Origin of the sequence: Brevundimonas aurantiaca, from assembly GCF_904830995.1 — a bacterium.
Classification (GTDB): Bacteria; Pseudomonadota; Alphaproteobacteria; order Caulobacterales; family Caulobacteraceae; genus Brevundimonas; species Brevundimonas aurantiaca.
Genome location: NZ_CAJGVD010000001.1, coordinates 1,118,664 through 1,172,611 on the forward strand (window position 1 = coordinate 1,118,664; position 53,948 = coordinate 1,172,611).

Below are 53,948 nucleotides of genomic sequence, written 5' to 3' on the forward strand. Positions count from 1 at the left end.
AGCAGCCGCAAGGGATCATTGATCCTGTCGATCCTGTGCGCCGCCACGACAGGTCTGCTGACGGCGGCCCTGCTGAAGCTGCTGGAGCCGGCGGTGAACGGCCTGTTCCTCGGCGGCGACCAGCCGATCGTCCTGTTCGGCCGTTTCCGCTTCCCGGCGGACGAGGCCCTGATCGTCATCCCCGCCGCCATTCTGACGGTGGCGGTGGTGCGGACCCTGGCGGCCCTGGGGCAGGCCGCCCTGGTCAATCGACTGGGCCATACGATCGTCGGCGACATCCAGATCCGCCTGTTCGGCGCCATGATCCGCGCCGATCTGGCCCGACTGCGCAGCCAGCATTCGGGCGGCTTCGTCTCCTCGGTCCTGTTCGACGCCAATCTGGTGCGCGAGGCCTTCACCTCGGGCGTGGTCAACTACACCCAGAACCTGCTGACCCTGATCGCGGTGCTGATCTATATGGGGATCATTGATTGGCAGCTGACCATGGTGGTCCTGCTGGGCGTGCCCCTGGTGGCCCTGGTGCTGCGCCGGTTCGGGCGAAGGACGCGCAAGGCCGCCGTCGGCGCCATGGCCGAGACCGAGAACCTGTCCACCGCCCTGATGGAGAATCTGGACGGGGTTCGCCTGATCAAGATCGAGAACCGCGAGGCGGCCGAGCAGGATCGCGTGGCCGAGGTGGTGGCCCGTCGCCAGCGCCACGTCATCAAGGGCGCCAACGCCCGCGCCTTCGCCGGCCCGTCCAGCGATCTGGTCGCCTATGTCGTCGTCGCCGCCGTCATGGCCTATGCCGGATGGCGGGCCCAGTCGGGCGAGATGACGGTGGGCGGGTTCGCCGCCTTCATCGGCCTGTTGCTGGCGGCCGGCCAGTCGCTGCGCCAGGTCACGAACCTGGCCACGGTGATGAGCGAAGGCTTCACCGCCGCGCGTCGCCTGTTCGCCGCCCTGGACATCGAGCCGGAAATCCGTGAGGCGGCCGACGCCGAGACCCTGCCGTCCGGCCCGGTCGAGGTGGCGCTGGATCAGGTGTCCTTCGCCTATGCGGGGACGGACGCCCCGACCCTGGACGCCGTCTCCCTGCGGGTCGCGCCGGGCGAGACGGTCGCCCTGGTCGGCCCCTCCGGCGGCGGCAAGAGCACCATCCTCAGCCTGTTGCCGCGCTTCTATGACGTCACGGCCGGGGCGGTGCGGCTGAACGGGATGGATATCCGTCAGGTGCGGATCAGCGATCTGCGCGACCACATCGCCCTCGTGACCCAGGAGCCCTTCCTGTTCGACGAAACCATCGCCGCCAACATCGCCTATGGCCGGCCGGGCGCGACGCAAGCCCAGATCGAGGACGCCGCGCGGTCCGCCGCCGCCCATGACTTCATCACGGGCCTGCCGGACGGTTACGCCACCCGTGCGGGCGAGGCGGGCCTGCGCCTTTCGGGAGGGCAGCGCCAGCGGATCGCCATCGCCCGCGCCTTTCTGAAGGACGCGCCGATCCTGCTGCTGGACGAGGCGACCAGCGCCCTGGACACCGAGAGCGAGGCCCTGGTCCAGGCGGCGCTGGAGCGGTTGATGGAGGGGCGCGCCACCCTGATGATCGCCCACCGCCTGTCCACCGTCAGGAACGCCGACCGCATCTATGTGATCGAGGCCGGGCGGGTGGTCGAGGAAGGGACGCATGACGCCCTGGTGGCCCGTGGCGGACTCTACGCCCGCCTGGCCCGGCAACAGTCGCTGGACGGAACCCCGGCGGTCGAGGCCGTCGCGTGAGGCCGCTGCGCAATCCGATCATCCAGTCCGCCCTGGCCTGGACCCTGGCCAGATGGATGCAGGTCTGTTTCGCCACCATCCGCTGGACCCATGAGAATCAGCAGGCGGCCGAGGCTGTCTGGGCGCAGGGCGGCGGGGTTCTGTGCGTCTTCTGGCATTCGCGCATTGGCCTGTCGCCCGCCTGCTGGCCGCTGGACCGAGCCCAGCCGGCCAAGGCCCTGATCTCTCTGTCGGCCGACGGGGAGTTCATCGCCAAGGCGGTGGCGCGCCAGGGCTTTCCCGCCGTGCGCGGCTCATCGGCCAATAAGGACAAGGCGCAGAAGGCCAAGGGCGGCTCCCAGGCCCTGCGCGACGGGCTGAAGCAGCTCAAGGTCGGCGCCCTGGCCATCACCCCGGACGGCCCGCGCGGCCCGGTCAACATCATGGCCGAGGGCCTGCCGCTGATGGCGAAACTGTCCGGCGCCCCTGTCCTGTTCATCGGCCTGTCCTGCAATCCGGCGATCCGGCTGAACAGCTGGGATCGAGCGGTCCTGCCCCTGCCGTTCGGCAAGGGCGCCATTGTCTGGGATCGGGCCGACTATCCCGAGGGAGCCGACATGGCCCAGGTGACGCGCGACTGGACGGCGCGGCTGAATGCGGTCGAGGCGCGGGCGGATGCGATCACGGGTTTGAAGCCGTGACGCCCCTGCCCCTGCTGGCCTATCGGCTGCTGACCCGCGCCCTGGAGCCCCTGGCGCCGCGCCTGCTGGACGCCCGCGCCGCAAGAGGCAAGGAGGACCCCGCCCGTGTCGATGAACGGATGGGCTTTACCCGGATCGAACGGCCCGAGGGCGACCTGGTCTGGCTGCACGGCGTCAGCGTGGGCGAGACCCTGTCCCTGCTGCCCCTGGTCGAACGGTTCGTAAAGGCGCGGCCGGACCTGACGGTTCTGGTGACGTCGGGCACGGTGACGTCCGCGCGGATTCTTGAGGACCGGCTGCCGAAGGGGGTGATCCACCAATATGCGCCGGTGGACGGACCGGGCGCGGTCGGCCGTTTCCTGGATCACTGGCGGCCTGGGCTGGCGGTCTTCGTCGAGAGCGAACTATGGCCCAATCTGCTGCTGGAGGCCCACCGGCGCGGGGTGAAGCTGGCCCTGGTCAGCGCCCGCATCACCGAAAAGACGGTCGAGGGCTGGAGCCGGTTTCCCGCCTCGGCGCAGGCGGTGACGCGCGCCTTCGACCTGGTCCTGCCCCAGGACGCCGCTTCCGCCGAACGGCTGGAGCGAATGGGCGCCCGCATCGACGACCTGGTCAATCTGAAGCTGGCGGGCGAGCCCCTGCCCCATGATACGGCCGCCTTCAGCCGTCTGAGCGCCGCCATCGGCGACCGGCCGGTCATCGTCGCCGCCAGCACCCATGAGGGCGAGGAGATCGCCATCGTCCGCGCCCTGGACAAGCTGAGCGAGCGCGTCTGCCTGATCCTGCTGCCGCGCCACCCTGAGCGCGGCCCCTTGATCGCAGAGGCCCTGCACCGGGACGGCGCGGCCTTCGCCATGCGGTCGCGGGGCGAGACCATCGGGCGCGACACGGACGTCTATCTGGCCGACACCTTGAACGAGATGGGCCTGTTCCTGCGTCTGGCCGATGTGGTGGTGATGGGCGGCTCCTTCGCCCCCGCCCTGGGCTTGCCGGCGGTCGGCGGTCACAATCCGCTGGAGCCCGCGCGGCTGGGGCGGCCCGTCGTGACGGGACCGGACGCCTCCAACTGGGCCAGCGTGACGGCGGCCCTGGCCCAGTCGGGCGGGCTGATCCCCGTCCAGGCGCCTTGGGACCTGCCCCAGGCGATAGGCCCCCTGTTGGCCGATCCGGCGGCGGCAAAGGCCATGGGCGAGCGCGCCCGCCGCGCGGCGGCGGAGGCGGGCGGGGATCTGGAGCGGCTATGGTCCTGGCTCGCTCCGCTCACGCCGCAGAAGAGACCCCGGCGATGAAGCTGAACACGCCCCGCTGGTGGTATGTGCGCGACCGCGATCACGCCCGGATGACGCGCACCCTGTTGAAGCCGCTGGGCTGGATCTGGGCTGGGGTGACGGCGCGGCGCATCGCGCGCACCGTTCCCCTTGATCCCGGCTGCGCGGTGATTTCGGTCGGCAATCTGACGGTCGGCGGATCGGGCAAAACGCCGGTTGCGCGCGAGGCGCTGCGGCTGCTGCGCGCGGCGGGGGTGGAGGCCCGGGGCCTGTCGCGCGGCTATGGCGGGCGGCTGGAAGGGCCGGTCCGCGTCGATCCCGCCTTGCATACGGCCGAGGACGTCGGCGACGAACCCCTGATGCTGACCAGGGACGCGCCGGTCTGGATTTCACGAGATCGGGTCGCCGGCGCCGAGGCGGCCGTTACGGACGGGGCCGACGCCCTGGTGCTGGACGACGGACACCAGAACCCCGCCTTGAAGAAGACCGTCAGCCTGATCGTCGTGGATGGAGAGACCCGCGGCGACGAATGGCCGTTCGGGGACGGCTCGGTATTTCCGTCCGGCCCGATGCGCGAGCCTTTGAAAGCGGGGCTGGCGCGCGCCGACGCCGTTGTGGTGATGCTGCCGACCGATCTGGAGACAGCCGATCCTGAACTGCTGGCGGTCTTCGAGGGTCTGCCGATCTATCTCGCGAGACTGACGCCGCAGGGTCCGCCCCCGACCGGCCCACAGGTCGGCTTCGCCGGCATCGCCAAGCCGTGGAAGGTCGAGCGGTCGCTGAAGGCGGCGGGCTGCGATCTGGTCGACTTCGTCCCGTTCCCTGACCATGCGGCCTACAGCGACAAGGATATGGCGTTCTTGAAAGATCGGGCGGCGGTCTTTCGGGCCGGCCTTGTCACCACAGAAAAGGACTGGGTGCGGCTGACGCCCGATCAGCGCGCGCATGTGACCGCCTGGCCGGTCGTCGCCCGGTTTGAGGATGAGGCCGGCTTCGCCGCCTTCCTGACCCAGGCTGTTCAGTCGGCGCGGTAGACCACGCCGCCCTTCATTACGAACCTCATCCGCTCCAGCTCGGTGACGTCGCTCAGGGGATCGCCGGAGACGGCGACGATGTCGGCCGGCATGCCCGGCGCGATCCGCCCGGCCTCGCTGGAGATGCGCAGATGTTCGGCGGCGCCGACGGTGGCGGCCTGGACGGCCTCCAGCGGAGTCAGGCCGGCGCGGACCAAGAGGGCGAACTCCTTGGCGTTGTCGCCGTGGGCGGAGACGCCGCTGTCGGTGCCGAAGGCGATTTTGACGCCGCCCTGGTGGGCGCGGCGCGCCATCTCCAGCATCTTCGGCCCCGCCTCCAGCGCCTTGGCGGTCTGGGCGGGAGTGAAGAAATTGTCTGGCCCGGAGGCGACGCGCGCGACGAAATCCCCCGCCAGCAGGGTCGGCACGAGCCAGGCGCCGTTCTGCTTGAACAGGCGGATCGACTGGTCGTCCAGATAGGTGCCGTGTTCGATGGAATCGCCGCCGGCGCGCAGGAAGGCGTTGATGCCGTCGACGCCGTGAGCGTGAGCCGTGACCTGGCGGCCCATCCGGTGAGCGCTTTCAACGATGGCGGTCAGTTCGGGATCACTGAACTGCTGGTTCAGACCGGCGGCGGTGTTGGACAGGACCCCGCCGGTGGCCGTGATCTTGATGATGTCGGCGCCGGCGCGGATCTGGGTGCGGACCGCGCGCATACAGTCTTCCGGTCCCGAACAGACGCTTTCGGGCGACAGCAGGTGCAGGACGTCGGCGCGGAAGCCGTTGGCGTCGCCGTGGCCGCCGTGAACCGACACGGCCGAGCCCGCTGCAATGATGCGCGGCCCCGGCACGTCGCCCGCCTTCACCGCCTCGCGCAGGGCGAAGATCGCTTCGTTGTCGGCCCCGAGATCGGCGACGGTGGTGAAGCCCGCCATCAGGGTGCGGCGCGCATAGCGGGCGCCGACCATGGCCTGGGCGGCCTCTGACTGGGTCACCTCCTCCAGCCGCGAATTGGGGTTTTGCTGGCCGGTCAGGTGGACGTGGCTGTCGATCAGCCCCGGCAAAACGAAGGAGTCCCGCAGGTCGATGACCCGGCCCTGCGCCGGATCGCCGACGAAGCCGTCGCGAATATCGACGACTTGGTTCCCGCTGATCACGAGAGTTTTACTGCGCTGCACAACGCTGTTCGACGGATCCGCCAGCAGCCGCCCCACCTCGACGAAGGTGACCACAGGGGGTCCGGAAAGTCCAACCCCTGCGGGGGTTTGCTGAGCCGCCGCCGCCGAAGCGGACGCCAGCAGCACCGACAAAGCCAGGATCAAACGCTTCATTGATCGCCCTCCCGCGACGCCTCGCCGCAAAATCGCCCCACAAGGCTCAGGTTGCCTCGGTCGTAACGGTTTGAAACAAACACCTCCGAAGACAAACCGCAACGAGGGCGTCGCATGCGGCTTTCGAGACGAGGACTCATTCTGGGCGGCTCGGCCATGCTGGCGGGGTGCGCCAGCGCCAGCGCCACGGCCCCCGTGACGACGGCGGCGCTCCAGCCCGTCGCGGCCCCGGTGGTCGTTCCCCCGGTTCAGACCGTCAGCGTGACCCCGCCGCCGCTGGATCCTCGCGGCGCCGTTCCGAAAGATCTGATGGACCGGGCCATGGCGGCCCTGGACATCCACCACCGCAAACTCCCCCTGCGTGACCGGATGTATCTGGTCGATTTCAAGAAGTTCTCGGGCGACGAGCGGCTGTACGAGGTCGATCTGATCGCAGGCGAGGTCAAGGTGCTGCGGACCTGCCACGGCCGGGGCTCCGACCCCGACCATTCCGGCTATGCGCGCCGCTTTTCCAACACGCCCGATTCCAACATGTCCTCGATCGGCGCCTACGCCACGGCCGGCGCCAGCTGGGGCAAGCAGCAGGGGCCGAACGTCCTGCTGGACGGGCTGGAATACACCAATGACAAGGCCCGCGAACGCGCCATCATCGTTCACGGCGCCGACTACGCCGACCCGGACTTCCTGGCGCGCGAAGGCAAGCTGGGCCGCAGCTACGGCTGTTTCTCGGTGGCCCATACCGACTTGCCGGAGCTGCGCGAGCGGATGGGCGAAGGCCGGCTGCTGTTCGCCTGGGCGTAAGGCCTATCCCTCGGGCCGTCGGGCCGAGTGGCGGATGGGGATTATGCGAATCTCGCTGGGCAGGATGGCGTAGCGGATCACATAGGGGCGGATCGAGACCGCCTCGCGAAGCCCATGGCGTATTTGCCTGCCGCGATCCGGAAAGGCGCTCAGACTTTCGGCCAGATCGATCAGGCGAACCGCCAGGCGAATCGCCGCTGGCGGGCTGAAACCTTGCACATAGGATTGGATGGCGATCAGGTCTTCCCGAGCTTGCTCGGTCCAGACTACTCGCCGCATTTCGGCGGCGGGAGCGGATTGTCCGTTCCCCAAGACAGAAGCCACCGCTTTACGGCTTCATGGCTCACGACCCGCCCGGCCTCGGCGTCGGCGAGGCCACGCAGGGTCGCCGCCTCGTCCGCCGCGTCGTCGGCGATGTCGAAGACGCCCGGCTCGTCGTCATCTTCGTGGTACGCGGGATCAGCCATGGCGCGAGCCTACCACACCCCGCCGATACGGTCAGCCCCGGCCCAGGGCCCGCCAGCCGATGTCGGCGCGGTTGAAGCCGCCGGGCCAGTCGATCTTCTTGATGGCGTCGTAGGCGCGCTCGCGGGCCTGGGCGATGTCGTCGCCCTCGGCGCAGACGTTCAGGACGCGGCCGCCGGCGGCGCAGAGCTGGCCGTCGTCGCGGCGCTTGGTCCCGGCGTGGAAGACTTGGACGTGGGGACCGAAGTCCTGATCGGCGCCGCGGATGATGGAGCCTTCCAGCGGACTGTCGGGATAGCCCTTGGCCGCCATGACCACGCAGATGACCGTCTGGGGCTTGAACGCCGGGGCCGGCAGGCCGGAGACGTCGCCCCGCGCGCAAGCCAGCAGATAGGGAACGATGTCCCCGGCCATGCGCATCATCAGCACCTGGCATTCCGGGTCGCCGAAGCGGGCGTTGAACTCGACCACCTTGGGTCCGTCGGTCGTGGCCATCAGCCCGGCGTAGAGGACACCGCGATAGGGGGCGCCCTCGACGGCCATCTTGCGGATGGTGGGCTGAACGATGCGTTCGTCAGCCTGCTGGACCAGGTCGGCGGTGAAGACCGGGGCCGGTGAATAGGCGCCCATGCCGCCGGTGTTGGGTCCGGTGTCGCCGTCGAAGGCGCGTTTGTGGTCCTGGGCGCCGCCGAACAGGACAGCCTGTTTGCCGTCGCACAGGGCGAAAAGGGAGCCTTCCTCGCCGTCCATGAACTCTTCGATCACCACGCGGGCGCCGGCGGCGCCGAAGCGGCCGCCCAGCATGCGCTCGACCTCGGCCTCGGCGTCGGCGCGATCCGGGCTGATGGCCACGCCCTTGCCGGCGGCCAGGCCGTCGGCCTTGATGACATAGGGCGGCTGGAAGGCGTCGAGCGCGGCCTTGGCCTCCTGAACCGTCTCATAGACGCCGTAGCCGGCGGTGGGGATGGAATGACGCTCCAGGAAGGCCTTGGAAAAGGCCTTGGACGTCTCCAGCTGCGCGGCCTTGGCGGTGGGGCCGAAACAGGGGATGCCGGCGGCGGCCAGCCGGTCCGCCAGACCGGCCGCCAGGGCGACCTCCGGCCCGACCACCACCAGGTCCGCCTTGATCTCGCGCGCCAGGGCCGCCAGGCCCTCGGCGTCGTCGGCCTTGACCGGACGAAGCTCGCACACGGCCTCGATCCCGGGATTGCCGGGCGCGGCGACAAGGCGGGTGACCAACGGCGACTGGGCGATCTTCCAGGCCAGGGCGTGTTCACGCCCGCCCGATCCGACGAGGAGAATGTTCATAAGGTGGGCAATGACCGCACCGCGCGAGGCGGTCAAGCGGCGGGCGGCCGCGATATCGCCTCTTCCTTGGAAACGGGTGCGAAAACGATCCGCCTCGGGCTAGAGTGGGGTCATGAGCGACGACTCCTATGTGTTCGAAGGCCCAGCCGAGGCCGCCGCCCCGCGCGACAACAATCCGCCCCTGTCGATCTCGGAACTGTCCTTTGCCCTGAAGCGGACGCTGGAGGAGCGATTCGGCCACGTCCGGCTGAGGGGCGAGGTGTCCAAGGTCAATCGTCACGCCTCGGGCCATGTCTATCTGACCCTGAAGGACGACAAGTCGGCCATCGACGGCGTGATCTGGAAGGGATCGGTGCGCGGCCTGGGCGTCCAGCCGGAGGCGGGGCTGGAGGTCATCGTCACCGGCAAGATCACCTCCTATCCCGCGCGGTCCTCGTACCAGATCGTGATCGAGAGCATGGAAGCGGCGGGGGCCGGCGCCCTCTTGGCCCAGTTGGAGCGGCTGAAGGTCCGCCTGCGCGAGGAGGGCCTGTTCGAGCCGGGGCGCAAGAAGCCCCTGCCCCAGTTCCCCCGCAACATAGGGGTGATCACCAGTCCGACCGGGGCGGTGATCCGCGACGTCCTGCACCGAATCGCCGAACGCTGGCCGTGCCGGGTGATCGTCTGGCCCGTGGTGGTCCAGGGCGAGGCGGCGTGCGGCCAGGTGTCGAACGCCATTCGCGGCTTTGATGCGATGAGGCCCGACGGACCCATCCCCCGGCCGGATCTGCTGATCGTGGCGCGCGGCGGGGGGGCGGTGGAGGACCTGTGGTGCTTCAACGACGAGGGGCTGGCCCGCACGGTGGCGGCGGCGCGGATTCCGATCATCTCGGCCGTGGGACACGAGACGGACACCACCCTGATCGACTTCGTCTCGGATCGGCGCGCGCCGACGCCCACGGGGGCGGCCGAGATGGCCACGCCTGTGCTGGCCGACCTGAGATACGCCGTCGCCGACCTGGATCGACGGCTGGTGCTGGCAGGCGGGCGGCTGATCGAGGATCGGCGGACCCGGCTGCGCGCCGTGGCGCGCGGACTGCCCGCCCGGCCGGAGGACCTGACGGCCCTGGCGCAACAGAGGCTGGACCATGTGTCCAGCCGCCTGGGTTCGGGCCTGCAACGCAACATCGCCCTTCACGAACGCCATCTGGCCGTGACCGGCGGAAAGTTGAGCCCCGGGCTGCTGCGGACCCGGATCGAGCGGGGTCAGGATCGACTGCGCGGCGCGGGGGACCGGCTGGGGGCGGCGCTTCAGGCGGGTGTCGCGCGCGGCGAGCGACGGCTGTTGCAGATCGGCGGCCGCCTGTCGCCCGAACCGCTGCACCGCCGCCTGGACCAGCGCCAGGCCAGGCTGGACGCGGTCTCCGCGCGCCTGGACGGCGTCATCCCCCGCCGACTGGACGGCGACCGAGCCCGGCTGAGCGCCCTGTCCCGCGCCCTGGCGACGCTTGATCCCAGCCGCCCCAAACCCGGCTTCGCCCGGGTCGAGCGCGCCGACGGCGGCTGGATCACCGCTGCGGCCGGGCTGGAATCGGGCCAGACCGTCCGACTGGTGTTCGGCGACGGCGCGCGCGAGGCCGTCATCGACGGCGCGGCGCAGACCCCTTCGCCGGCGCCGCCCTCTGCGACGCCCCAGTCGAAGCCTCAGTCGACCCCACGACCGACGCCTCGGCCCAAGCCACCGGCGCCGGACCAGGGCGACCTCTTCTGACGTCCGGTCCCGCTTTTCCGCTTCGCCCCTGAGCCGCTTCCTGCTAACCGCCGCCGCATGAAGATCCCCCGCATTGCCTTCGCCGCCTATGGCTTCGCCCTTCTGATCATCGTCCTGGACCAGCTGACCAAGGCCTGGATCCTGAGTCTGCCGGACGTGGCCTCGATCGAGCAAATCCCCGTCGGCTACGTCTTCGCCGAGGTCTTCCCGCCGATCCTGCGGTTCACCTTCGTCCAGAACACCGGCGTCAGCTTCGGCCTGTTCGGCGGGGGCGAGGCGCGCTGGGGTCTGACCATCTTCTCCGTCCTGGTCTCGGGCGCCCTGGCCTGGTGGGCGACGCGGGCCGATCGCCGCCTGCTGATCACCGCCATCGGCCTGGTGATCGGCGGCGCCCTGGGCAATGTGATCGACCGGGTGCGGTTCGGCTATGTGGTCGACTTCATCGACGTTTCGGGCACAGGCGTCTTTCCCTGGGTGTTCAACGTCGCCGACAGCGCCATCACCATCGGCGTCGTCCTTCTGATCATCGACAGCTTCCTGTCCGACCGGGCCTCCAAGGCCTGAAAACGGCTGCAAGGTTGGCGCGGCCCCCGAAAAGTCGTAATCACCCCGTCTTCACTATGCCAACAGCGCCCGCAGAGGCGTTCCGTGCATCAGCCGATCGAGCCTGAACCCATGCGTATCCGCAGCGTCGCCGTCCTGACCCTCGCCGCCTCAGCCGCCCTCGCCGTTTCGGCCTGCGGCAGCCTCAAGCAAGGCATCGGCCTGACCAAGGTCGTGCCGGATGAGTTCGTGACCGTCTCCACCGCGCCGCTCAGCGTGCCGCCGGAATACGGCCTGCGTCCGCCTGCGCCCGGCCAGCCCCGCCCGCAGGAACTGGCGCCCGAAAGCGCCGCGCGTCAGATCCTGCTGGGTCAGCGTCAGGCCGTCACCCGCACCCCCGGCGAACAGGTCCTGGTGGCCCAGGCCGGCGCCGATCAGGCCGACCCCCTGGCCCGCTACGTCGTCGACGACGAGTTCGGCGACATCGCCCACAAGGACGAAAGCTTCGCCAACCGCGTGATGTTCTGGCGCAAGGACGACGCCTCGACCCAGGCGGCCACCACCCGCCAGACCGCCGAGGGCCAGCAGACGATCGACGCCTCGACCGAGGCCGCCCGGCTTCAGGCCCTGACGGGCGGTCGTGAGGCCATCACCATCACCCCGCGTCGCAGCGGCGGTTTCAAACTGCCGGGTCTGTAAACCGGTCGAACCTTTGTCGGACGCCGGCTGCGGCGTTGGTCCTTTCGCTGTCGGAAATCATTTGATGCGTCGCCTGCTCACCGCCCTGGCCGCCGTTTCCATCGCGGCCTCCGTCCTGCCTGTCGCCGCCGAGGCGCAGCAACGTCAGCGTCAACGCGGTTCCAGCGGACAGCAGGCGGACGGGTCGGAGAATGCGCCGTCCACCCGCGCGCCCCGGATCGCGCCCCTGCGCCGCCGCGCCAACGCCGGCCCCTGCCCCTTCGTCAAGGTGCTGTACGACGCCGCCCGCTATGTGGAGCTGGAAGGCGGCCGCGCCGCCATCGCCAACGTCGGCTACACCGGCGAGATCGAAGGCGTCTCGGCCGATTGCGAATATCGCGAAGCCGATCCGATCCGACTGGACATGGACATCCTGTTCCAGCTGGGCCGCGGCGCCCAGGCGACCGAGGACCAGAAGACCTATCGTTACTGGGTCGCGGTGACGGAACGGAACAGCGCCGTCCTGGCCAAGGAATATTTCGACCTGCCGGTGAAGTTCGACGGCCAGCGCACCGCCTCGGTCAACGAACAGCGGACCATCATCATTCCCCGCGCCGAGGCCACCACCAGCGGCGGCAATTTCGAAGTTCTGATCGGGTTCGACGTCACGCCCGAAATGGCCGAGTTCAACCGGTCCGGCAGTCGCTTCCGCGTCAACGCCGGAGCCGCCCAAGCCTCTGCGCCGAGCCAGTAATGTCTGATCTGAAGACCGTCCTCAGCGAAGCGGTCGCCGCCGCCTTCGCCGCCGAAGGCGTGGAGCCGGCTCTCGCTCGCGTCACCCCGTCCGACCGGCCGGACCTGGCCGACTTTCAGTCGAACGGCGCCCTGGCCGCCGCCAAGGCATTGAAGGCCAATCCGCGCGAACTGGCCGGCAAGATCGCCGAGCGGCTGGGCGCCGACGCCCGCTTCGCCTCGGTCGAGGTGGCGGGGCCGGGCTTCATCAATCTGAAGATCGCCGACGCCGTTCTGGCGGAACGCGCCGCCGAAGTCGCCGCCGACGCCGAGCACGCGGGCGCCGCCGTCGTGGCCGATCCGCGCAAGGTGGTGATCGACTACGGCGGTCCGAACGTGGCCAAGCCGATGCACGTCGGCCATCTGCGCAGCGCCATCATCGGCGAGAGCCTGAAACGGCTGTTCCGTTTCCGCGGCGACCACGTGACCGGCGACGCCCATTTCGGCGACTGGGGCTTCCAGATGGGGCTGCTGATCACGGCGTGCGGCGACGAGGGTCTGGTCGACGCCTTCATGGCCGAGGGCGACGGCCCCTTCCCCGCCGAAAGCCCGGTGACCCTGGCCGATCTGGACCGGCTGTATCCGCAGGCCGCCGGCAAGGCCAAGGAAGACCCGGCCTTCCGCGACCGCGCCCGCAAGGCGACGGCGGAGTTGCAGGCCGGACGGCCCGGCTATCGCGCCCTGTGGTCGCATTTCGTGGCGGTCAGCCGCGAGGCGCTGAAGCGCGAATACGGCGACCTGTCGGTCGATTTCGACCTGTGGAACGGCGAGAGCGACGCCGATCCCCTGATGGACGAGATGATCGCCCATCTTAAGGCTGAGGGCCTGCTGGTCGAGGACGACGGCGCCCAGGTGGTCCATGTCGCCAAGCCGGGCGAGACCCGCAAGAAGAAGCTGGCCGACGGCTCGGTGATCGAGACGCCCTCGCCCCCGCCCCTGCTGGTGATCAGCTCGGAAGGCTCGGCCATGTACGGCACGACCGACCTGGCCACGATCCTGGACCGCAAGAAGGCCCTGGCGCCGGACCTGGCCCTGTACGTCGTCGACGAACGCCAGGCCGAGCATTTCGAACAGGTGTTCCGCGCCGCCTATCTGGCCGGCTACGCCGCGGAAGGGTCGCTGGAGCATCTGGGCTTCGGCACCATGAACGGCGCCGACGGCAAGCCGTTCAAGACCCGCGCGGGCGGGGTGCTGAAGCTGCGCGACCTGATCGATCAGGCGACGGACAAGGCGCGCGAGCGTCTGCATGAGGCCAAGCTGGGCGACGACCTGTCGCCGGAAGAGTTCGAAGCCATCGCCCACAAGGTGGCCATCGCCGCCCTGAAGTTCGCCGACCTGTCGAACGCGCGGACCACCAGCTACGTCTTCGACCTGGACCGGTTCATGAGCTTCGAGGGCAAGACCGGCCCCTATCTGCTGTACCAGTCGGTCCGGATCAAATCCCTGCTGAGGAAGGCCGCCGAACAGGGCGCCGCGCCCGGCGCCATCGTCATCGCCGAACAGGCGGAGCGCGATCTGGCCCTGACGCTGGACGCCTTCTCGACCGCCGTGTCGGACGCCTATGACAAGCGGATGCCGCATCTGGTGGCGGAACACGCCCATCGGGTGGCCCAGTCCTTCTCGAAATTCTACGCCGCCTGCCCGGTGCTGGTGGCGCCGGACGAGGCGACGCGGGCCTCGCGCCTGGCCCTGTCGGCGGCGGCGCTGCTGCAGTTGGAAATCGCCCTAAGCCTGCTGGGGATAGAGACGCCGGAGCGGATGTAGCGACGCGACTTGCGGTATGATAGCATTGCTATCGTCTGATGGAGGCCGTCATGAACATCCATGTCCGTCATCTGGATGAAGCCACGGTGCAGGCGCTGAAGCAGCGGGCGGCCCGCAACGGCCGTTCGGCCGAGGCCGAGTATCGCGCCATCCTGACCGCCGCTGCGGCCGAGGAAGCCGATGGCTTCGACTGGATCGCCGCATCGGATCAAATCCGCGCCCACACGGTCGGCCGCCCGCAGACGCCGTCGGAAGTGCTGGTCCGCGAAAGTCGTGACGAACGGTGACGGCGGTCATCGACGCGAGTGTATTGGCGAAGTGGTTCGTCGAGGAAGATGATACGGCTGCGGCTCGCCGCCTTCAGAAACTCAAGCTGTTCGCGCCCGACCTGCTGATCGTCGAAACAACGAACGTGCTTTGGAAGAAGGTGCGACTTGGCGGATTTGACTCCGCCTTCCTTGCGCCCGCCGTTCGGGTGATGCGGCATGCGAATCTGACCCTGATAGACAGTTTGACCCTGGCGGATCGCGCAGTGGAAATCGCTGTGCGGCTAAATCATGCGGTTTACGACTGCTATTATCTGGCGCTGGCCGAACAACGAAACGCGCCCATGGTCAGCGCCGATGACCGTCTGGGCCGCAAACTCGCGGCGGCTCCGGGAGTGACTCCGGCCAAGATTGTCGGTCTTGCAGCCTTCGTCGCCGATCTATCAGAGAACCATAATGACTGACCTCGACGCCTATATCGCCGGCCTGCCCAAGGCGGAGTTGCACCTTCACATCGAGGGCTCGCTGGAGCCGGAGCTGATGTTCGAGCTGGCGAAGCGCAATGGGGTCTCAATCCCCTACGACAGCGTCGAGGCGGTGCGGGCGGCCTATGATTTCTCGAATCTGCAGGACTTCCTGGACATCTATTACGCCGGGGCGGCGGTCCTTCTGACGCGCCAGGATTTCGAAGATCTGGCCTTCGCCTATTTCCAGCGGGCGGCCGCCGATAACGTGCGCCACGCCGAGATCTTCTTCGATCCCCAGACCCACACCGACCGGGGCGTGCCCTTCGGCGTGGTGGTGGAGGGGCTGATTGCGGGGATGGACCGGGCCAAGGCGGAACTGGGCGTGAGTTCGGGTCTGATCCTCAGCTTCCTGCGGCATCTGACGGAGGACGAGGCGTTCGCGACCCTGGAGGCGGCCAAGCCCTATCTACATCATTTCATCGGGGTGGGGCTGGATTCGTCGGAGGTCGGCCATCCGCCGTCCAAGTTCCAGCGCGTCTTCGCCGCCGCCCGCGACCTGGGCCTGAAACTGTGCGCCCATGCCGGCGAGGAAGGCCCGCCGGCCTATGTGCACGAGGCGCTGGACCTGCTGCACATCGACCGAATGGACCACGGCAATCGCTCGATGGAGGACGAGGTTCTGGTGGAGCGGCTGGCGCGCGAGCAGATGACCCTGACCGTCTGCCCCCTGTCGAACCTGAAACTGTGCGTGGTGAACGACCTGAAGGACCACCCCGTGCCCGAGATGCTGCGCCGGGGCCTGCACGTCACCCTGAACTCGGACGATCCGTCCTATTTCGGCGGGTACGTGAACGACAACTACAGCCGGCTGGCGGCGGCGGTCGGGCTGACCCGCGAACAGGTGACGCAGATGGCGAAGAACAGTTTCGAGGGGTCTTTCCTGGGCGAGGCGGAGAAGGCGGCGTTCATCGCGGAGGTAGAGGCCTACGCCAAGGCGGGCTGACGTCCTTTCGTCATTCCGGGCGAAGGGCCTGCTTGGCCCGAAGACCCGGAACCCAGCGGCGCCGAAGGCGAAATGGGTCCGCCGCACTGTGCTGGAACAGCGCGTCCGCGACAGTTTCGCGCTCTCGCGCGCCGCTGGGTTCCGGGTCTCCGCTGCGCTTCGCCCGGAATGACGAAAGAAAAAGGGGTTTAGCCGAGGAAGGCCGCCGCCCCCACCTCCGCCACCCCAATCGCCCGGAAACTGTCCCGCGCCGTCGCCTCGGTCTGTGGCGTGATCGCGCGGCTGGCGTCGGAGATGACCACGGCCTCAAAGCCTTCGCGCACCGCGTCCTCGACGGTGAAGCGGACGCAGTAGTCGAAGGCCAGACCGCACAGGAAGACGCGAGTCACGCCCAGGTCGCGCAGCAGGCCGGCCAGGCCCGTCGGGGTGCGATGGTCGTTCTCGAAGAAGCCGGAATAGGAATCGACCGCCGGGTTGTAGCCCTTGCGGATCACGGCCAGGGCCTTTTGCACCGTAGGCGCCGCGTCGGGATGGAAGTCCGCGCCGGGCGAGCCCTGGATACAGTGATCGGGCCACAGCATCTGGCGGCCGTAAGCGACCTCGATCTCGGTGAAGGGAGCCGCGCCGGGATGGTTGGAGGCGAACGAAATCTGGTCCGGCGTGTGCCAGTCCTGGGTCAGGACCACCCAGTCGACCCGTTCGGCCAGCCGGTTGATCAGCGGCATGATCCCCGCCCCGCCCGCGACCGCCAGAGACCCGCCCTCGCAGAAGTCGTTCTGCGGGTCGATGACCAGAAGGGCGTCAGTCGGACCGATCTTCATCATGCGCTTGCGTAGGCGTCGATCTCGTTGGCCGAGCCCAGGGCGACCGGGATGCGCTGGTGCAGATGCTCGGGCTGGATGTCCAGTATGGGCTGCGTCCCGTCCGTCGTCGCCTTGCCGCCGGCCTGTTCGACCAGGAAGGCCATGGGATTGCCCTCGTACATCAGGCGCAGCTTGCCGGGCTTGTTCGGCTCGCGCTTGTCCCAGGGGTATAGGAAGACGCCGCCGCGCATCAGGATGCGGTGGACGTCGGCCACCATGGCGGCGACCCAGCGCATGTTGAAATTCTTGCCCCGGGGGCCCTCGTCGCCCTTCAGCAGATCGCCCACATAGGTCTGCACCGGCTCGGCCCAGTGGCGCAGGTTCGACATGTTGATGGCGAATTCCTTGGTGTCCGGCGAAATGGCGATGGCGTCGTGGGTCAGGATCCAGTCGCCGTCGTGCGACAGGGTGAAGCCCTTGACCCCTGCGCCCGTAGTCAGGACCAGCATGGTCTGGGGGCCGTACAGGGCATAGAGGGCGGCGACCTGATTGCGGCCGGGCTGCATGAAGTCGGCCTCGGTCGGCGAAGGCGTCGCGGACTTCAGCACCGAGACGATGGTGCCGACCATGGCGTTGATGTCGATGTTGGACGAGCCGTCCAGCGGGTCGAACAGGACCAGATAGTCGCCGGTCGAATGGGGCGCGGGCTGGACCTCGTCCATCTCCTCCGAAGCGACGCCGGCGACGGCGGGACAGGCCAGAAGGGCGTCGGTCAGCATGTCGTTGGTCATGACGTCGAGCTTCTTCTGCTCCTCGTCCTGAACATTGATCTGGCCCGAGGCGCCCAAGGCCCCGGCCAGGGCGCCGCCGGCGACCAGAGTGCTGATGTCGGCGCAGGTGGCGGCGGCGACCGTCAGGACCGTCTTCAGCCCTTCCGGAACCTCAAGGGCGGCGATGTGGGCGTCGAGGCGGGTGCGGTCGGCGGTCATGGGATCGGTCCGGAGCGGCGGAGAGGGACGCTCCGTTCTTGGCGGGCGGACGCAGGGAGAGCAAGGGCGAGCCGACGCCGGATGTCAGGAAGTGCGACAAGGCGGCGTCAAAACACGCCTGCGCTTGACTTGCGGCCGGAGTCGGTGGCTTAGGTCGATTGCTCTCGCGGGAGAGATCGGCGCGCCTCGGCGGGTCGACGCCGAAGGCGCAACCGCCCCGGAAACGCTCAGGCAAACGGACCGCGAAGCATACGGACGCTGGAAAGCCGCTCTTCACGGGCGCGCCGACGGAGCAAGGCGACATGATTTGGTCGCCGGAATCTCTCAGGCTTCAGGACAGCGGGGGCGCGAGGACGGCGGAGCTCCGCCACAACACGCGACCGTGAAAGCCTGAACCATGACCGATCAGACCCTGAAGACCACGCCCCTGAACGCCGCGCACCGCGCCCTGGGGGCCCGGATGGTGGGCTTCGGCGGCTATGACATGCCGGTCCAGTATGAGGGCGTCCTGGCCGAGCACCGTTGGACCCGCGAACACGCCGGCCTGTTCGACGTGTCGCACATGGGCCAGTGCAAGATCACCGGCGCCGACGCCACCGCCCAGTTCGAGCGGTTCGTGCCCGGCGACTATGAAATCCTGAAGGCGGGCAAGCAGAAGTATTCGTTGCTGCTGAACACCGACGGCGGGATCATCGACGACCTGATGGCCGGCCGCCCGGATCACGACGGCCTGTTCGTCGTCGTCAACGCCGGCAACAAGGACGAGGATTTCGCCTTCTGGCAGGCGAACCTGGAAGGCGACGCCAAGCTGACGGTTCTGGACGACCGCGCCCTGATCGCCATCCAGGGGCCGGAAGCCGCCGAGGTCATGGCCGCCCACGAACCGATCCTGGCGGAAATGGGCTTTATGGAATGCGCCCGGCTGATGCTGTTCGGCGTCGACTGCTATGTCTCGCGTTCGGGCTATACCGGCGAGGACGGCTATGAAATTTCGGTCCCGGCGGACCAGGCCGAGCGCGTCTGGAACACCATCCTGGAAGACGCCCGCGTCAAGCCGATCGGCCTTGGCGCCCGCGACAGCCTGCGCCTGGAGGCCGGCCTGCCGCTGCACGGCCACGACATCGACCCGACGACCTCGCCGGTCGAAGGGGCTCTGACCTTTGCCCTGTCCAAGTCGCGCAAGGAGCGCGCGGACTTCACCGGCGCCGACCGCATCTTGAAGGAACTGGCCGATGGCCCGTCTCGCGTCCGCATCGGCCTGATCGTCAAGGAAGGCGCCCCGGCCCGCGAAGGCGCCGAGATCGCCGACGCAGACGGCAATGTCATCGGCAAGGTCACCTCGGGCGGCCCCTCCCCCACCTTGGGCAAGAACATCGCCATGGGGTTCGTGCCGCCGGCCTTTGCGGCGCTGGGTACGGAGCTGAAGGTCATCGTGCGCGGCAGGTCCGCCGCCGCCGAAGTCGTCTCCATGCCCTTCGTGGCGCAACGCTATTACCGGAAGCCGAAGGCGTAACATTCACCCCGTCACCCTCGGGCTTGACCCGAGGGCCGGATTATCCGCCGCATTGCGTCGGGATCAACACAGAGAACGATCCGCCTCCGATCCTCGGGTCAAGCCCGAGGATGACGGGGTGGGAGATGGAGAAGAGAAATGAAATTCACCAAGGATCACGAGTGGGTCAGCCTGGACGGCGACATCGCCACCGTGGGCATCTCGAAGCACGCCGCCGACGCCCTGGGCGACGTGGTGTTCGTGGAAGTGCCGGAAGTCGGCAAGACCGTCGCCAAGGGCGCCAGCTTCGCCGTGGTCGAGAGTGTCAAGGCCGCCTCGGACGTCTACGCCCCCGTCTCGGGCGAAGTGGTCGAGGCCAATGACGCCCTGTCGACCGCTCCTGAAACCGTCAACTCGGCCCCGGAAGCGGACGGCTGGTTCGCCAAGATCAAGGTGTCGGACGCCTCGGAGCTGGACGCCCTGATGGATCAGGCCGCCTACGACGCCTTCCTCGCCACCCTCTAAGCCCCATCGGACCCGCTGATTAAGAGTCAGCGGGTCTTCGGCCTTTCATGGCCCAGGACAAGACCATGCGTTATCTCCCCCTGACGCCCGACGACCGCACGGCGATGCTCGCCGCCATCGGCGCGAAATCGATCGACGACCTGTTCGTGGACGTGCCCGAGGCGGCGCGGCTGGACGGGCCCGTGGACCTCCCCCGCGTGGCCGGCGAGCTGGAGGTCGAGCGCGCCCTGTCCGCCATGGCCGCCAAGAACGCCACGGCCGGCGCCACGCCCTTCTTCTGCGGCGCAGGGGCCTACAAGCACCATGTCCCGGCGACGGTGGATCATATCATTCAACGGTCGGAGTTCCTGACCAGCTACACCCCCTATCAACCGGAAATCGCCCAGGGGACTCTGCAGTATCTGTACGAGTTCCAGACCCAGGTGGCGAACCTGACCGGCATGCCGGTGGCCAACGCCTCGCTGTATGACGGTTCGACCGCCATGGCCGAGGGCGTGCTGATGGCGACCCGCGTGACCCGCCGCAACAAGGCGGTGATCTCGGGCGGGGTGCACCCCCACTACGTCAAGGCGACCGAGACCGTGGTCCACGCCGTCGGCGTGGAGACGCAGGTCCTGGCCCCCGCCGTCGACGCCGAGGCCGCCGTGATCGACCAGATCGGTCCCGACACGGCCTGCGTCGTCGTTCAGACCCCGAACGTCTTCGGCACGGCGACCGATGTCACCAAGATCGCGGAGGCCGCCCACGCCGCCGGCGCCCTGCTGATCGTCGTGGTCACGGAGGCCGTGTCTATGGGCCTCTTGAAATCGCCCGGCGAAATGGGCGCGGACATCGTCGCCGCCGAGGGCCAGTCGATCGGCAACGCCCTGAACTTCGGCGGCCCCTATGTCGGCCTGTTCGCCACGCGCGAGAAGCTGATCCGCCAGATGCCCGGCCGCCTGACCGGCGAGACGGTGGACGCCGACGGCGAGCGCGGCTTCGTCCTGACCCTGTCGACGCGCGAGCAGCACATCCGCCGCGACAAGGCGACGTCGAACATCTGCACCAATTCCGGCCTCTGCACCCTGGCCTTCACCATCCACATGAGCCTGCTGGGCGAGACGGGCCTGCGCAAACTGGCCCTGCTGAACCACGAGAAGGCCCTCGCCACGCGCGACGCCCTGGCCGCCGTTCCGGGCGTCGAGATCCTGACGAAGCGCTTCTTCAACGAGTTTGCGGTGCGCGTGCCCAAGAATGCCGCCGAAGTCGTCGATACGCTGGCGAGCCACCACCTGCTGGCCGGCGTGCCCTACAGCCGCCTGGCCCCCGACGCCGGCATGGACGACGTCCTGCTGGTCGCTGCGACCGAAACCACCCTTGACGCCGACATCAAGCTCCTGGCGACCGCCCTCGCCAAGGTGCTGGCGGCCTGAGCGGAGACAAGACCATGAGCACCATGAACACCGTCGGCCGCCCGACCGCCCCGAACCAGGTCCAGACCAAGCCCGCCACCCTGACCGGCGGGCGCGGCCTGTTGCAGAACGAGCCGCTGATCTTCGAAGGCGAAGGCTGGGGCAAGACCGGGGTCGACCTGCCCGAACCGAAGACCGATGCGTCGGACCTGGGCGACCTGGTCCGCAAGGATCCGATCGGCCTGCCCGGCCTGTCGGAGCCCGAGGCCATGCGCCACTATGTGCGCCTGTCGCAGAAGAACCACGCCATCGACCTGGCCATCTATCCGCTGGGCTCGTGCACGATGAAGCACAACCCGCGCCTGAACGAGAAGATGGCGCGTCTGGCCGGTTTTTCGGACATCCACCCCCTGCAGCCGATGTCGACGGTTCAGGGCGCGCTGGAGCTGATGGATACGCTGGCCCATTGGCTGAAGACCCTGACCGGCATGCCCGCCGTCGCGCTATCTCCGAAAGCGGGAGCGCACGGCGAACTGTGCGGCCTGATGGCCATCCGCGCCGCGCACGAGGCCTCGGGCCAGCATGAGAAGCGCCGCAAGGTGCTGGTGCCCACCAGCGCCCACGGCACCAACCCGGCCACCGCCGCCTTCGTCGGCTATACCGTCGTCGAGGTCGCCCAGACCGAGGACGGCCGCGTGGACGTGGCCGACCTGGCGTCCAAGCTGGGCGACGACGTCGCCGCCATCATGGTGACCAACCCCAACACCTGCGGCTTGTTCGAGCGCGACATTCTGGAAATCAGCCGCCTGACGCACGAGGCGGGCGCCTATTTCTACTGCGACGGCGCCAACTTCAACGCCATCGTCGGCCGGGTTCGTCCGGGCGATCTGGGCGTGGACGCCATGCACATCAACCTGCACAAGACCTTCTCGACGCCGCACGGCGGCGGCGGGCCGGGCGCGGGTCCGGTGGTGCTGTCACAGGCCCTGGCGCCCTTCGCCCCCGCCCCCTGGGTCGTGCATGACGATAGCGGTTACGCGCTGATCGAACGGGAAGAAGGCGACGCAGCCCAGGCCTTCGGCCGCCTGTGCGCCTTCCAGGGGCAGATGGGCATGTATGTGCGCGCCCTGTCCTACATGATGAGCCACGGTGCCGACGGCCTGCGTCAGGTCGCCGAGGATGCGGTGCTGAACGCCAACTACATCAAGGCCCGCCTGTCGGACCTGATGAGCGCGGCCTTCCCCGACGGCCCCTGCATGCACGAGGCCCTGTTCGACGACGAATGGCTGAAGGGCACGGACGTCACCACGCTCGACTTCGCCAAGGCGATGATCGACGAGGGCTTCCACCCGATGACCATGTATTTCCCCCTGGTCGTCCACGGGGCCATGCTGATCGAGCCGACCGAGACCGAGTCCAAGGCCGAGCTGGACCGCTTCATCGAGGCCATGCGCCTGCTGGCCCAGGCGGCCAAGGCCGGCGACGTCGACCGCTTCAAGGGCGCCCCCTTCCACGCCCCCCTGCGTCGTCTGGACGAAACCCGCGCCGCCCGCTCGCCGGTGCTGCGCTGGACCGCCCCTGCGGGCTCGAACCAGGCGGCTTAAGCCGCTCTCGGCGTCCGCCGTCCTGGATCAGGGCGGCGGACGCTGGCCCGCCATGCGTCTCAGGACGGCGAAGGCTTCACGGCCGAACCGTTCAGGCCCTTCGTCCGGATGGGCCAGCCAGGCCTCGCCGGCCAGTTTCATGATGCTGACGCCGATCGCCGCCGCGACGCGACAGGCGACGTCGTCCGGGGCCAATCCCTTCCGCTCGGCCAGCGTCTGGGCCAGCAGCCGCTCCACCCCTTCATACTTTGCGTGATCACCGGCCTGAAGGGCGGGCGTCTGATGGATCAGCCGCGTCAGGTCCAGCATGTCGGGCGTCTGGAAGCGCGCGGCGACATCGGCCAGCCCCCCCTCCACCATATCGAGCAGCGGTTCGTCGCACGGCCGGGCCGCCACCGCCTGGGCGATCATCTCAGGGATTTGGGCCTTGAGGGAAAAGACGATCTCTTCCTTGGAGCCGAAATAGTTCAGCAGGGTGCGGCGCGATACGCCCGCCGCCGCCGCCACCTCGTCCAGGGTGGCGCCGTCAAATCCCTTTTCGATGAACAGCCGCAGGCCTTCGGCCTGAATGCGGGCGTGGGTTTCCTGCCGCTTTCGCGCACGCAGACCCTGCTCGTCAGGAAAAACTTTTTCTTGCACTTCTTGCATATTTGCACCGGATGCAGATATGCAAGCCGGAGCCCTTCGGAAATTCAGTTCACCCCAGGATAGCCGCAATGACCCAATGGACGACAGCCGATATTCCCGACCAGAGCGGCAAGCTGGTCATCATCACCGGGGCGACCGGCGGCATCGGCTTGGAGGCGGCGCTCGTTCTGGCTGGAAAGGGCGCCGAGGTCGTTCTGGCCGCGCGCAATCCGGACAAGGGCGATCAGGCGGAACGGCTGATCCGCAGTCGCCACCCTGAGGCCCTCGTGCGGTTCGAACGGCTGGACCTGGCGGACCTCAGCTCTGTCGCCGCCTTCGCCGAGGCCCTCCTGGCGGCGGGTCGGCCGGTCGACATTCTGATCAACAATGCGGGCGTCATGGCCGTGCCTCGTCGCCGAACGACCATCGATGGTTTCGAGATGCAGTTCGGAACCAACTATCTATCCCACTTCGCCCTGACCGGCCGGCTCCTGCCACTGCTGACGGCGGCTCAGGCGCGAGTGGTGCAGTTGTCCAGCGTGGCCCATCGCGGCGGTCGGATTCAGCTCAGAGATCTGAACTATCGCTCCGGTTACCGGCCCTGGCCCGTCTATCAGCAGTCCAAACTGGCGATGCTGATGTTCGCCCTGGAGCTTCAGCGCCGCAGCGATCGCGAAGATTGGGGCCTGACCAGCGTGGCCGCCCATCCCGGTTTCGCCCGGACGGATCTGATCGCCAACGGCCACGCCGGCAGCCCGCCCGGACTTTTCGCCTTGGTCAGCCGCCTGCTGGCGCGCGTGGCCAGCCATTCGGCGGCCGACGGCGCCTTGCCGATCCTGATGGCGGCGACCCTGCCCCAGGCCGAACCCGGCGCCTATTACGGCCCTCAGGGCTGGCAGGAGATGCGGGGTGCGCCCGGCCGCGCCCTCATCAAGCCCCAGGCGCTGGATGTCGAAACCGCCCGCGCCCTGTGGTCCGAGTCCGAACGCATGACCGGCGTCCACTACGGCTGACCAAGGCCCAGCCGCGTCCTGTGGGACACAGACTGCGACAATCCGGCTTCATGACCAAAGCTTCATAGGAAAGCCACGGATCGGCCATCGAACCGGATCTTAAGGGGTTATGTGACAACCTCGCCACGGTCGCTCTTTCCCTTCCCGGCTTGGGATCGGGTGGGCGTGGCGACCGTTGTCACACCTCAGTCAGTCCTCCTCCCTCCCGGCGCCCTCGTGATCTCCGCACCCGCTCTCGTCCTGTCCTCCGCCTCGCCTCGCAGCCGCAAGCTGCGGGTGCTGAAGCGTTGGGCCCTGATGGCGGGCGGGCTGTTCGTGGTCCTGCTTGGCATTCTGATCGCCCCCCTGCCCGGCCCCGGCGGCGTCCCGGTGATCGCGGTCGGCCTGATGCTGATCCTGAAGAGCTCCTTCTGGGCCAAGCGACAGTTCATCCGCGCCCAGTACGCCCGGCCGAAATGGGTCTATCCCTTCCGGCGGCTGATGCGGAAAAAGCCGGAGTTCGCGCCGGTCTTCTGGCAACAGGCCTTGCGCGCCGAAAAGGTGATCCTGACCCGGCGTCGGCGCGGCCTGATCCGTCTGCGCAAGGGCCTTCGCCGCTACATCCGCAAACTGTTCCGCTGACCGCGCGCGCATCAGCGATCATTTCGCGCTTGCGTTGCTGCGTTCGCTAACCACGGCAACGTGAACGCCGACCGTCCGAGTCAGGCGTATTCTGTCCCAGCGTTATCAGAGAACCAGAAAAGCGTTGGGAGGCGCTAAGGTCATGATGTCACGCTTACAAAAAGGTCTGATCGCCGGTTTCGCCGCCACGGTCGCCGTGTCCCTGCTGGAAATACCCAATCTGTTCATGAACTGGTTCGACCCGTTCCAGAGCGTCATCGCCGCCCTGATCGGCATGCCCGACGCCCTGGCCGTGGGCTGGATTCTTCATGCGGTGACCGGGGTGCTGATCCTGGGTCCCCTGTTCGCCTACCTCTGCCCGCGACTGCCCACCGACACGCCCGAGACCAAGGGCATCGTCTTTGCGGTCGGCGCCTGGGTGGTGATGATGGCCGGCGTCTTCATGGTCGGCGACTACCGCACCTTCAACGCCGGCTCGGGCTTCGGCACCATCGCCTGGCTTCTGGTCACCCATGCCGTTTTCGGGATCGTCCTGGGCAATGTCTACGCCCGGCTGGTCGCGCGCGACAAACGCCAGACGCCCCATGTGATCGGCGGCGCCACGGCCCACTGATCTCGGCGGGCCGGACGGCCTGGTCTCCAGGCCGTCCCTGCGTCCGGCTTCCTACACAGACGAACCTGACGGTGGGCCGACGGCTTCCCCTGCGATGAACCGCAAGGAAGATCCGACGCGCCGAGGGCGCATCCGCTGGGAGCCTCTGCTGGTCGGCGGGGTGGTCCTGGCCCTGATCGCCTATTACCTCGTCGCTGAGGTGATATGGCGAAATCCTCAGGCCGCCGGCGACAGCGAGACGGCCGTGGTCCAACCGGCCGTCGTGCCGCCGCCCGGCGGCGCCGTCCCGCCCAGCGCGCCCGCCGTGGCGCCCGGCGACAATCCGGCCCTGCGCGGCCAGTCGGCCGTGCGCGGCGACGGCACGCCCCTGAACGGCTCCACCACCTCGACGCCGCCCCCGCAGCCGATGCAGACCGATGACTGAACCCGACCGCGATCCGGACGGCTTCAGCCGCCGCAGTGAAAGCGGCGCGCCCTTCCGCATCATGGGCGGGGTCATCGTCTTCATCCTGGTGATGATCGCTGTGGTTCTGACGGTCAGCGGCGTCATCGGGCGCTGAGGGGCCGCCCCAAAACGACTTCGGCCGAAACCGCCAGAGCGATTTCGGCCGAAGGACGGGCGTTGAGACCCGGTCAGACTTGAGGTCGTCAGTTCAGGCGGTCGCCGATCTGGGCGATGGCGGCGTCCAGCAGCGGATCCTTGGCGCCGCCGGCGAGGCGGGCGGCCAGGATCTGTTCCGCGGCCTTGGCGGCCAGGTCGGCGGCGGCGGCCTTGACCTCGGCGGACGCCTGGGCCTCGGCCTGGGCGATGCGGGCCTCGGCCATCTTCTGGCGACGCTCCAGCGTCTCTTCCAGCTTGGCCTTGGATTCGACTTCCAGACGACGGGCGTCGGCTTCCGCCTGGGCCATCATATCAGCGGCCTGGGCCTCTGCCTCGGCCTTCTCCTTGCGGATCTGGGCCAGCAGGGCTTCGGCCTCGGCGCGCAGACGGGCGGCCTCGTCCAGGTCGGCCTGGATCTTGGCGCCCTTGGCGTCCAGCTGGGCGGCGACCATCTTGGGCACGCCGACGGCGATCAGAATACCGAAGAAGATCAGCAGGCCGACGCCGACCCAGATCTCGGGATTCGACAGGTCCCAGATGCCCGGTTCAAAGATCAGGTTCATCAGGCGGCTCCCTTGGCGAGGTCGAGTTCGGCCTTGGTCGCGGCCTGGCCGGTCAGGCGCTCCACCATGGCGGCGGCGGCGTCGGAGGCGATGGTCGAGACATTGCCCATGGCGGCGTCGCGGGTCTTGGCGATGGCGGCCTCGGCTTCGGCGATGCGGGCATTGACCACGGCTTCTTCAGCAGCCTGGCGCGCGTTGGCTTCTTCCGTGACGCGCGCCTTGGCGGCGGCGGCGGTGGCGCGGGCGTCGGCGCGGGCCTTGGCCAGATCGGCCTGGGCCTGGGCGGCCTGTTCGGCGGCCTCGGCCTGGACCTGACGCGCGGTGGCGACGGCGCCGGAGATGGTCTCGCGACGTTCATCCATGACGCGGCGCAGGCGCGGCGCGAAGACCTTGGCGATCAGGAAATAGAGCAGGAAGAACAGGACCAGCAGATAGCCCATCTGCCCGGCCCAGTGCTGGGTCTCGAACTGGGGCAGTCCGCCGCCGCCGTGGCCTTCGGCCTCGGTGGTCGCGTGCGTGTCGTTAGAATTGGGTGCGGCCATGGTGTCCGTTCGTCCGAAAAGCAGAAAGGCGGCGACGGCCTCAGCGAGAAGCCGCCGCCGCCCTAAACCCCGGATAGATCAGGAGTTCAGGATCAGGATGCCCAGCACGAAGGCCAGGATGCCCAGGGCTTCGGCCAGAGCCGCGCCCACGAACAGGTTGCCGACTTGCGAGGCGGCGGCCGACGGGTTGCGCAGGGCGCCGTTCAGGAAGTTGGCGAAGATGTTGCCCACGCCGATGGCCGAGCCGATCATGCCGAGGGTGGCCAGGCCGGCGCCGATGTACTTGGCGGCTTCAGCTTCCATGGTGAGTATCCTTGTTTCAGTCAGGTGGGTTGGAAGAAGGGAGTTCTCGAACTGGGCCGGGCCTTAGTGGCCTTCACCCAGGTTGACCACATCATTGAGATAGATGCTGGCCAGAACGGCGAACACGAACGCCTGAAGGAAGGCGACGAGGAATTCGAGGGCGGTCAGGGCGACGACCATGGTCATCGACAGGGCGGCGATCGGCAGGCCCCAGAGGCCCAGGCCCTCGCCGACGAAGGCGCCGGCGCCCAGGGCCACGACGAAGCCGGCGAAGATCTTCAGCGCGACGTGGCCGCCCAGCATGTTGCCGAACAGACGAAGAGCCAGGGTCACGGGACGCAGCAGGAAGGACAGGAACTCGATCGCGCCGACGACGGGGCGCAGCACCAGAGGCGCGCTGGCCGGCCAGAACAGTTTGAAGAAGCCCAGGCCGTTCTTGAGGAAGCCCACGCCGATGACCAGCAGGATGGTCAGGGCGGCGAAGGTGACCGTCACCGCCAGCTGAGACGTGGCGGTGAAGCTGAGGAACATGCCCAACAGGTTCATCACCAGCACGAGAAGGAACAGGCTGAAGACGAACGGGAAATATTTGCGGCCTTCGTGACCGATGATGGAATCGGTCACCCCGTCGATCATGTCGAACAGGCTTTCGCCGGCCGTCTGCAACCGTCCCGGCACCACCTTGGCGCTCGAGGTGACCAGTTGCAGGAACAGGACGATGGCCACGAAGGCGACCGTCATGGCGACGTGCGAATTGGTGATCGCCAACTGGGTGTGGCCGAAGACAGGCAGGTTCACCGCGCCGAAATCGACGAGCGGCTGGATCTTAAACTGGTGAAGCGGATCGGCCATCAGCCTATCGGTCCTCGTCTTCCTCGTCGTCGAAGGGGACCGATTTCGGTTCGATCCCGCTCGCCTTCGCCTGCGCCATCAGCCGGTTGGCTGTGCGGCGCGCCATGTAAATCGACAGGGCGAAGCCCAGAAGGACTCCGCCGATGATACCCCAGGGATTGGTCCCAAACAGTCGGTCCGCCCCAAAACCTAGCCCCAAGCCCAGGAAGACCCCGCCGAGCAGTTCGGCGACGATCTTGTAGGCCTGGCTCGTCACCGCCTGAGCCGCGAGGTGCTCCGACGCCTTCTGAACCGTCTTGTCCTCCAACGCGGATGCGCTGTCTTGGAGGCGTTTGATCGCCTCTTCGCGCGATTCCGACATTGGGGACATGGCCTGTGCGCTCAGCGCCCGAACAATGTGTTGAGGCAGGTCTGAATTCGGCGCGGAAACTAATCGTGAGCGGCCGGTTGGTCAAGGCGTCGTGAACTTAGCCTAAATCTTTGTTCCGGATGAATTTTCACTGAGAGCCAGCCGACCGTGGCGATGCGTCGCTGCCTTGAGGTGCGGATTCGCTCGCCCCGCATGGCGATATGGTCCGCGAACCATTAGGTTGGCGGCCATGACCATGCACGTCCCCTCCCCCGCGCCCGAACGCCGCCCGATCGCCGTGCGGCTGGCGACGCCGCGCGGCTTCTGTGCGGGGGTGGACCGGGCGATCCAGATCGTCGAGCGCGCCATCGAGAAGTTCGGCGCCCCCGTCTATGTGCGCCACGAGATCGTCCATAACCGCCATGTGGTCGAGCGGCTGAAGGCCATGGGCGCCGTCTTCGTCAAGGAGTTGGACGAATGCCCCGACGACCGGCCGGTCGTCTTCTCGGCCCATGGGGTGCCCAAGTCCGTGCCCGCCGCCGCCCGGTCGCGCGACCTGCTGTTCCTGGACGCCACCTGCCCCCTGGTGTCCAAGGTCCATGTCGAGGCCGAGCGTCATCATGCCGCAGGTCGCCATATCATCCTGATCGGCCACGCCGGCCACCCGGAGGTGATCGGCACCATGGGCCAGCTGCCGCCCGGCGCCATCAGCCTGGTCGAGACCGAAGCCGACGCCGAAGCCTTCGAACGGCCCGGCGACGCCCCCCTGGCCTATGCGACCCAGACCACCCTGTCGGTGGACGACACGGCGGGCATATTGAAGGTGCTGAAGCGGCGCTTCCCCGAACTGCCCGACCCGCACAAGGAAGACATCTGCTACGCCACCACCAATCGCCAGGAGGCGGTCAAGGTGCTGGGCGAGGGCTGCGAACTGGTGCTGGTGGTGGGATCGAAGAACTCGTCCAACTCGGCCCGGCTGGTGGAGGTGGCGATGCGCGCCGGCGCCCGCGACGCCCGGCTGGTGGACGACGCCTCCCAGGTGGACTGGGACTGGTTCGACGGGGTTCAGACGGTCGGCGTCACCGCCGGCGCCTCGGCGCCCGAGCCTTTGATCGCCGCCCTGGTGGACGCCATCGCCGAACGGTTCGACGCTACGGTGACCGAGGACGCCGGCGCGCGCGAAACCGTGACCTTCAAACTGCCGCGCCAGCTGACCGCCTGAGCGCGCCTGGCCCTATCGCTCCTCGCCGACGAAGTCCTGGGCGAACTCGGGGCTGTCTTCGTCCAGCAGGGGCGCCTCGTCCTCATCCGCCCCGGTCGCACGACTGGGGTCGGGCAGTTCGAACCCGACGGGGGCCGACAGGTCCAGAAGCCCGGCGGCCTTCATCTCCTGAACCCCCGGCAGGTCATACAGACTGGCCAGGCCGAAATGCTCCAGGAACCGGTCGGCGGTGCCGTAGGTTACGGGCCGACCCGCCGTCCGTCGCCGCCCCCGCAGACGCACGAACCCCATCTCCAGCAACAGGTCCAGCGTGCCCTTGGACAGGCTGACGCCGCGCACGCTCTCGATCTCGGCGCGGGTCACGGGCTGGTGGTAGGCGATGATGGCCAGGGTCTCCAGCGCCGCCTTGGACAGGCGGCGGGGCTCCTCCCGCTCTTGGCTCATCATGAAGGCCAGGTCCGCCGCCGTGCGGAACCGCCAGCGGTCGGCCACGCAGTCCAGCTCCACCCCCCGTCCCTCGTAACGGGCGCGCAGGCCCGACAGGGCCCGGCCGACGTCGGCGCCTTCGGGGAGGCGCGCCCCGATCTCGGCGGCGCTCAGCGGACCGGCGGCGGCGAACAGCAGGGCCTCGCCCCGGCGCTCGATCTCGGCCTCATCGGGCTGGAAGGACAGGTCAGACATCGGAATATCCGCGCATCACGGCGTCAGCTCCAGCGGCTGCCCCAGGCCCCGCCGCTTCAGATACAGGTCCGCAAACGGCGCCGTCTGGCGAATGTCCATGGCCCCCTCCTTCACCAGCTCCAGACTGGCCGACAGGGTCGAGGCGGTATAGCTGGCCTGGCTGGGGCCCTCAGGGTCTTCGGGACGGGGCGCGACCTGGTCCAGCGGGGTCCAGTCCGCGAGACGCGGCATGATCTCGCGCAGCCAGTCGCGCGCCGCCTCCAGCGGAAAGGCCTCGACCCGCTGGCCGGGCGAATAGCGCCGCGCCTCCTCGCGTCGGCGCTGGGTCACATAGGCGCTCATCAACTCATACAGGCTGGCGTCGATCCGGTCTGACGGCACGATCACCGTGGCCTCGGGGTCGCCCCGGGTGAAGACGTCGCGCTTCAGCTGGGGACGGGCCATCAGCTGTTCGACCGCCTTGCGCATCGCCTCCAGCTTCTGCAGGCGAAAGGCCAGGGCGGCGGCCATGGCCTCGGCCGGCGGCTCCTCCCCCTTGCCCTTTTCGGTGCGCGGCAGCAGCAGCCGGGACTTCAGATAGGCCAGCCAGGAGGCCATCACGAGGTAATCGGCCGCCAGGGCGAAGTTGCGCCGCCGCGCCTCGTGAACGAAGGCCAGATACTGTTCCGCCAGCTGGGTGATCGACAGTTTCAGCAGATCGACCTTCTGCGTCCGCGCCAGGGCCAAGAGGACGTGCAGCGGTCCCTCATAACCGTCCAGATCGACTACGAAGGCTTCGCGTTCCTCGACCTCCTCGGCGTTGAAATCGAGGTTCGGCTGAAACGCCTCGCTCACGCCTGCGCCTCCCCCACGTCCGGTCCTTTAGCCGCGTCCGTCTTGCCCGCCATTGCGCGGAAGAAGCGTTCGTGCCCGGCGACGGGATCCAGCGGCTCCGGCGTCCGAACGATCCGGGCCAGGGCCGCCTCGGCGCGCCGTTTCGCCCCGCCCTTCAGCGGACCGACGCCCTCGGCGACCTGCCGCATCTCGTCCATATCGCCGTTCCAATGGATGACGACGTCGCATCCCGCCTTCAGCGCCTTGTGCGCCCTCTGGGTCAAGGATCCGGACAGGGCGTTCATCACCAGATCGTCCGACAGCAACAGACCGCCGAAGCCCAGCCGTTCGCGGATCAGCCGGATCGCCCTCTTGGACTGGGTGGCCGGGCGTTTGGGGTCGATGGCGCTGAAGACGATATGGGCCGTCATGCCGATCGGCATGTCGGACAGGGCCTTGAACGGGGCGAAATCCCAGGCGTCCAGCGTCTCCAGATCGGCATGGACCGTCGGCAGGTCCTTGTGGGTGTCGGCGAAGGCGCGGCCGTGGCCCGGCATGTGTTTGATGCAGGGCAGGACCCCGCCTGCCAGCAGACCCTCCGCCGCCGCCCGTCCCAGCAGGGCCACGGTCTGAGGATCGCGGCCATAGGCGCGATCGCCGATGATGTCGTGGGCGCCGGGCACGGGCACGTCCAGCACCGGCAGCAGATCAATATTGATTCCGACCTCGCGCAGATCGTGCGCCATCAGCCTCGCCCCCAGACGGACAAGGTCTCGGGCGTCCGCCGGGTCGTTCGTCGCCTTAAGATAGGCGTCGCCCGGCGGGTATTTGGGCCAGTGCGGCGGCCCCATCCGCTGGACCCGCCCGCCTTCCTGGTCGATCAGGATCGGCGCCTCGGGGTCGCCGATGGCCGCGCGCAACTCGTCCGTCAGGGCCCGCACCTGTTCCGGGCTGTCGATATTGCGCCGGAACAGGATGAAGCCCCAGGGCCGCATCTCGGCGAAGAAGGCGCGTTCGCCCTCCGTCAGCCGATGGCCCGCACAGCCGTAGATGGCGGCGGAAGTCACCGAACGATGCAATCCCGTCCGGCGGCCTTCAGGGCGTTGCAGAAGGCGACCGCCCGTTCTCGCGACAGGCCGGTGAAGGTGGTGCGGTACAGGGTCGAGCCGCTGGATGACGTCACCTCGGTCACCCGCTTTTCGGCGCCCGAGGCATATTGGCTGAAGCGGCCGGCGACGGCGGCGTATTCCCGGTCGGCGATCTCCGTCGAGGAGAAGGCGCCGATCTGGACCGAGGCCGAACCGCCGGCGGCGGCGGGAGCCGTGGGCGCGGGAGCGGCGGGCGTCGGCGCCTCGGTCTTGGGCGCCGGGGCGGCCGGACGGGGCGCAGCGGCGGCGGGCGGCAAGCCCTGGCCGGTCGGAGCGGCGGTCGGCGGTGCGGCCGGGCGCGGCTGGGGCGTCTCGGGCGGCGGGGTGAAGGTCACGGGCGCGTCGGCGGTCTCGGCCTCGTCGCGATAGACCCGCACGCCCTCGGCCGGATCGACCGGCTGGGCGTCCAGGGGGGCGGCGGTCTTCATCTCGCCGACGGCCTGGCCCACGGCCGGCGGGGCGTCGGTCGAGGCCCGCATGCCCGAACGATAGAAGAAGATGACGGCGATGATCAGCACCAGCAGCACCACGCCGCTGACGATCAGGGTCACGGGCGGCGCCTTGCCTCCGCCCGAGCCGACGTTTCGGCCGCCCCCGCGCGGATCATAGGTGTTGCGGCGGAACGGCAGGTCGTCGTCGGTCGGAGGCGTATAGGCGCCTCGGCCGGGTCGGTTCTCGTCATCGAAAGACATGGTGTCGCTCCGCCGTCTGCCCGACGCAGCGAATCGGCGCGTCGAACGGTTAGTTTAACGCCCCGCCGCCGTCTTTCGAATCACAGATCGAGCGCCAGGTCGAGGCTGAACAATTTCTGGTGGACTTCGATCGCATAGCGGTCGGTCATGCCGGCGATGTAATCACAGACGGCGCGCGCCCTGCGGGTCCGATCCTCGGTCTGGGCCGGCACGCCCCATTCCGGCGGCATGACCTCCGGCTCAGCCATGAACAGTTCGAACAGCTGCGACAGCACCCGCCGCGCCTGGCTGCGCGTCCGGTTGACGCGATAGTGGCGATACATCCGCTCGAACAGGAATTTGCGCAGGATCGCCAGGTCCGCGTGCATCGACCGGGAGAAGTCCACCAGGGTCCGCGAGGCGTGGCGCACATCCTCGGTCGAGCCGATCCGGTCCTCCTCCAGCCGTCGCGCCGTCTCGGCCAGCACGTCCTCGACCATGACGCCGATCATCCGCCGCACGGCCTCGATGCGCAGCATCCGGTCGTCGATGGCGGGCCAGTCGCGCCGCACCTCGGCCAAGGTCGGGCCGATCAGGGGCACCTGATCCAGATCCTGAAGCGTGATCAGCCCGGCCTGCACCCCGTCGTCCACATCGTGATTGTTATAGGCGATGTCGTCGGCGATGGCGGCGCACTGGGCCTCCAGCGAGGCGAAACTGTCCAGACGCAGGTCCCAGCCCGCCTCCCCGCCCGCGCGATAGGGCCGCACCACCGACCAGGCCGCCTCGTCCAGCCGGTGCGACACCGGACCGTTGTGCTTGATGACGCCCTCGACCGTCTCCCAGCTCAGGTTCAGCCCGTCGAACTGGGGATAGCGGGTCTCCAGCTCGGTGATGACGCGGAAACTCTGCACATTGTGGTCGAAGCCCCCGTAGTCGGCCATCTGGATGACCAGCTCGTCCTCGCCCGCATGGGCGAAGGGCGGATGGCCCAGGTCGTGGGCCAGGGCGATGGTTTCGGCCAGATCGTCGTCCAGCCGCAACGCATGGGCCAGGGACCGGGCGATCTGGGCCACCTCCAGCGAATGGGTCAGGCGGGTGCGATAGTGGTCGCCTTCATGGGCCACGAAGACCTGGGTCTTCTCCTTCAGGCGGCGGAAGGCGGTGGCGTGGATGATCCGGTCGCGGTCGCGGGCGAAGGCGGTGCGGGTGCGGCTGGGCGGTTCGAAGAAGCGACGGCCCTGGGTCAGATCGGCGCGTTCGGCGTAGGGGGCGAGAGTCATCGGGCTCAAGTCGTCAACTTTGAAGCGGCTTTGATCGGACGGGGCCTTTGCGAACGCCCGCACGCGCCTCATATAGACAGCTGTGAGCACCGTCCAATCCACAGAACCGTCCACACCCGCCTTCAGCGTCGCCACGCGCGCGCCGGAAGGGATCGTCCTGGCCGCCAGCGCCGCCGATCGTCTGGCCCGGCTCAGCGCGGCCGAAGGCAAGGCCCTGATGCTGCGCGTCGCCGTGGACGGAGGCGGCTGTTCGGGGTTTCAGTACCGGTTCGAACTGGTCGAGACGGCCGAGGACGACGATCTTAGGATCGAGGCCCAGGGCCAGACGGCCCTGATCGACCCCGTCTCGGTCCCCTTTCTGAAGAATTCCGAGATCGCCTATGTCGACGAACTGGCCGGCGCCCAGTTCGTGGTTCGAAACCCCAACGCCGCCTCGAGCTGCGGCTGCGGCGTCAGCTTCTCGATCTGACGCCGATCACCTTCGACGCCGGATCAGGGCCCAGACGGTGACGATCACGGTGGAGGCCAAGAAGGCCGAAAAGACGGCGTCCCAGGCGCCGTCCTCCAGCAGGGCCCCGATCAGCCCCGTCAGGCTGAGCACGAACACCCAGAGCGGCGCGCCGAAGATGGCCCACAGGCTGCGATCCTTGCGGCTCATGACGCCTTCCGCCGTCCCTTGCCCAGCCACAGATAGAGGCCGGACCCCAGGATGACGATGGTCGCCAGGTCCAGCAGCGCCCACAGGATCTTCAGCCCCAGCCCCCCGTAGTCGCCGAAATGCAGCGGCTGGGACAAAGACAGGGCCTTCACATACCAGGGCGTCGGGGCCACGGCCGTCAGTTCGCCGGTCCTGGCGTCGATCAGGGCCGGCGTCGTCAGATGGGTCGTCAGCGGCGTGTCGCCGTGGAAGAAGACGGCGTAGTGGTGATCGGTCGAATAGTCGGTTCCCGGAAAGGCGATGAATTGCAGGGTCTTGCCCGGCAGGGCCTGTTTCGCCCGCTCCACCGCCACGTCCAGCGAGGCTCGCTCCCCGACGGAGGCCGGGGCCTCATGGGCCGCGGTCAGTTCCTTCAGCGCCGTATTCTTCCAATAGGCCAGGATCGGCGTCGCCAGGGTGTTGACCACCCCCGTCGCCCCCACCACCAGCACCCAGGCCACGGTGATGACGCCCAGCAGGTTGTGATAGTCCAGCCAGCGGGTCCGCGCCGACTTCGTCGCCCGCACCGTCCCGAACGGCAGCCGCCGCATGAAGGGGGCGTACAGCACCACCCCCGACACCACCGCCGTGATCAGCATCAGCCCCATCAGGCCCAGGAACAGCATGCCCGGCAGGCCCAGGAACATGTCGGTGTGCAGCTGGAGCAGGAACTCCATCACCGGATGGCCGGCGACCGGCGGGGCGACGGCGCCGCTGGTCTGGTCGATCGGTTCGAAACTGTAGCGACCGGCCGGGCCGTTCGGATCGACGCTGGTGACGTTCACCACCGGCCGATCCACGTCGAAGCTCATGAAGGCGGGAACCTCGCCCGGATGACGCGCCAGGGCCGCCGCCAGCACCTCGTCCAGGCTCAACAACGGCCCGTCGGGAGCGGCGGGCGTCCAGGCCTGCTCCAGCAGCACCTCTTCAATCTCATGGGTGAAGACCAGCGGCAGGCCGGTGACGCACAGCATCAGCAGGAACAGGGTCGAGACCAGGCTCGACCATTTGTGCGTCCAAGACCAGGCGCGGATCGTCCGCGTCCTCATCCGATCAGAATTCCGCCGAGATCGACAGGGACAGGGTGCGCGGCGCGCCCAGGGTCAGATAGTTGGAGCCCGGGTAGCCGCCGACGGCGACCCACTGGTCCTCGTCGGCCAGATTCTCCACCCGCGCCCGGACCGTCACAGGACGCTCGCCGGCCTCGAAGGCGTAGCGAACCCCGGCGTCGAATCGGGTCCAGGCGTCCAGCTCCAGCGTATTGGCCGCATTCGCCGCCTGGGCGCTGGTGTGGACCACCCGCCCCTCCAGCGTCAGGCCGCTGAGGCCCGGCACGTCCCATTCGACGTTCAGATTGGTCTGGAGGTCCGGCACGCCGATGGCCGACTTGCCTTCGTTCGCCGCCGTCAGCGACCGTTTGACCTCGGCGTCCAGCCAGGTCGCCCCGCCGATCAGCCGCAGGCCGTCGATCGGCTCGCCATAGACGGTCAGTTCAACGCCCCGGTTCTCCTGTTCGCCCCCGTCGGAATAGAGGCGGGAGGCGGGATCGAAGAAGGCGCTGGGCAGGGTCGTCCTGAAGACGCTCAGCGTCCCGCCGAAGGTTCCGGCGTCATATTTGGCCCCGACCTCGGCCTGTTCGGCTCGGAAGGGCGACAGGATCTCGCCGGCGTTCGCCACGGCTGCGCCGTTGACCACCGCAGGCGCGACCCGACCGGGCGTCAGGGCCTCGGCATAGTTGGCGTACAGCGAAACCCGGTCGCTGGGCTTGTAGACCAGGGCGAAGGCCGGGGTCGCAGCCTCGCTGGCATAGCCCGAGCCGAAGGCGCCGTCGGCATAGGCGTAGGACTTGGTCTCGATCTCCTGATACCGCGCGCCGACGGTCGCCAGCAGGCGGCCGTCCAGGAAGGACAACCTGTCCGCCACGGCGACGCTGGTGTTCTTGACCCGCTCGGTCACGTTCGGATCGTCCAGATCGCCCGAGACGCTGGCGATGGCCGGCGCCGGCGACAGGATCGGATCGGTCAGGGTTCCGAAGCTGTAGCCTGCGAAGTTCGACCCCGCCCAGGCGTTCCTCGACTTGGACTGGATCTGAGAGGCTGAGACGACCAGTCGGTGCCCCACCGGGCCGGTGGTCAGATCCGCCCGCAGGCCGACGTCGCCGGACCAGACCGTGTCTTTGCGGATATTGTCGAAGCGATAGCCCCGGATGGCGCCCGCCGCGTCGGCTCGCGGATTGGCCAGGCTGTTGTCTTCCTCGCCTTGACGCCCGCCGAAGGCGGCCCAGGCGGTGACGCTGTCGGTGATGTCAAACTCACCCCGCACCGCGCCGAACAGCTGTTCCTCATCCGTATAGGTCCAGCGCTGGGCGAAATTCTGATCGGCGGACGGCGCCTCGGGGATGGCGGCGCCGGGCGTCACACTGGGGCGCGGGGCGTCGATCCGGTGGTCCTGCCAGCCCAGATCGGCCGAAAAGCGAGCCCGCTCGCCCCGCCGATCCAGGTTCAGGCCCACCACGCGCAGGCTGTTGGTCTGGTCCTCGACCGAGGCTTCGCCGCCCCGGCCGGCGACGTTCAGGCGCGCGCCCCATTCATCCTGATCGCCGAACCGGCGCGCCAGATCGGCCGCGGCGTAGATTTCATCGGCGCCGGACACGCCCGCCGTCAAACGGGTCAGCGGTCCATTGGCCCGCTTGGGCGTCAGGTTGAAGGCGCCGCCCACCCCGGTTCCGCCCGGCGCCGCCCCGTTCAGAAAGGCGCTGGCCCCGCGAAAGACCTCGACCCGCTCGATCAGCTCGGCCGCCACGAACTGGCGCGGCAGAACGCCGTACAGGCCGTTGTAGCTCATGTCGTCCGAATAGACCGGGAAGCCCCGGATCACATACAGTTCCTGGAAATTGCCGAAGCCCTTGGTCACCCGCACCGTCGGATCGTTCTGCAACACGTCGCCGATCCCGCGCGCCTGCTGATCCCGCGCCAGTTTTTCGGTGTAGCTGGTGGTGGAGAAGGGCGTGTCCATCATGTCCAGATTGCCCAACAGCCCGACCCGGCCGCCCCGCGCCACCTGACCGCCCGCCGCCGGCGCCGTCAGATTCACCTGCGAGCCCGTCACCACGATCTCGCCCAGCTCGGTCGGCGCGGCCGGCCCCTGCTGCGCCAAGGCGGGGGCGGCGAGGCTCAGGGCCAGAAGGCTGACGGCGCAGGCGAGACGGATCGGGCGGGCCATGATCTGCAACATATTCTCAAGAACAGAAAGGCGGGCTCCATACGCGCTTCTGCAACTGGTTTGCAATGGCAAGGCGGTGTTCAGCGCCCGGCCATCTTGCCGCACCGGCTCAGGGGACTAGGGTCGAGAGCCGCCACCCTTCTGAACGCCCCCTCTTCAAAGGAGACCGCCATGTTCAGCCTCGCCCTCGCCCTGCTCGCCGGCCCCGTCTCCAGCGAAGTGACCCTGCCCGCACAGCCCGCGCCCCTGCACGGAACCCTGTCGGCGCCCGACAGCCCCGCCGCCGTCGCCGTGATCCTGCCGGGCTCAGGACCGACGGATCGCGACGGGAACAGCCCGATGGGCGTTTCCGCCTCCACCTATCGCCTGCTGGCCGAGGGGCTGGCGGCGCAAGGGATCGCCACGGTGCGGATCGACAAGCGCGGCATAGCCGCCAGCGCGGCGGCCGGTCCGGCCGAGGCCGATCTGCGCTTCGACGCCTATGTGGCCGACGCCCGCGCCTGGGCCGCCGAGGCCGCCCGTCGCGCCGACAAGCCCTGCGCCTGGCTGATCGGCCACAGCGAGGGCGCCCTGGTCGCGCTGAAGGCGGTCGAGGGTGGAGACGATAAGGTCTGCGGCCTGGTCCTGCTGTCCGGCGCCGGCCGCCCCGCGGGCGTGGTCCTGCGCGAACAGCTGGAAAAGGGCCTGCCCGAGCCGCTGAAGGCCCCGGCCTTCGCCGCCCTGGCCGAGCTTGAGGCCGGCCGCACTGTCGCCGATCCGCCCCCGGCCCTGGCGGCCCTGTTCCGTCCCTCGGTCCAGCCCTATCTGATCTCCTGGCTGCCGCTGGACCCCGCCGCCCTGCTCGCCGCCTATGACGGCCCGGTCTTCATCGGCCAGGGGACGACCGACCTCCAGGTCGGGATCGCCGACGCCCAGGCCCTGGCCGCCGCCGACCCCAGGGCGACGCTGAAACTGTGGGACGGCGTCAACCACATCCTGAAAACCGCCCCCGCCGCCCGCCCCGCCAATCTGGCGACCTACGCCGACCCGGCGTTGCCGCTCGCGCCGGGGGTGGCGGAGGACGTGGGGGCGTTTATTCGGGCGAACGATGAACACTGAGTTCAGCTTGGGAAGCGGACATACTCAGCGTCGCTCATAGGTGGAGAGCAGACTTAGGGACGCCTCAATAATCGCCGCCGCGCTCGCTCACCGGGCTTAGCTCGGTAGGCTTCGTCTTCTTTCAAATAGCTGGCATGTATGTTCGCAGGCACCGACGTGTTGTCCTTCTTCCTGCCAAACCCCTCCGTGAGCCCCCGATAGTCTGGTCCATACATCGCCGACCATTCCGCTTGAAATCGGCGCAACGCATCGCCTTCACGCTGCTCGCGGCGCGCATCCTTGTAACCTGGCTCCCACGGCTTATGCCCATACTCCGAGAAATGGTCGTACCCTCCACCGTCGTAGCCAACAGTGATTTCTCCACCCATGCGCACATGGCGAGGGTCGGGCATGAGCAAGTAGCCATCTCCCAGTCGACGCCAGTGATCACATCGCACCCGACGCTCTGGATACAGCCACTCTTTCTCTGCCGCGGCGATGTAACGATCCGCCCTGCGCTTGATAATAAAGTTTATTTCTAGAACCTCTTCCTCCGAGAGCTGACGACCTACCTGAATGTTCAAGTAATAGAACACGGTGTTTCGCAGCAGCTTTGGGTTTGGTCCCATCTTGGTGGCTGATTGGTATGGATTTCTTGCCCACGTCAGATTGGTGAAGATCAGCAATTTCTCCGGGCTAATGGGGAAGATCGTCTGCGTGCCCGCTTGGCGGACATCCGGATCGAATGGATACCGGCATGATTTGGCGTTGGGGAAGCAATCTCGATTGTAGAACGTTACTGGATTGTCGCTGATGATGAACTTTGTCGGCGATGCGGCGGCGTCTACGATCTGCCAGACGGCGTCGCTCCATGTGGCGCAGAAGAGCCGTTGGAGACGCTGTAGCTCAATCAACGTTCGGGAACGCGGCATAGAGCCGAGAATCCGCCTTAACCAAGCCAAACCGCGTGGGGTGCGGAGGCGCTGAAGACTTATGTAGGTCAGGAATATCGAGAAGGCTGCGTGGTCGAGATTAGAGTGGTCGTAGCGAGACCAAAAATCGAAAGCCTTGGGCGCGTTGTTGTCGATGTCTCCAAAGAAGAACTGCTCGATTTCCGTGTTGACAATGCCGTTGAACGTGGTGGTGTACAGATCGTCTTGCGCGAAGCAGTATTTAACCCCTCGTCTCCAGTATGAGGGCGGCTTGATCGTCCGACCATTGACCGAGAAAGGCTCAGGCTTCAGGTCGAGATAATGAAGTTCGTGTTGGTCCGGGGCAAGGAATCGCCGTTGGTACCATTCGGGAACGTAGTGATTATGCCGATAGCTTCGCTGGGTCATCTGCTCCCTCAGCGGGAGCTTATGAGCTTGATCGATGCGTGAACAGATCTTAGGCCTGTTTACCGTCCGCCGATCAGTTGACGAGCAGCGTCAACCACCTGATGTCTGCAACGGATCGGAGTGCGAAGTAGGCATCGCGTCAGAGAACGGACGTGGGGAGCAGGGCTTTCACCTACGACTCCGGTTGTGACCGGTATGTTTGATTACACCATCCCCGACCAAAGTTTCTGCGACGTGCGCGGCCTGGTCAATGTCCGCAACGGATCGAAAGCGCCCGTCCAGCCTATTCCCCAAAAGAAACGCCCCCTACCCCCCCCGACGCCCCCCGCGCCTGATCCGCCAGGGTGAAGAACCGCTCGCGCACCTCGGCCGCGAAGGGATTGTCGCGTTCGATGGCGCGGAAGACGGCGGGGCTGTCGTGGCGCACCATGTCCACCGCCTCCATCAGCCGGTCGAAACTGGCGGTGGTCATACGGGTCGGCAGGGGCTCCATGGCCAGAAGCGCACGGGCGATCAGATGGGTCAGGCCCTGGACCACGGCCGCCTCCCGGTCATGATCTTCGGGCGTGACCAGAAAGACCCTCAGCTTCAGGGCTTTCCGGCAGAAGGCGGCGACGCGGCGGGCGTCACGGTCGCTGCGGACCGCGCAGACGGCGATCCTGAGCCCGGCGATCCCGGCCTTGCCGCTCTGGGGGCCGAACAGGGGGTGGGTTCCGACGATCCGCACGCCGGGCGCCAGCCTATCGTCCATCAGTCGCGCCGGCTTCACCTTGACCGAACCGACGTCGATGACCAGGGCGCCCGGCGCCAGATGGGGGCCCATGGCGCCCAGGGTCGCCTCCAGCGCCTCGACCGGCACGGCCAGGATCACCGTCGGACAGGCGGCGGCGGTCCCCAGATCCGTCAGGGTCGCCCAGCCCTCGCCGTCTTCAGCGGCCGGGTCATGGGCTTGGATGTCGAACCAGGACGACAGATGCCGCGCCGTCAGCCGCCCGAAGGCGCCGAAGCCGATCAGGCCGAGCCGGGGTTTGGCCGCCTCCACCCCCGTCATCCTCGGGCTTGACCCGAGGACCGGCGGGTCCGCCGCATTGCGTCAGCGGCGGGCGCACAGCCCGATCCGCACCCGGTCCTCGGGTCAAGCCCGAGGATGACGGGGGTATGGGAGCGGCGCGGCCTCACAGTGTCTCCATGAACCGCACCGGCCGTCCGTGGGCCGCGCCGATCAGTTCGCCGTCCTGCATCACCACCCGGCCGCGCACGATCGTCGCCATCGGCCAGCCGGTGGCCTCGACCCCGTCGAACGGGGTCCAGCCGCAGCGCGAGGCCTGCTGGTCGTGGGTGATTGTTCGCTTGGCCTTCAGATCGACGACGGTCAGATCGGCGTCATAGCTGACGGCCATCCGCCCCTTGTTGGCCGTGCCGAACACCCGCTGGGCGCCGGCCGAGGTGAGGTCGATGAACCGCTCAAGACTCAACCGTCCGTTGGCGACGTGCGTCAGCATCAGGGGCACCAGGGTCTGCACCCCCGGCATGCCCGACGGCGAGGCCGGATAGGGTTTGGCCTTCTCCTCCTTCGTATGCGGCGCATGGTCGGAGCCCAGCACGTCCGCCACGCCCTGCTGCATGCCCCACAGCCACAGGGCGTCCACATGCTCCTGCGACCGGATCGGCGGATTCATCTGGGCATAGGCGCCCAGTCGCTCATAGGCTTCGGGCGCGGCCAGGGTCAGGTGTTGCGGCGTGATCTCGACGGTGGCGACATCCTTGTGGAAGCGCAGGAACTCCATCTCGTCCTTGGTCGTGACGTGCAGCACATGGATGCGGGCGCCCGTCTCCTGGGCCAGGCCGACCAGACGGCGGGTCGAGCGGATGGCGCTCTCGGCGTCGCGGACCTCCGGGTGGCTGGTCCAGTCGCCGGTGCGGGCCAGGCCGCGCCGCTCGACCAGCCGGTATTCGTCCTCGGAGTGGAAGGTGGCGCGGCGGCGCACGTTCGATAGAACCTTGCGCACCCCCTCGTCGTCGGCGATCAGCAGGTCGCCGGTCGAGGCGCCCATGAAGACCTTGACCCCGCAACAGCCGGGCAACCGCTCCAGCTCGCCCAGATAGTCGGCGTTCTCATGCGTGCCGCCGACATAGAAGGCGTGGTCGGTCCACATCCGGTCCTTCGCCCGGGCCAGCTTGTCGGCCATGGTGTCCGGATCGGTGGTGTTGGGATTGGTGTTCGGCATTTCGAACACGGCGACGACCCCGCCCAGAGCCGCCGCGCGGCTGCCCGTCTCCAGGTCTTCCTTCCACTCCAGGCCGGGTTCGCGGAAATGAACCTGGGTGTCGATGACGCCGGGCAGGACGGTCAGGCCCGTCGCGTCGAAAGTCTCTCCGGCCGAGGCCTGGGACAGGTCGCCGATGAAGGCGATCTTGCCGTCGATCACCCCGACGTCGGCCGGCCCGCGCCCCGCATGGTTGGCCACCTCGCCGCCGCGGACGATCAGGTCATAGGTCTGGGTCATGGGGCGGCGTCCTTCTATCCGATGCCGCGTTTCTACATTTCCGCTCATCCCCGCGAAAGCGGGGACCCAGTTCTTTCGCCAGGACTCGAATAGTGGGTTTGCTTGCTGCAAGTCCCTTCAGGCACTGATCGCCCAAAGCACTGGGTCCCCGCTTTCGCGGGGATGAGCGGAGTGTGGGGGCTTTTAGCCCCGCTCCTTCAACACCCTTTGCGCCGCCTTCAGCACCCGCTCCCACGGCAGGTCCATCATATGCTGGATGGCCTGGTTCAGCCGGGGGTCCAGGGTCTTGAACTCCGCAAACGATCGGGGCCCGCGCACCGTCACCCCCTTCCAGGGGCCGCGCCGCGTCTCGTCCGACGGGCCGAAGACCGCCACCACGGGCGCGCCCGCCGCCGTCGCCAGATGGGTCCAGATCGAATCCGCCCCGATATAGAGCCGCGCCTTGGACAGGGCCGCTACGGTCTGCAGCCGCGTCAGCTTTCCTTGCAGCTCGATCACCCGCGCGCGCGGCGCGGCATAGCGGATGGTGTGGGCCGCCTCCCGGTCGATCTCCTCGCCCACGATCATCAGACGCCCGCCCGCCGGGGGGCCGTCGTCGGCCAACAGCTTGGTCGCCACCTTGGCGTAGCGCTCGGCCGGCCAGCGCCGCCCCATCCACTCCACCCCCGGCCCGACCGCCAATATGGGGCCGTCGCCGCCGGTCGCGGGGATCAGGGCCTCGACCTGGGCCTGGGTGATGTCGGAGACATAGAGCCGGGGCGACGGCGCCTCATGCGGCTCCAGCTTCAGCACGGCGGCGGCGGCCTCGACCGCATGCAGGCCCTCGGGATCGCGCCCCCGCACCGCCCGCTTCTGGCGCCTCAGCTTGCCCGACAGGGTCGAGCCGCGCATGTCCACGACCAGGCCCCAGTTGGTCCCCCGCACCTGGTTCCACAGGGCGATCCAGTCGAACCGCCCCTCGCGCTCCAGCACCAGCAGCCGTTCCAGCCGGGGGGTGTCGGCGAACAGGGGCGCGCTGGCGGCCGATCCCACCACGGTGAAGACGGCGTTGGGCAGGCTCTCGACCAGATAGGCGAGCACGCCCGAAGACAGGACGGCGTCCTCGGCGTCCGCCTCGGCGATATAGAGGATGGGAAAGCGCCCGATCATCCGTGCACCGTATAAAGGGATTCTCGCCGGGATTCAGCGCCAATCCCCAACTGCGGGTCTGCGCCTCGCCCGACGGTTTCCCCGCAGGCCGCAATGGTTTAGAGCCCGGCCATGGTTCAAACCCCCGATCCGGCCGCCGTCGCCGCCCTCGAACGCTTCAAGGCTCAACGGGTCACGGCCCTCTATCGGCTGGACCTGATCGACCAGGGCGCGGTCATCACCTATGAGGACGGAACGCCCGTGGACATGGTCTCAGAGAAGACGCGGCTTCAGGCCCAGGTCGCCGACATGGACCGCCGCATCGCCCGGCTGGAGCGGTCGGTCGGTTGAGCCTGCCCCTCCTGCCCGACCGAGCTTGCGGCGCCTGCATCGAATGCTGTCGGGCCATTCCGCTGGACCTGCCCGAACTGGCCAAGCCCACCGGCGAACTGTGCGCCTATTGCGTCGAGGCGACGGGCTGTTCGGTCCATGCCGTACGCCCCCAGACCTGCCGCATCTGGTTCTGCCTGTGGCGGGTCGTCGAACTGTCCGACGACTGGCGGCCGGACCGCAGCGGCGTCATCGTCCGCCCGGATGGGATCGAGGACGGGGTGATCACCCTGTACGTCCTGCGGCGCAGCGACTTCCTGGCCTCCGTCGACCTGTTCGCCACCGTCGCCGGCTGGATCGCCGAAGGGGTGGAGGTGGCGCTCAGCGTCCCCGGCCCCGTCGGAACCTATCCCGCCCGCGCGGTCGTCACCGACTGGCTGCGCCCGGCCGTGGAGGAGGGCGATCCCGCCGACTTCCTGGACCGCCTGATGCGGTCGCTGGACCGGCTGGACCGGCATGATTTCCAGCCGGACGGGGTGGTCGCCCGCTACGCCGTGGTCTGACACCGCAGATTTTCCGTCCCGCCGCCTTATGCCCAGGCTCCGGCCTGCCTATCTAGGCGCCATGCCCGTCGCCCGCCTGTCCAGCCGCGCCCTGATCGCCGTCACCGGCCCCGAGTCCCGACCCTTCCTGCACAATCTGCTGACCCAGGACGTCGAGACCCTGGGCGAGGGCGAACTGCGGTTCGGCGCCCTGCTGTCCCCGCCCGGTCGGCTGCTGTTCGACCTGTTCATCCTGGGCCAGGCCGAGGGCGTCCTGCTGGACGTCGCCGCCGACCGCCGCGACGCCCTGATCCAGCGGCTGTCGATGTACAAACTGAGGGCCAGGGTCCAGGTCGCCGCCGACGACCGCCCCGTCTTCGCCGCCTGGCCCGACGCCCCCACAGGCTTCATCCCCGACCCCCGCACGCCCCTGATGGGCGGCCGCCGCTATGGAGAAGCTGAAGCCGACGCGACCGAGGCCGACTATGACGCCCATCGCCTGTCGGTCGGCGTGCCCGACCCGACCGCCGACGCCCCCCAGGACAAGACCTATCCGATCGAGGCCGATTTCGACCTGCTGAACGGGATCGACTTCCACAAGGGCTGTTTCGTCGGCCAGGAGACCACCTCGCGGATGAAACGCCGGGGTTCGATCAAGAACCGGATGCTGGTACTCGACTTCGACGGCCCCCCGCCCCCCTTCGGCGCCGAGGTGCTGAAGGGGGAGCTGCGCGCGGGCGAGGTGCTGTCGGGCCGAGACGGCTCGGCCATGGCCCTGTTGCGCATCGACCGTCTCGACGGCGACCTGACCGTCGAGGGCCGCCCGGTGCGCTTGCGTCGGCCCGCCTGGATGGGTCAGGACGTCCTCCCCTCCTCCACCGACTGAGACCCTTCCATGAAGATCGCCGACCAGATCGTCCTCGTCACCGGCGGCGCGCGCGGCGTCGGCGCCGCTGCGGTGCGCGCCTTCGCCCGCGAAGGGGCGCGCGTGATCATCAACTGGCGCGCCAGCGGCGAGGCCGCCCAGGCCCTGGCGGCCGAGATCGGCGACCGCGCCGTCGCCCTTCAGGCCGACGTGGCCGACCGCGCCGCCGTCGACGCCCTGGTCGCCGCCGCTCAAGGCCATTTCGGCGCCCCGGTCACCACCGTCGTCAACAACGCCCTGGACTACAGTTTCAACGGCGACGCCCGCTCGCAGATGACCGACATCGGCTGGGACGAACTGGCGGCCCAGTTCTCGACCGTCGTGCGCGGCGCCCTGAACACCATCCAGGCGACGGCGCCGGGCATGGCCGCCGGCAAGTTCGGGCGGGTGATCAACATCGGCACCAACCTGTTCCAGAACCCGGTCGTGCCCTATCACGACTATACCGCCGCCAAGGCCGCGCTCCTGTCCCTGACCCGCACGGCGGCCGGCGATCTGGGCCCCGACGGCATCACCGTCAACATGGTCTCCGGCGGCCTCTTGCGCACCACCGACGCCAGCGCCGCCACGCCGGACGCGGTCTTCGACCTGATCGCCGGCATGACCCCGCTGCGGTCGGTCACGACGCCGGAGGAATTCGCCGACGCCGCCCTCTTCTTCGCCTCCCCCTGGAGCCGCGCAGTGACGGGTCAGAACCTGGTGGTGGACGGGGGACTGGTCAGGGATTGAATGCCTTTCGTCATCCTCCGGCAAGCCGCCTCTTCGCGGCGCAGACCGGGGGACCCAGCGGCGCCGAAGGCGATGCGTCCGCCGCTGGCTGTTTGAAAATCGTGTCCGCGACAGGTTCGCGCTAGCGCGCGCCGCTGGGTCCCCCGGTTCCGCTGCGCGGCCCGGAGGATGACGAAAGTCACCCTTTCCTCACCTCGAACAAACCGGCAACATCGCCGCATGACCGACTCACACACATCGGGCCGCTGCGGCTGGTGCGGGACCGACCCGCTCTATGTCGCCTATCACGACACCGAATGGGGCGTGCCCGAACGCGACCCCCGCGCCCTGTGGGAGAAGCTGGTCCTCGACGGCTTCCAGGCCGGCCTCGCCTGGATCACCATCCTGCGCAAACGCGAGGGCATCCGCGACGCCTTCGACGGCTTCGACCCCGAGATCGTCGCCCGCTATGACGAGGCCGACATCCAGCGCCTGCTGGGCGACCCCCGCATCATCCGCTCGCGCGCCAAGATCAAGGCCGCCATTCGCGGCGCCCAGATCTGGCTTGAGATGCGCGACAACGGAGAGGATTTCTCAGCGTGGCTCTGGTCCTTCGTCGGCGGCGAACCAATCCACACCCCCTTCGCCGACTATCGCCAAGCCCCGACCCAGACCGAACAGTCCGTCGCCATGGCCAAGGCCCTGAAGAAACGCGGCTTCAACTTCTGCGGCCCGGTGATCGTCTACGCCTTCATGCAGGCGGTCGGCATGATCAATGATCACCAGACGACCTGCTTCCGTCACGCCCAGGTTCGTGCGATGGCGGGCCATGGCTAAAGCCCCCGCGAATCCGAAGGCCTTTCCCACGCTCGCGCTGGAGACCCTGCTGATCCAGCGCGTCAACGGCCCTGTCTGCGGCGTGGACGAGGCGGGGCGCGGGCCGTGGGCGGGGCCGGTGTCGGCGGCGGCGGTGATCCTGAACCCCGACGACCTGCCGCCGGGCATCGACGATTCCAAGGCCCTGACGGAAAAGCGGCGCGCGGCGCTGGAGCCCGAGATCAAGGCCCGCGCCGTCGCCTGGGGCGTCGGCTTCGCCTCGGTAGAGGAGATCGAGGCGCTGAACATCCTGCACGCCACCGGCCTGGCCATGTGCCGCGCCATCGAGGCCCTGTCGGTCCAGCCGGTCGCCGCCCTGGTGGACGGCAACTATCGGTTCAAACTGCCGTGCGAAATCCAGACCGTGGTCGGCGGCGACGGCCTGTCCCTGTCCATCGCGGCGGCCTCGATCCTGGCCAAGACGGCGCGGGACCGGCTGATGATCGAACTGGACGCCCAATATCCCGGCTACGGCTTTGCGGGGCACAAGGGCTATAACGCCCCCGTCCATCAGGCCGCGCTGAAGACCCTCGGCCCCTGCCCCGCCCATCGCCGCAGCTGGGGACCGATCAAGGCCTTGCTCGAAGAGGCCTGACCTCAGATGTGCATGAAGCCGCCCAGGAGGGCGCCCATCAGGGCGGCCACCGCGGCGCCGGCGATCATCATCATCCAGTGCGGCGGCGGGTTCAGGGCCGGTTCCGCCTCCGGTTCGACGGTCTCGACCGGCTCGGGCTCGCGTCGGCCGAACCGCTCGGCGTTGTGGGTATAGAGGCGCGACGTCATGCGATCCGCCGGAAAATCGGAAATGGGCTGATCCGTCACCCAGGACTTGGGCTCGGCGGCCGGGCGCAGGCGATAGTCGTCTTCGCGAGCGGGGGTTCCAGTGTGTGTGACGGGCGGTTGCATGGACCCTCAACGGCGTGCGCCCGAGTCGGGTTCCCGCCCCGTCAGGCCGCCAGCGACAGATCCACCGGCCGGTCGGTGACCACGAACAGGTGTTCGACGTTCCTCAGCCGCCCCACCTGCCCCACCTTCTCCCCCTTGGGATTGTGGATGCCGATCCGGGCGCCGACGTAGCGGGGGTGGGCGATCTCCACCACCTGGACCCGTCCACGCGCCGACAGCATCTCGACCAGATCCTGACGGCTCAGATAGCCCTCGTCATTGAAGCTGACGATCAGGTTCGGCGCCCGGACGCGCTCGATCACCGACTTCAGGGCCGGGCCGATGCCGGGGCGGCTGTTGAAGGCGCTCTTGCGCGTCTTCACATCCACCCGCTTGTTGGCGATCCCATAGGTCTCGGGCCGGTCCCACAGCACCAGGCTTTCCCAGCAGTGATAGTTGGCCAGATAGGAATGCTGGTTATAGGGCGGGTCCAGATAGACCAGGTCCGCCTCCACCTGGTCGGCGATCTCGACCGCATCGCCTTGGGTCGCCCGGCACGGCGCCCCGACGCCCGGCAGGAGGTCGGGCAGGCGCAGTTCCAGCGGCTTCAGGGCGCGCGGCGCCCACTGTTTCATATAGGCCATCTGCACCCCGGCGGTGCTGTCCACCCGATCCGCCGCCTCCATCAGACTGACCAGGACCACCGCCTTCAACTCGGGCTCCAGCTCCATCGCCTCGATCCGGTCGCGCACCGCGTCGATCCGGGCGCCGTTGTCGGGATGGAAGTAGCGGGCGTCCCGGCAGAAGGTCTGGGTGAACCAGCCCGCCTCGGGCTTCACGGCCCGCAGTTCCGCCAGCACCGCCTCGGCCCGGTCGATCCAGACCTCTCGATCGGCCTGGACATAGGCCGTCGCCAGGGCGTGGGCATAGGCGTTGTGGTCGTTCGACCAGAGCTGAAACCCCTTGGCCTTCAGGGCATGGCCGACCCGCGCCGTCCCTGAAAACAGGTCGCACACCCGCCCGCCCTGGGGCAGGACGCTCGCCACGGCGGCGCTCACATGGCCCAAGAGGGCGCGTTTGGAGCCGATATATTTGATCATCCGGGCCGCCGACTCATGCCGCCACGGTAGCGCTCCGGCGCCTTCGCCGCCATCGCCGTCGCCGCCGATCCGCACGACGGAGCGAAAATCAGACAGGACCGTCAAGGCCTTGGACGGATCGACCCGCCTTCGACGCCCCTGGGTCCAACGGCGCCCTATAGGACGTCTCAGGTCTTTGACATCCTTCGCCCCCGTCCTGCGCCCGGCTCAATCGGACAGATCGGACACATCGGACACCTCTTTTTCGTGTCCGACCGGGCCGCCTTCTGCGCGTTCAGCGGCCCTCGCGGCCGTCCTGGCCCGGCTCAACCGGACAGATCGGACACATCGGACACTGTTTTTCGTGTCCGATCCCGCCGCTCTCACCCGTTCGCCGGACTGAATGGACTCGTCGGACTGTTTTTTCCGTCCGACGGCGCCTGATCCTCAGCCCTTCTTGCGACCCTTGGTCTTGGCCGGCGCATGGGCCAGGCGCAGCAGATTGGCCGCCCCCGGCGCCCCAAAGGGCGTGCCGGCCAGGATCAGAATGCGCTGGCCCGGCTCGGCCAGCCCATAGCGGACCGCGCTGTTGACCGCATCGTCGGTCACGGCCTCCAGCGAGTCCGGCTGATCCCCCAGCCGGGGCTCCAGACCCCAGACCAAGGCCAGCCGCCGCGCCGTGTTCGGATTGGGGGTCAGGACCAGGATCGGCTTCAGCGGCCGCTCGCGCGCCATCCGCCGCGCCGTGCCGCCCAGGGTGGTGAAGACCACCAGACAGCCGGTCGAGGGGGCGCTGGCCGCCATGGCCGCCGCCGCCACCAGGGCGTCGACGTCATGTTCGTCCATGCCGGCGTGTTCGGCGCCCATCAGCTTGGGCCACATCGGGTCGCGCTCGACCCGCTCGATGATCCGGCTCATGATGCCGACCGACTCCAGCGGATAGTCGCCCGACGCCGTCTCGGCCGACAGCATCAGGGCGTCGGCGCCTTCGTAGACGGCGTTGGCGACGTCGGTCGCCTCGGCGCGGGTGGGGGCCGGGGCGCTGGTCATGGATTCCAGCATCTGGGTGGCCACGATCACCGGCACCCCGCGATTGCGCGCCGCCCGCACGATCTGCTTTTGCGCCACCGGCACGTCCTCGGGGTCCAGCTCGACCCCCAGGTCGCCGCGCGCCACCATCACCCCGTCGCAATAGTCCAGAATGGCCTCCAGATCGGCCACGGCGGCGGGCTTTTCAATCTTGGCCAGGCATGCCGCCTGGCCGTTCACGATCCGCTTCAGCTCGGCCATGTCCTCGGGCTTCTGCACGAAGCTCAGCGCCACCCAGTCCACGCCCTGGCGCAGGGCAAAGGCCAGGTCCTCGCGGTCCTTGGGCGTCAGGGCCGAGACCGGGATGACCGCGTCCGGCACGGCCACCCCCTTGCGGTCCGACAGTTTCGTGCCGCTCTCGACCGTCACATCGGCCCAGTCGTCGGTCCGGTCGCCGACCCGCAGCCGCACCCGGCCGTCGTCCAGCAACAGCAGCATGCCGGGGCGCAGGGCCTTGAAGATTTCGGGGTGCGGCATCTGCACCCGGGTCTCGTCGCCCGGCGTCGGGTCCAGGTCGAACCGCATCTTGTGGCCCGGCTTGACCGCGATCTCGACTTCCTTGAACCGGCCCAGCCGCAGCTTGGGCCCTTGCAGATCGGCCAGAACCCCCAGCGGCCTTTGCAGCGCCATCTCGGCGCCCCGCACGGCCTTCAGGGCGGCGGCGTGGTCCTCGTGCGAGCCGTGGCTGAAGTTCAGCCGAAAGACGTCCACCCCCGCCTGGGCCAGGGCCTTGACCATGCCGGGCGCGCGGCTGGCGGGCCCCAGGGTCGCGACGATGCGGGCGCGGCGGGCTCTGTTCATGACGGCGTTTCCTGCTGGTTTCTGGGCCGCCCGGCGGCGCACGGCGGCGCCGATCCGGGACGATTTGCCCTCTTCTGCCTAGGAAACGTCAAGGGCGTAAGCCCGGCTTCCCTTCGGGAAACACGAGTTTACGGCCCCGAAACAGGAGTTTATCGCGCCGGATCGCTTCAGGCCGCCTTCGCTTCACCGATCAGCGCTTGAACCGGAATACGCCATTCGCGCGACAGGGTGCGGATTTGCGAAACGGAAAGGGCGCGCCGTCGGTTCAGCACCTCAGACGCCCGTGACCTTGACCCCAGCACGTCCGAAAGATCCGACTGGCTCAGCCCTTGGCGTTCCATGGCGAACCGGATCGCCTCGACCGGATCGCCGGTGGGCATAGGGAAATGATCTTCCTCGTATTTCGCCAACAGCAACCCCAGCAGTTCGAACCGATCGCCAGCCTCGCTGCCAGGTTCGGGCGCGTTGTCGAAATAGCCTTCATAGGCCGCCAGAGCCTCGAGGTAGTCGGCCTCATCGCGAAGAATATGGATGTGCATGCTCATCTGCTCCTTCGCCTAGACGGTTTCCACGTCGATACGATCATACTCGGCGTGCGTGCCGACGAACTTCACCAACACCTGCTTAAAGGTGTAGGAAATCCGCACCACCACCCGATATTTGTTACCGCCGATATCGAAGACGACGCGGTTGTCGCCGACGAAGTCGGCGGAACGAAAATCATTCCTCACATCCTGCGGAGACCGCCAGTCGGCAGCCTTCGCATGATCATACCAACTCGTCAGCGGTCCCTTCGCCGACGGATGACGAGCCCAGAAGGCCTGGAGAGTCTTCCGGGCGACGACATTCATCCTGCCTTATAGCTCGATCCCGTTATGGGAACAAGCTTCACTCGGTCGGGCAGTCGGCCACCGCGAACCCGTTCAGGTCGATGCAGCGGCCCTCGACCTTGGGCGTCGCCACCCCGATGACGTGGGCCAGAGTGGGGGCGATGTCGATGGTTCGGATGGGCAGGAACCGCTCCTCGCCCGTCGCGCCGGGCCACCAGAACAGGATCGGCACCCGGCGATCATATTCCCAGGGCGTGCCGTGCCCGGCCAGGGTCGAGCCGACCCGCCCGCCCGTCGTGACGTTCTGAGCCCAGGCGAACTGGATGTCGGGCGAGCGTTCGGCCACGGTCGACAGGCGCATCCGCTCGCGCAGGCTCATCATCTCGGGCTGGCGGCTGTCCGGCAGGGGCTCGGCCAGCAGCCGGTCGCGGGTCTCGGCGAAGGCCACGTCCGGCAGGGCGCGCAGCAGCTCGACCGCCGCCTCGGCCACCTGGGTCCGCAGCGGATCGGGCAGAGACCGGTGCTGGGCGTCGGCGACCATCAGGCCGCTGCCCCCGACCTGAAGCGGATCGGCGCTGAGGTTGAACCGCGCCTTCAGCGCGTCGTTCACGCCCTGGATCGCGGCCATGTCGGCGCGGCGGGCGTGGGGATAGCCGTGGTCGTGCAGCCGCTCGACGAAGCCCGAACCGCCGTGGTCGGCCGTCAGCACCACCAGGACCCCGCCCGGAACACGCGCCAGCCGATCCAGGAAGACGTCCAGGGCCGCGTCCAGCCGCAGCATCTGCTCGCACATCTCCGGTCCCTGGGTGCCGTACATATGGCCGATCCGGTCCGTGGCCGACAGGCTGACGCCGAGCATGTCGGTCGCCGACCCCTGCCCCAGCTTCTGGCTGTCCAGCAGATATTCGGCGGCCTGCAGCGTCGCCTCGTCCAGCAGGGGCGAGGTGTCGAACTTCAGGCCCGCCGGCGGCAGGGTCGAATGGAAGGTCTGGCCGCGAATGGTCCAGTCCCCGGCCAGGGCCCGGCACTGATCATGGGCGTAGTCCCAGGTCACCGGCGTGACGCTCATCCCCTGGCGGAAGGCGCGGTTGTAATCCGCCACCGGCGCCAGCTTGGCCTGCGCCGTCTCGCCGGGCTCGACATAGGTGGTCAGGCCGAAGTCGCCGGTGAACCAGAAGGCCTGGCCCTGATGCCCCGCCAGATTGATCGCGCCCCGATCCTTGCCCGAGACGGCGACGACCTTGCTCTCAGGGCTCACCGCCTTCAGCCAGTCGCCCAGGGTCGTGGCGCGCAGCTGCTCGGGCCCCACCGGTCCGTTG

60 protein-coding genes, 1 pseudogene and 2 riboswitches (2 of these 63 cut by a window edge) are annotated in these 53,948 nt (G+C 68.3%); of the genes and pseudogenes, 31 read left to right on the top strand and 30 right to left on the bottom strand.

The annotated features are described in order from the left end of the window. The 4 genes in view from JMT67_RS05570 to lpxK are tightly spaced (each overlapping or abutting the next) and all read left to right on the top strand, a layout consistent with a single transcriptional unit that may run on beyond the window. Positions 1–1,758: the 3' portion of an ABC transporter ATP-binding protein gene (locus tag JMT67_RS05570; protein ID WP_201462910.1), read on the top strand. It extends 66 nt beyond the left edge of the window; the window shows 1,758 of its 1,824 coding nt (coding positions 67–1,824); the start codon falls outside the window, past its left edge; its stop codon occupies positions 1,756–1,758. Then, positions 1,755–2,438, top strand: a complete 684-nt coding sequence (locus tag JMT67_RS05575; RefSeq protein WP_201462911.1) for a lysophospholipid acyltransferase family protein — start codon at positions 1,755–1,757, stop codon at positions 2,436–2,438. The genes JMT67_RS05570 and JMT67_RS05575 overlap by 4 nt, the downstream gene beginning before the upstream one ends. After that, positions 2,435–3,727 (top strand): 3-deoxy-D-manno-octulosonic acid transferase, encoded by a 1,293-nt coding sequence (locus JMT67_RS05580; protein WP_201462912.1) that lies wholly within the window; start codon positions 2,435–2,437, stop codon positions 3,725–3,727. Before JMT67_RS05575 ends, JMT67_RS05580 begins: the two co-directional genes overlap by 4 nt. Further along, the gene (gene lpxK / locus JMT67_RS05585; RefSeq protein WP_201463981.1) at positions 3,724–4,740 is read left to right on the top strand and encodes a tetraacyldisaccharide 4'-kinase; all 1,017 of its coding nucleotides are present in this window, start codon (positions 3,724–3,726) and stop codon (positions 4,738–4,740) included. The genes JMT67_RS05580 and lpxK overlap by 4 nt, the downstream gene beginning before the upstream one ends. Here lpxK and JMT67_RS05590 read toward each other — a convergent pair. Further along, on the bottom strand, positions 4,725–6,050 hold the full coding sequence (locus tag JMT67_RS05590; protein WP_201462913.1) for a metal-dependent hydrolase family protein: 1,326 nt from the start codon (positions 6,048–6,050) through the stop codon (positions 4,725–4,727). The two genes, lpxK and JMT67_RS05590, sit on opposite strands and share 16 nt — an antisense overlap. 114 nt (positions 6,051–6,164) lie before the next feature. Here JMT67_RS05590 and JMT67_RS05595 point away from each other — a divergent pair, with 114 nt between their 5' ends. Continuing rightward, the gene (locus tag JMT67_RS05595) at positions 6,165–6,851 is read left to right on the top strand and encodes a murein L,D-transpeptidase catalytic domain family protein (RefSeq protein WP_054766250.1); all 687 of its coding nucleotides are present in this window, start codon (positions 6,165–6,167) and stop codon (positions 6,849–6,851) included. 3 nt (positions 6,852–6,854) lie between these two features. Here the strand turns inward: JMT67_RS05595 and JMT67_RS05600 are convergent, their stop codons facing one another. From JMT67_RS05600 to purD, 3 genes are read right to left on the bottom strand one after another with little or no spacing between them, the layout of a single operon-like run. After that, positions 6,855–7,130, bottom strand: coding sequence for a type II toxin-antitoxin system RelE/ParE family toxin (locus tag JMT67_RS05600; protein ID WP_201462914.1), 276 nt, complete (start codon positions 7,128–7,130; stop codon positions 6,855–6,857). Next, the gene (locus JMT67_RS05605; RefSeq protein ID WP_007442400.1) at positions 7,118–7,318 is read right to left on the bottom strand and encodes a hypothetical protein; all 201 of its coding nucleotides are present in this window, start codon (positions 7,316–7,318) and stop codon (positions 7,118–7,120) included. The genes JMT67_RS05600 and JMT67_RS05605 overlap by 13 nt, the downstream gene beginning before the upstream one ends. Before the next feature lie 31 nt (positions 7,319–7,349). Next, on the bottom strand, positions 7,350–8,624 hold the full coding sequence (gene purD / locus JMT67_RS05610; protein ID WP_152950711.1) for a phosphoribosylamine--glycine ligase: 1,275 nt from the start codon (positions 8,622–8,624) through the stop codon (positions 7,350–7,352). Positions 8,625–8,736: 112 nt separating this feature from the next. On the opposite strand from purD, the gene xseA reads away from it, so the two are divergent. The 8 genes from xseA (at position 8,737) to JMT67_RS05650 (ending at position 15,887) form a co-directional block, all read left to right on the top strand. After that, complete coding sequence (xseA, locus tag JMT67_RS05615; RefSeq protein WP_201462915.1) at positions 8,737–10,374, top strand: exodeoxyribonuclease VII large subunit; 1,638 nt, start codon at positions 8,737–8,739, stop codon at positions 10,372–10,374. Between the two features lie 57 nt (positions 10,375–10,431). Then, complete coding sequence (lspA, locus tag JMT67_RS05620) at positions 10,432–10,938, top strand: signal peptidase II (RefSeq protein WP_152950713.1); 507 nt, start codon at positions 10,432–10,434, stop codon at positions 10,936–10,938. A 111-nt stretch (positions 10,939–11,049) separates the two neighbouring features. Beyond that, positions 11,050–11,616 (top strand): DUF3035 domain-containing protein, encoded by a 567-nt coding sequence (locus JMT67_RS05625; RefSeq protein ID WP_201462916.1) that lies wholly within the window; start codon positions 11,050–11,052, stop codon positions 11,614–11,616. Positions 11,617–11,680: 64 nt separating this feature from the next. After that, entirely contained in the window at positions 11,681–12,349 is a 669-nt protein-coding gene (locus JMT67_RS05630; protein WP_152950715.1) for a Tat pathway signal sequence domain protein, read from the top strand. Further along, positions 12,349–14,151, top strand: coding sequence for an arginine--tRNA ligase (gene argS / locus JMT67_RS05635; RefSeq protein ID WP_201462917.1), 1,803 nt, complete (start codon positions 12,349–12,351; stop codon positions 14,149–14,151). The genes JMT67_RS05630 and argS overlap by 1 nt, the downstream gene beginning before the upstream one ends. Positions 14,152–14,201: 50 nt before the next feature. Continuing rightward, on the top strand, positions 14,202–14,438 hold the full coding sequence (locus tag JMT67_RS05640; RefSeq protein WP_201462918.1) for a FitA-like ribbon-helix-helix domain-containing protein: 237 nt from the start codon (positions 14,202–14,204) through the stop codon (positions 14,436–14,438). Beyond that, on the top strand, positions 14,435–14,881 hold the full coding sequence (locus JMT67_RS05645; RefSeq protein WP_201462919.1) for a type II toxin-antitoxin system VapC family toxin: 447 nt from the start codon (positions 14,435–14,437) through the stop codon (positions 14,879–14,881). The genes JMT67_RS05640 and JMT67_RS05645 overlap by 4 nt, the downstream gene beginning before the upstream one ends. Beyond that, the gene (locus JMT67_RS05650) at positions 14,874–15,887 is read left to right on the top strand and encodes an adenosine deaminase (RefSeq protein WP_201462920.1); all 1,014 of its coding nucleotides are present in this window, start codon (positions 14,874–14,876) and stop codon (positions 15,885–15,887) included. Before JMT67_RS05645 ends, JMT67_RS05650 begins: the two co-directional genes overlap by 8 nt. A gap of 188 nt (positions 15,888–16,075) precedes the next feature. On the opposite strand, the gene pncA is transcribed toward JMT67_RS05650, so the two are convergent. Continuing rightward, entirely contained in the window at positions 16,076–16,711 is a 636-nt protein-coding gene (pncA, locus tag JMT67_RS05655) for a bifunctional nicotinamidase/pyrazinamidase (protein ID WP_233455809.1), read from the bottom strand. Beyond that, entirely contained in the window at positions 16,708–17,679 is a 972-nt protein-coding gene (locus JMT67_RS05660) for a class 1 fructose-bisphosphatase (protein WP_201462921.1), read from the bottom strand. Before JMT67_RS05660 ends, pncA begins: the two co-directional genes overlap by 4 nt. 157 nt (positions 17,680–17,836) lie before the next feature. Beyond that, a riboswitch (glycine riboswitch) is annotated at positions 17,837–17,932 on the top strand. A 3-nt stretch (positions 17,933–17,935) separates the two neighbouring features. Further along, positions 17,936–18,021: riboswitch (glycine riboswitch) on the top strand. Positions 18,022–18,076: 55 nt separating this feature from the next. On the opposite strand from JMT67_RS05660, the gene gcvT reads away from it, so the two are divergent. The 4 genes from gcvT (at position 18,077) to gcvPB (ending at position 22,691) form a co-directional block, all read left to right on the top strand. Continuing rightward, positions 18,077–19,192: a glycine cleavage system aminomethyltransferase GcvT gene (gene gcvT, locus JMT67_RS05665; protein ID WP_201462922.1), complete on the top strand. Its 1,116-nt coding sequence runs from the start codon at positions 18,077–18,079 to the stop codon at positions 19,190–19,192. Positions 19,193–19,330: 138 nt separating this feature from the next. Continuing rightward, positions 19,331–19,696, top strand: coding sequence for a glycine cleavage system protein GcvH (gene gcvH / locus JMT67_RS05670; protein WP_166621766.1), 366 nt, complete (start codon positions 19,331–19,333; stop codon positions 19,694–19,696). A gap of 65 nt (positions 19,697–19,761) precedes the next feature. Then, complete coding sequence (gcvPA, locus tag JMT67_RS05675; protein WP_201462923.1) at positions 19,762–21,108, top strand: aminomethyl-transferring glycine dehydrogenase subunit GcvPA; 1,347 nt, start codon at positions 19,762–19,764, stop codon at positions 21,106–21,108. A 14-nt stretch (positions 21,109–21,122) separates the two neighbouring features. Then, positions 21,123–22,691, top strand: a complete 1,569-nt coding sequence (gene gcvPB, locus JMT67_RS05680; protein ID WP_183214850.1) for an aminomethyl-transferring glycine dehydrogenase subunit GcvPB — start codon at positions 21,123–21,125, stop codon at positions 22,689–22,691. Between the two features lie 27 nt (positions 22,692–22,718). On the opposite strand, the gene JMT67_RS05685 is transcribed toward gcvPB, so the two are convergent. Continuing rightward, on the bottom strand, positions 22,719–23,330 hold the full coding sequence (locus tag JMT67_RS05685; RefSeq protein ID WP_375782434.1) for a TetR family transcriptional regulator: 612 nt from the start codon (positions 23,328–23,330) through the stop codon (positions 22,719–22,721). A gap of 77 nt (positions 23,331–23,407) precedes the next feature. On the opposite strand from JMT67_RS05685, the gene JMT67_RS05690 reads away from it, so the two are divergent. From JMT67_RS05690 to JMT67_RS05710, 5 genes are all read left to right on the top strand, one after another. Next, positions 23,408–24,331, top strand: coding sequence for an SDR family oxidoreductase (locus tag JMT67_RS05690; RefSeq protein WP_201462924.1), 924 nt, complete (start codon positions 23,408–23,410; stop codon positions 24,329–24,331). Between the two features lie 216 nt (positions 24,332–24,547). Next, a complete protein-coding gene (locus JMT67_RS05695) occupies positions 24,548–24,952 on the top strand; it encodes a hypothetical protein (RefSeq protein WP_224764434.1) in 405 nt (134 codons plus the stop codon). 142 nt (positions 24,953–25,094) lie between these two features. Beyond that, complete coding sequence (locus JMT67_RS05700) at positions 25,095–25,565, top strand: DUF6789 family protein (RefSeq protein ID WP_201462925.1); 471 nt, start codon at positions 25,095–25,097, stop codon at positions 25,563–25,565. Positions 25,566–25,659: 94 nt separating this feature from the next. Next, positions 25,660–25,989: a hypothetical protein gene (locus JMT67_RS05705; protein WP_201462926.1), complete on the top strand. Its 330-nt coding sequence runs from the start codon at positions 25,660–25,662 to the stop codon at positions 25,987–25,989. Next, entirely contained in the window at positions 25,982–26,125 is a 144-nt protein-coding gene (locus tag JMT67_RS05710) for a hypothetical protein (protein ID WP_201462927.1), read from the top strand. Before JMT67_RS05705 ends, JMT67_RS05710 begins: the two co-directional genes overlap by 8 nt. A gap of 88 nt (positions 26,126–26,213) precedes the next feature. Here JMT67_RS05710 and JMT67_RS05715 read toward each other — a convergent pair whose 3' ends face one another. From JMT67_RS05715 to JMT67_RS05735, 5 genes are all read right to left on the bottom strand, one after another. Then, a complete protein-coding gene (locus tag JMT67_RS05715) occupies positions 26,214–26,729 on the bottom strand; it encodes a F0F1 ATP synthase subunit B (protein ID WP_054766270.1) in 516 nt (171 codons plus the stop codon). Next, positions 26,729–27,271 (bottom strand): F0F1 ATP synthase subunit B family protein, encoded by a 543-nt coding sequence (locus JMT67_RS05720; RefSeq protein ID WP_152950727.1) that lies wholly within the window; start codon positions 27,269–27,271, stop codon positions 26,729–26,731. Before JMT67_RS05720 ends, JMT67_RS05715 begins: the two co-directional genes overlap by 1 nt. A 78-nt stretch (positions 27,272–27,349) precedes the next feature. Beyond that, positions 27,350–27,574, bottom strand: coding sequence for a F0F1 ATP synthase subunit C (locus tag JMT67_RS05725; RefSeq protein ID WP_054766272.1), 225 nt, complete (start codon positions 27,572–27,574; stop codon positions 27,350–27,352). 63 nt (positions 27,575–27,637) lie between these two features. Continuing rightward, positions 27,638–28,426, bottom strand: coding sequence for a F0F1 ATP synthase subunit A (locus JMT67_RS05730; RefSeq protein WP_191554316.1), 789 nt, complete (start codon positions 28,424–28,426; stop codon positions 27,638–27,640). Positions 28,427–28,430: 4 nt separating this feature from the next. Beyond that, a complete protein-coding gene (locus tag JMT67_RS05735; RefSeq protein ID WP_231681315.1) occupies positions 28,431–28,733 on the bottom strand; it encodes an AtpZ/AtpI family protein in 303 nt (100 codons plus the stop codon). Positions 28,734–29,025: 292 nt separating this feature from the next. Here JMT67_RS05735 and ispH point away from each other — a divergent pair, with 292 nt between their 5' ends. Beyond that, positions 29,026–29,997: a 4-hydroxy-3-methylbut-2-enyl diphosphate reductase gene (ispH, locus tag JMT67_RS05740; RefSeq protein ID WP_201462928.1), complete on the top strand. Its 972-nt coding sequence runs from the start codon at positions 29,026–29,028 to the stop codon at positions 29,995–29,997. Between the two features lie 12 nt (positions 29,998–30,009). Here ispH and scpB read toward each other — a convergent pair whose 3' ends face one another. From scpB to JMT67_RS05765, 5 genes are all read right to left on the bottom strand, one after another. Beyond that, positions 30,010–30,678: an SMC-Scp complex subunit ScpB gene (scpB, locus tag JMT67_RS05745; RefSeq protein ID WP_201462929.1), complete on the bottom strand. Its 669-nt coding sequence runs from the start codon at positions 30,676–30,678 to the stop codon at positions 30,010–30,012. 15 nt (positions 30,679–30,693) lie between these two features. Then, complete coding sequence (locus JMT67_RS05750) at positions 30,694–31,512, bottom strand: segregation and condensation protein A (RefSeq protein ID WP_182714897.1); 819 nt, start codon at positions 31,510–31,512, stop codon at positions 30,694–30,696. Continuing rightward, positions 31,509–32,558 (bottom strand): beta-N-acetylhexosaminidase, encoded by a 1,050-nt coding sequence (gene nagZ, locus JMT67_RS05755; protein ID WP_201462930.1) that lies wholly within the window; start codon positions 32,556–32,558, stop codon positions 31,509–31,511. The genes JMT67_RS05750 and nagZ overlap by 4 nt, the downstream gene beginning before the upstream one ends. Continuing rightward, a complete protein-coding gene (locus JMT67_RS05760; protein WP_201462931.1) occupies positions 32,555–33,331 on the bottom strand; it encodes an SPOR domain-containing protein in 777 nt (258 codons plus the stop codon). The genes nagZ and JMT67_RS05760 overlap by 4 nt, the downstream gene beginning before the upstream one ends. Before the next feature lie 80 nt (positions 33,332–33,411). Then, positions 33,412–34,593 carry a deoxyguanosinetriphosphate triphosphohydrolase gene (locus tag JMT67_RS05765; protein WP_201462932.1) on the bottom strand — a complete coding sequence of 394 codons (1,182 nt, stop codon included), beginning with the start codon at positions 34,591–34,593 and terminating at the stop codon, positions 33,412–33,414. Between the two features lie 151 nt (positions 34,594–34,744). Here JMT67_RS05765 and erpA point away from each other — a divergent pair, with 151 nt between their 5' ends. Beyond that, positions 34,745–35,062, top strand: a complete 318-nt coding sequence (gene erpA / locus JMT67_RS05770; protein ID WP_054767007.1) for an iron-sulfur cluster insertion protein ErpA — start codon at positions 34,745–34,747, stop codon at positions 35,060–35,062. A 6-nt stretch (positions 35,063–35,068) separates the two neighbouring features. On the opposite strand, the gene JMT67_RS05775 is transcribed toward erpA, so the two are convergent. The 3 genes and pseudogenes from JMT67_RS05775 to JMT67_RS05785 all read right to left on the bottom strand — a co-directional run bounded on the left by JMT67_RS05775 (position 35,069) and on the right by JMT67_RS05785 (position 38,512). Further along, positions 35,069–35,251: a hypothetical protein gene (locus JMT67_RS05775; RefSeq protein ID WP_183214863.1), complete on the bottom strand. Its 183-nt coding sequence runs from the start codon at positions 35,249–35,251 to the stop codon at positions 35,069–35,071. Then, positions 35,248–36,434, bottom strand: a pseudogene (locus JMT67_RS05780) (PepSY-associated TM helix domain-containing protein). Before JMT67_RS05780 ends, JMT67_RS05775 begins: the two are co-directional and overlap by 4 nt. Continuing rightward, complete coding sequence (locus JMT67_RS05785; RefSeq protein WP_201462934.1) at positions 36,344–38,512, bottom strand: TonB-dependent receptor; 2,169 nt, start codon at positions 38,510–38,512, stop codon at positions 36,344–36,346. Before JMT67_RS05785 ends, JMT67_RS05780 begins: the two are co-directional and overlap by 91 nt. Before the next feature lie 171 nt (positions 38,513–38,683). Between JMT67_RS05785 and JMT67_RS05790 the strand changes: the two genes are divergently transcribed. Further along, positions 38,684–39,610, top strand: a complete 927-nt coding sequence (locus JMT67_RS05790; RefSeq protein WP_201462935.1) for an alpha/beta hydrolase — start codon at positions 38,684–38,686, stop codon at positions 39,608–39,610. A 53-nt stretch (positions 39,611–39,663) separates the two neighbouring features. Here the strand turns inward: JMT67_RS05790 and JMT67_RS05795 are convergent, their stop codons facing one another. The 4 genes from JMT67_RS05795 to JMT67_RS05810 all read right to left on the bottom strand — a co-directional run bounded on the left by JMT67_RS05795 (position 39,664) and on the right by JMT67_RS05810 (position 44,585). Beyond that, positions 39,664–40,929 (bottom strand): DUF4238 domain-containing protein, encoded by a 1,266-nt coding sequence (locus tag JMT67_RS05795; protein ID WP_201462936.1) that lies wholly within the window; start codon positions 40,927–40,929, stop codon positions 39,664–39,666. Between the two features lie 283 nt (positions 40,930–41,212). Beyond that, positions 41,213–41,980, bottom strand: a complete 768-nt coding sequence (locus JMT67_RS05800; protein ID WP_201462937.1) for a prephenate dehydrogenase/arogenate dehydrogenase family protein — start codon at positions 41,978–41,980, stop codon at positions 41,213–41,215. Between the two features lie 124 nt (positions 41,981–42,104). Then, positions 42,105–43,436, bottom strand: coding sequence for a dihydroorotase (locus JMT67_RS05805; protein ID WP_201462938.1), 1,332 nt, complete (start codon positions 43,434–43,436; stop codon positions 42,105–42,107). A gap of 183 nt (positions 43,437–43,619) precedes the next feature. After that, positions 43,620–44,585 carry a glycosyltransferase family 9 protein gene (locus JMT67_RS05810; RefSeq protein ID WP_201462939.1) on the bottom strand — a complete coding sequence of 322 codons (966 nt, stop codon included), beginning with the start codon at positions 44,583–44,585 and terminating at the stop codon, positions 43,620–43,622. Positions 44,586–44,696: 111 nt separating this feature from the next. Here JMT67_RS05810 and JMT67_RS05815 point away from each other — a divergent pair, with 111 nt between their 5' ends. From JMT67_RS05815 to JMT67_RS05840, 6 genes are all read left to right on the top strand, one after another. After that, positions 44,697–44,915 carry a hypothetical protein gene (locus JMT67_RS05815; protein ID WP_182715026.1) on the top strand — a complete coding sequence of 73 codons (219 nt, stop codon included), beginning with the start codon at positions 44,697–44,699 and terminating at the stop codon, positions 44,913–44,915. Beyond that, on the top strand, positions 44,912–45,457 hold the full coding sequence (locus JMT67_RS05820; protein ID WP_201462940.1) for a hypothetical protein: 546 nt from the start codon (positions 44,912–44,914) through the stop codon (positions 45,455–45,457). Before JMT67_RS05815 ends, JMT67_RS05820 begins: the two co-directional genes overlap by 4 nt. 61 nt (positions 45,458–45,518) lie before the next feature. Continuing rightward, entirely contained in the window at positions 45,519–46,322 is an 804-nt protein-coding gene (gene ygfZ / locus JMT67_RS05825; protein WP_201462941.1) for a CAF17-like 4Fe-4S cluster assembly/insertion protein YgfZ, read from the top strand. A 9-nt stretch (positions 46,323–46,331) separates the two neighbouring features. Next, positions 46,332–47,090: a 3-oxoacyl-ACP reductase gene (locus JMT67_RS05830; RefSeq protein ID WP_201462942.1), complete on the top strand. Its 759-nt coding sequence runs from the start codon at positions 46,332–46,334 to the stop codon at positions 47,088–47,090. Between the two features lie 219 nt (positions 47,091–47,309). After that, positions 47,310–47,906 carry a DNA-3-methyladenine glycosylase I gene (locus JMT67_RS05835; protein ID WP_201462943.1) on the top strand — a complete coding sequence of 199 codons (597 nt, stop codon included), beginning with the start codon at positions 47,310–47,312 and terminating at the stop codon, positions 47,904–47,906. Beyond that, positions 47,899–48,540, top strand: a complete 642-nt coding sequence (locus tag JMT67_RS05840; RefSeq protein WP_233455810.1) for a ribonuclease HII — start codon at positions 47,899–47,901, stop codon at positions 48,538–48,540. Before JMT67_RS05835 ends, JMT67_RS05840 begins: the two co-directional genes overlap by 8 nt. Positions 48,541–48,542: 2 nt before the next feature. On the opposite strand, the gene JMT67_RS05845 is transcribed toward JMT67_RS05840, so the two are convergent. The 6 genes from JMT67_RS05845 to JMT67_RS05870 all read right to left on the bottom strand — a co-directional run. Continuing rightward, positions 48,543–48,851 carry a hypothetical protein gene (locus tag JMT67_RS05845; RefSeq protein WP_152950749.1) on the bottom strand — a complete coding sequence of 103 codons (309 nt, stop codon included), beginning with the start codon at positions 48,849–48,851 and terminating at the stop codon, positions 48,543–48,545. Between the two features lie 41 nt (positions 48,852–48,892). Further along, positions 48,893–49,930 (bottom strand): DNA adenine methylase, encoded by a 1,038-nt coding sequence (locus JMT67_RS05850; protein WP_201462944.1) that lies wholly within the window; start codon positions 49,928–49,930, stop codon positions 48,893–48,895. Between the two features lie 426 nt (positions 49,931–50,356). Beyond that, positions 50,357–51,799 (bottom strand): pyruvate kinase, encoded by a 1,443-nt coding sequence (pyk, locus tag JMT67_RS05855; protein ID WP_201462945.1) that lies wholly within the window; start codon positions 51,797–51,799, stop codon positions 50,357–50,359. 167 nt (positions 51,800–51,966) lie between these two features. Continuing rightward, a complete protein-coding gene (locus JMT67_RS05860; protein WP_191559086.1) occupies positions 51,967–52,344 on the bottom strand; it encodes a helix-turn-helix domain-containing protein in 378 nt (125 codons plus the stop codon). A 12-nt stretch (positions 52,345–52,356) separates the two neighbouring features. Further along, the gene (locus tag JMT67_RS05865; protein ID WP_183214877.1) at positions 52,357–52,650 is read right to left on the bottom strand and encodes a type II toxin-antitoxin system HigB family toxin; all 294 of its coding nucleotides are present in this window, start codon (positions 52,648–52,650) and stop codon (positions 52,357–52,359) included. Between the two features lie 37 nt (positions 52,651–52,687). Continuing rightward, a protein-coding gene (locus tag JMT67_RS05870; RefSeq protein WP_201462946.1) for an alkaline phosphatase family protein crosses the window boundary here: on the bottom strand, positions 52,688–53,948 show its 3' portion. It continues 422 nt past the right edge of the window; 1,261 of the gene's 1,683 nt are visible here — the last part of the coding sequence; the start codon falls outside the window, past its right edge; it ends in the stop codon at positions 52,688–52,690.

What these genes read in the sequence shown, in the direction of transcription:
- lpxK (WP_201463981.1), top strand. Translation starts at nt 3,724, where the DNA reads ATGAAGCTGAACACGCCCCGCTGGTGGTATGTGCGCGACCGCGATCAC.
- JMT67_RS05590 (WP_201462913.1), bottom strand. Translation starts at nt 6,050, where the DNA reads ATGAAGCGTTTGATCCTGGCTTTGTCGGTGCTGCTGGCGTCCGCTTCG.
- JMT67_RS05595 (WP_054766250.1), top strand. Translation starts at nt 6,165, where the DNA reads ATGCGGCTTTCGAGACGAGGACTCATTCTGGGCGGCTCGGCCATGCTG.
- JMT67_RS05600 (WP_201462914.1), bottom strand. Translation starts at nt 7,130, where the DNA reads ATGCGGCGAGTAGTCTGGACCGAGCAAGCTCGGGAAGACCTGATCGCC.
- JMT67_RS05605 (WP_007442400.1), bottom strand. Translation starts at nt 7,318, where the DNA reads ATGGCTGATCCCGCGTACCACGAAGATGACGACGAGCCGGGCGTCTTC.
- purD (WP_152950711.1), bottom strand. Translation starts at nt 8,624, where the DNA reads ATGAACATTCTCCTCGTCGGATCGGGCGGGCGTGAACACGCCCTGGCC.
- xseA (WP_201462915.1), top strand. Translation starts at nt 8,737, where the DNA reads ATGAGCGACGACTCCTATGTGTTCGAAGGCCCAGCCGAGGCCGCCGCC.
- lspA (WP_152950713.1), top strand. Translation starts at nt 10,432, where the DNA reads ATGAAGATCCCCCGCATTGCCTTCGCCGCCTATGGCTTCGCCCTTCTG.
- JMT67_RS05625 (WP_201462916.1), top strand. Translation starts at nt 11,050, where the DNA reads ATGCGTATCCGCAGCGTCGCCGTCCTGACCCTCGCCGCCTCAGCCGCC.
- JMT67_RS05630 (WP_152950715.1), top strand. Translation starts at nt 11,681, where the DNA reads ATGCGTCGCCTGCTCACCGCCCTGGCCGCCGTTTCCATCGCGGCCTCC.
- argS (WP_201462917.1), top strand. Translation starts at nt 12,349, where the DNA reads ATGTCTGATCTGAAGACCGTCCTCAGCGAAGCGGTCGCCGCCGCCTTC.
- JMT67_RS05640 (WP_201462918.1), top strand. Translation starts at nt 14,202, where the DNA reads ATGAACATCCATGTCCGTCATCTGGATGAAGCCACGGTGCAGGCGCTG.
- JMT67_RS05650 (WP_201462920.1), top strand. Translation starts at nt 14,874, where the DNA reads ATGACTGACCTCGACGCCTATATCGCCGGCCTGCCCAAGGCGGAGTTG.
- pncA (WP_233455809.1), bottom strand. Translation starts at nt 16,711, where the DNA reads ATGATGAAGATCGGTCCGACTGACGCCCTTCTGGTCATCGACCCGCAG.
- JMT67_RS05660 (WP_201462921.1), bottom strand. Translation starts at nt 17,679, where the DNA reads ATGACCGCCGACCGCACCCGCCTCGACGCCCACATCGCCGCCCTTGAG.
- gcvT (WP_201462922.1), top strand. Translation starts at nt 18,077, where the DNA reads ATGACCGATCAGACCCTGAAGACCACGCCCCTGAACGCCGCGCACCGC.
- gcvH (WP_166621766.1), top strand. Translation starts at nt 19,331, where the DNA reads ATGAAATTCACCAAGGATCACGAGTGGGTCAGCCTGGACGGCGACATC.
- gcvPA (WP_201462923.1), top strand. Translation starts at nt 19,762, where the DNA reads ATGCGTTATCTCCCCCTGACGCCCGACGACCGCACGGCGATGCTCGCC.
- gcvPB (WP_183214850.1), top strand. Translation starts at nt 21,123, where the DNA reads ATGAGCACCATGAACACCGTCGGCCGCCCGACCGCCCCGAACCAGGTC.
- JMT67_RS05690 (WP_201462924.1), top strand. Translation starts at nt 23,408, where the DNA reads ATGACCCAATGGACGACAGCCGATATTCCCGACCAGAGCGGCAAGCTG.
- JMT67_RS05700 (WP_201462925.1), top strand. Translation starts at nt 25,095, where the DNA reads ATGATGTCACGCTTACAAAAAGGTCTGATCGCCGGTTTCGCCGCCACG.
- JMT67_RS05705 (WP_201462926.1), top strand. Translation starts at nt 25,660, where the DNA reads ATGAACCGCAAGGAAGATCCGACGCGCCGAGGGCGCATCCGCTGGGAG.
- JMT67_RS05710 (WP_201462927.1), top strand. Translation starts at nt 25,982, where the DNA reads ATGACTGAACCCGACCGCGATCCGGACGGCTTCAGCCGCCGCAGTGAA.
- JMT67_RS05715 (WP_054766270.1), bottom strand. Translation starts at nt 26,729, where the DNA reads ATGAACCTGATCTTTGAACCGGGCATCTGGGACCTGTCGAATCCCGAG.
- JMT67_RS05720 (WP_152950727.1), bottom strand. Translation starts at nt 27,271, where the DNA reads ATGGCCGCACCCAATTCTAACGACACGCACGCGACCACCGAGGCCGAA.
- JMT67_RS05725 (WP_054766272.1), bottom strand. Translation starts at nt 27,574, where the DNA reads ATGGAAGCTGAAGCCGCCAAGTACATCGGCGCCGGCCTGGCCACCCTC.
- JMT67_RS05730 (WP_191554316.1), bottom strand. Translation starts at nt 28,426, where the DNA reads ATGGCCGATCCGCTTCACCAGTTTAAGATCCAGCCGCTCGTCGATTTC.
- ispH (WP_201462928.1), top strand. Translation starts at nt 29,026, where the DNA reads ATGACCATGCACGTCCCCTCCCCCGCGCCCGAACGCCGCCCGATCGCC.
- scpB (WP_201462929.1), bottom strand. Translation starts at nt 30,678, where the DNA reads ATGTCTGACCTGTCCTTCCAGCCCGATGAGGCCGAGATCGAGCGCCGG.
- JMT67_RS05760 (WP_201462931.1), bottom strand. Translation starts at nt 33,331, where the DNA reads ATGTCTTTCGATGACGAGAACCGACCCGGCCGAGGCGCCTATACGCCT.
- JMT67_RS05765 (WP_201462932.1), bottom strand. Translation starts at nt 34,593, where the DNA reads ATGACTCTCGCCCCCTACGCCGAACGCGCCGATCTGACCCAGGGCCGT.
- JMT67_RS05775 (WP_183214863.1), bottom strand. Translation starts at nt 35,251, where the DNA reads ATGAGCCGCAAGGATCGCAGCCTGTGGGCCATCTTCGGCGCGCCGCTC.
- JMT67_RS05785 (WP_201462934.1), bottom strand. Translation starts at nt 38,512, where the DNA reads ATGGCCCGCCCGATCCGTCTCGCCTGCGCCGTCAGCCTTCTGGCCCTG.
- JMT67_RS05790 (WP_201462935.1), top strand. Translation starts at nt 38,684, where the DNA reads ATGTTCAGCCTCGCCCTCGCCCTGCTCGCCGGCCCCGTCTCCAGCGAA.
- JMT67_RS05795 (WP_201462936.1), bottom strand. Translation starts at nt 40,929, where the DNA reads ATGACCCAGCGAAGCTATCGGCATAATCACTACGTTCCCGAATGGTAC.
- JMT67_RS05800 (WP_201462937.1), bottom strand. Translation starts at nt 41,980, where the DNA reads ATGACGGGGGTGGAGGCGGCCAAACCCCGGCTCGGCCTGATCGGCTTC.
- JMT67_RS05805 (WP_201462938.1), bottom strand. Translation starts at nt 43,436, where the DNA reads ATGACCCAGACCTATGACCTGATCGTCCGCGGCGGCGAGGTGGCCAAC.
- JMT67_RS05810 (WP_201462939.1), bottom strand. Translation starts at nt 44,585, where the DNA reads ATGATCGGGCGCTTTCCCATCCTCTATATCGCCGAGGCGGACGCCGAG.
- JMT67_RS05815 (WP_182715026.1), top strand. Translation starts at nt 44,697, where the DNA reads ATGGTTCAAACCCCCGATCCGGCCGCCGTCGCCGCCCTCGAACGCTTC.
- ygfZ (WP_201462941.1), top strand. Translation starts at nt 45,519, where the DNA reads ATGCCCGTCGCCCGCCTGTCCAGCCGCGCCCTGATCGCCGTCACCGGC.
- JMT67_RS05830 (WP_201462942.1), top strand. Translation starts at nt 46,332, where the DNA reads ATGAAGATCGCCGACCAGATCGTCCTCGTCACCGGCGGCGCGCGCGGC.
- JMT67_RS05835 (WP_201462943.1), top strand. Translation starts at nt 47,310, where the DNA reads ATGACCGACTCACACACATCGGGCCGCTGCGGCTGGTGCGGGACCGAC.
- JMT67_RS05840 (WP_233455810.1), top strand. Translation starts at nt 47,899, where the DNA reads ATGGCTAAAGCCCCCGCGAATCCGAAGGCCTTTCCCACGCTCGCGCTG.
- JMT67_RS05845 (WP_152950749.1), bottom strand. Translation starts at nt 48,851, where the DNA reads ATGCAACCGCCCGTCACACACACTGGAACCCCCGCTCGCGAAGACGAC.
- JMT67_RS05850 (WP_201462944.1), bottom strand. Translation starts at nt 49,930, where the DNA reads ATGATCAAATATATCGGCTCCAAACGCGCCCTCTTGGGCCATGTGAGC.
- pyk (WP_201462945.1), bottom strand. Translation starts at nt 51,799, where the DNA reads ATGAACAGAGCCCGCCGCGCCCGCATCGTCGCGACCCTGGGGCCCGCC.
- JMT67_RS05860 (WP_191559086.1), bottom strand. Translation starts at nt 52,344, where the DNA reads ATGAGCATGCACATCCATATTCTTCGCGATGAGGCCGACTACCTCGAG.
- JMT67_RS05865 (WP_183214877.1), bottom strand. Translation starts at nt 52,650, where the DNA reads ATGAATGTCGTCGCCCGGAAGACTCTCCAGGCCTTCTGGGCTCGTCAT.